Here is a 56878-nt window from a genome sequence, read left to right on the forward strand (position 1 = left end):
AATAAAGGCGGTCGATCGAGGTCATCAGCCCCGTGCGGCCCTCACCCGTCAGCACCTGGGCGTAGGGCATGCGCGCCTTGACGGCCGAAATCACGCCCTCATCGGCTGAATCTTCCGACACGATATACTTGCCGCCGGTATTGTAGCGTTGAAAGGTCTCCAGCGTCTTTTCCAGGAGGTCCAGGCGGCCGCAACTGGTAATGCAGATCGTCACGCTGTCGGGAATTGCCCGGGGAGTCTGATCCGTCTGTTCCACGATATTCCCTCGCCACATATCTTCCGGGCAGTTAGTCCGCGCCGCGCGGGCAAGTCAATTTTTTTCCGGTCTGGCGCGGAACAGGTCGACCCGCGCCTGGAAGTCGGCCTGCAGGTCGCCGTAGAACAGGTTGTAGCTGTTGACCTTGCGCGCGCCTTCCCAGGTATCGGCCCCCTTGAACGCCGGTGAAGATGGCTTGTCCACGGTCAAAAGCCCGCGCAGGCACCGCGCGGACACCTTGTGCGGGATCAAGGCTGGCGGCGTCCCCCACTCCAACCCCGTGGCGTTGGTCGCCCCCAGCGACGCCTTTTCGTCAACGCCACCGCCGCCGGCGGCGCCCGTCAGCGGGTTGACGCAGATGGCCGGGCGGCTGTCGAGCGCCTCCAGATAACCGGCCTCGTTCCAGTAGACGCCACGCCGCAGGAGCAGCAGCAGGCTTTCCGGCTCTTCTGACGCGACGGTCTGGTAGGCGACGACGCAGCCGGTCTGCACCCGCGCCGCGCAGGCCGGCAGGTCGAGATAGGACTTGCCGTTGATCTCCTCAGGCACCAGGCTTTCCAGGAGATAGACGGCGACAAGCTGCGCCTTCAACTCCGGATCGGAGACGACGCGTGTGCGGATCAGCTTTTGCGCCAGCAGGGCACCCTGTTCCAGACCGACGATAACAAAGCCCTTGCCACCCTTGCGGCTCTTGAGGAAGCGCTCGAAGGCGGCGTCAATGTCGATATAGGCGAACTCGCGCGCCTGGCGCGCGTCCTCGCGGCCGGTGAGTTGCGTAAACAGGCTGGCCTGGCGGTATTTGGGCGCATAGATATTGCCGCCAATAGCGAACGGTCCCGCATAGTTGGGCAGTTGTACCTGCTCGACCTCGCGGACGGCCGAGCCCTTGTCGATGGGGGCCAGCCAGCCGCCGCCGCCATTATAGCTGGTGGCGTGGATGAAAAAGACGTCCACCTTGCGCGGATCGGCCGAATACCTGGCGATGGCCGGGTTAAGGAACCAGCTTTCCGCCTTGCGGTAATCCGGCGCTTCCGGCGGCACATAGATCTGGAACGGAATCTTCGGATCGAGCTGGCCGCGGTGGAAGTCGTTCTGCAGGTAAGACCATGCCAGTCCCACGACCATCGCGGCCAGCGCCAGCGACATGAGAAAGACGCGGTTGCGCAAGGCGCGCTGCAGCCACTCCGGCAGGGACTTGATCATGGCCGGGAGCATAGAAACTCCCGGCCATTTTGAAAAGCCCGATCAGCAATGCGCCGAAAAGTGTGTCGCGGTTTCTGGCGCATTGCGATCCAGAAAAAATGACGATCTTGATCGCGTCAGGTTTTTGGCGACAGCTTGAGCAGGCGGCCGTCACCGTCTTCCAACAGGTAGATATTGCCGTCCGGCCCCTGTTCGACGTCGCGGATGCGAGTCTCCATGTCCCACTGGTCGGCCTTGGTTGCCTTGGCGCCGTCGATATCGACCCGGATCAAAGCCTGGCCGGACAGCGCCCCGATAAAGGCGTCGCCCTTCCACTGCGGAAACTTGTCGCCGGTATAGATAATCAGGCTCGACGGCGAAATCGAAGGGTTCCACCACACCTTGGGCGCTTCGAATTCGGGACGCGTCGGATGGTCGGGGATGTCGGCATCGTCATAGCCGCTGCCGTTTGACACGACTGGCCAGCCATAGTTCTTGCCGGCGACGATCAGGTTGAGTTCATCGCCGCCCTTGGGGCCCATCTCGTTTTCCCACAACTGGCCGTCGGGCGCGAAGGCCAGGCCATACAGATTGCGGTGACCATAGCTCCAGACCTCGTCCGACGTGCCGCCCTTGCCCGCCAGCGGGTTGCCGGGCGCCGGCTTGCCATCCAGCGTCAGGCGCAAGACCTTGCCGAGGTTAACCTTCACGTCCTGCGACGGGGTCTTCTTGTTGCGTTCACCCGCCGTGACGAACAGGTATTTCTTGTCGGGCGAGAGGGCCAGCTTCTGCGAATAGTGGAAGTCGGTGTCCGCCATCTTGGCCTGGCGCCAGATCACCGTCAGGCCTTCCAGGCGCGGATTGGCGTCGAGCACCAGCTTGGCGCGGGCAAGCGCCGCACCATTCCCGCCGTCGCCAGGTTCGCTGAAGGTCAAATAAACCGTGCCCGTCGTCGCATAGTCCGGCGCGGCGAGAATATCCCCAAGCGAACCCTGGCCGTTGTCGTCGACCTTCGGGACGCCGGCCACGTCCTTGGAAACGCCTTTCGACAGCCACTTCATCGTGCCGGACTTTTCGGTGACGAGCATGTCGCCATTGGGCAGGAAGGTCATGGCCCAGGGCGTGTCGAACTTGGCGACTTCGGTAATGGTGAAAGGCGCGCCGTCGGCGGCGATGGAGGGCGTCTGCTGGCAAGCCGTAATAGCGAGGGCGGACAAGGCGGCGGTAAGCGCCAGATTGAGTTTGCGCATGGGTCGGGTCCTTTGCGGCGGGAAAGGCAGGCGAAAGCGATACTGGTTTGAAAAGGATCAAACGGACTTACAGGAGGTTTTCCGTCTGACGCAATATGGAAGGTGAGTTTAGGCTAGGCACGACACGGACGCTCTGATAAAGCCGTGGCCATGTCGAAAACGGGCGCCACCATACGAATTATGGCCCCGGCACGGGCCTGAGTGCGCCCTGCCGGGTCACCCAGACGCGCCCTCTCCTGACATTTTTTTATCAGACGCAAAGTCCCCATGTCCGATTCTCCTGCTTCTACCGTTACCGGCCGCGATTACCGCGAAACCGTTTTCCTGCCTGAAACCGAGTTCCCCATGCGCGCAGGCCTGCCCAAGGCCGAGCCCGAAATGCTGAAAAAGTGGGATGAGGCCGAGTTGTATCAGAGCGTGCGCAAGGCCCGCCAGGCGGCGGGCGCGCCTTTGTTCGTACTGCACGACGGCCCGCCCTATGCCAACGGCAATATCCATATCGGCCATGCGCTGAACAAGATTCTGAAGGACTTCGTCGTTCGCTCGAAGTTCCTGATGGGCTTTGACGTAGACTACGTTCCGGGCTGGGATTGCCACGGCCTGCCGATCGAATGGAAGATCGAGGAAGAGTTCCGCAGCAAGGGCCGCAAGAAGGACGAGGTCCCCGCCGCCGAGTTCCGCAAGGCGTGCCGCGAATACGCCGCCAAGTGGATCGACATCCAGCGCGAGGAATTCAAGCGCCTGGGCGTGCTGGGCGACTGGCAGGACCGCTATGCCACCATGGACTACACCACCGAAGCCAAGGTGACGGCTGAGTTCCACAAGTTCCTGATGTCGGACCAGCTCTATCGCGGCTCCAAGCCCGTCATGTGGTCGCCGGTCGAGCGCACGGCCCTGGCCGACGCCGAGGTCGAATACCATCCGCACGTGTCGCCGACCATCTGGGTCCGCTTCCCCGTCGCCAACGCCACGACCTCTTCGGTCATCGGCGATTCGGCCGAAGACGCCGACGATCTCAACACGATCATGAGCGATACGTCGGTCGTCATCTGGACGACCACGCCGTGGACGATTCCCGCCAACCGCGCTGTCTCCTTCAACCCCAAGGTCGCCTACTCCGTCTGGCAGATCACGGGCATGAAGACGGAAGAGGAGCTGGGCTTCGCGCCTTGGGCCAAGCCGGGCGATAAGCTGATCCTGGCCGACAAGCTGGCCGAGGACGTGCTGAAGGCCGCCAATGCCACCGCCTGGGACAAGCTGATCGACCTGGCGCCGACGGCTCTGGCCGGTCTCGAACTCCGTCACCCCCTGGCGGTTTTGGACGACGGCTACGGGTTTGACGTGCCGATGCTGGCCGGCGACCACGTCACCGACGACGCCGGTACGGGCTTTGTGCACACGGCGCCCGGCCACGGCGCCGACGACTATATCGTCTGGTTGTCGTCAGGCCGTTCGCTCGACACCATCCCCGACACGGTCGATCCCGATGGTGCCTATTACCCGCATGTGCCTTTGTTCGGCGGCCTCAAGGTGCTGGAAACCGAAGGCAAGAAGGCCGGCAAGTTCGGTGAGGCCAATGGCGCGGTCATGACGAAGCTGATCGAAGCCGGCAACCTCTTGGCGCGCGGCCGGGTCGAACATTCCTATCCGCATTCGTGGCGCTCCAAGGCCCCGGTGATCTTCCGCAACACGCCGCAATGGTTCATCCGCATGGATGGAGACGCAGGCTTGCGCGACAAGGCCAGCGTCGCCATCAACACGACGCAGTTCTTCCCCGACTCGGGCCGCAACCGCATCGGCTCCATGGTCGAAAGCCGCCCTGACTGGCTGATCAGCCGCCAGCGCAACTGGGGCACGCCGCTGGCCATGTTCGTCGATAAGGCGACCGGACAGCCGCTCAAGGACGACGCGGTCAATGCGCGCATCATCGGCCACATCCAGGACGGCGGCGCCGACGCCTGGTTCACGCGCCCCGACACGGATTTCCTCGGCAACGACTACGATCCGGCCAATTATGAAAAGATCACCGACATCCTCGATGTCTGGTTCGATTCCGGCTGTACCCACGCCTTCACCATCGAGGGCCGCGCCGACAGCCATTGGCCGGCGGACCTCTATCTCGAAGGCTCGGACCAGCACCGCGGCTGGTTCCAGTCGTCGCTGCTGGAAAGCTGCGGCACGCGCGGCCGGGCGCCCTATGAGGCTGTCCTGACCCACGGCTTCGTTCTCGACGAACAGGGTGAAAAGATGTCGAAGTCCAAGGGCAATGTCGTTGCCCCGCAGGACATCGCCAAGGAATCGGGCGTGGAAATCCTGCGTCTGTGGGTCGCGCTGTCGGACTATTCCGAAGATCTGCGCATCGGCAAGCAGATCATCCAGACCACGGTCGATGCCTACCGCAAGCTGCGCAACACGGTGCGTTACCTGCTGGGCGCGCTCAACGGCTACAGCGATGCCGAAGCGGTCGACTATTCGGACATGCCGTCGCTGGAACGCTATATACTGCATGAGGTCCATCGCCTGGACGCCCAGGTGCGCGACGCCTATTCGCGCTATGACTTCGCCGATGTCATCCGCCCCGTCAGCGATTTCTGCTCGCAGACCCTGTCGGCGCTTTATTTCGACATCCGCAAGGACTGCCTGTACTGCGACAAGCCTTCAGACCTGAAGCGCCGCGCCGCCCGCACCGTGATGAATATCCTGTTCGAGCGCCTGACACTTTGGCTGGGCCCGATCACGACCTTCACCATGGAAGAGGCCTGGGCCAGCCGTAACCCGGATGGCCAACAGAACCTGTTCCGCGTGCTGGAACCGGCGCCCGACACGTGGATCAGCACGGCCGAAGCCAATCGCTGGAACCGGATCGAAACCGTGCTTGGCGTCGTCACCGCCTCGCTGGAAGGCAAGCGCCGCGACAAGGTCATCGGTTCGGCCCTGGAAGCCGCCCCTGTGGTCTATCTTGCCGACAACAGCCTCTATGAGGCCTTCGACGGTATCGACGCCGCCGAAGTCTTCCGCACCTCACAGGCAACCCTCACCTATGAAACCCCTCCGACGGATGCCTTCCGCCTCGACGGCGTCAACATGGTTGCGGTCGGCTTTGCCTTAGCCTCCGGCAACAAGTGCCAGCGGTCGTGGCGCATCCTGCCCGAGGTCGGCAGCGATCCACGCTATCCGGACCTCTCTTTACGCGATGCCGAAGCCGTCGCCGAATGGGATGCGCAACATGGGTGAGTTGCTACAGGCGCTTAAGGCGAAATGGCGCGCGCCCGTCACGCGCCTCGGCCTGTGGTGCCTTGGCCTGGGGCTGGTCATCGTTGTGCTCGACCAGGCAACGAAGGCATGGATGCTCTATGGATTGCGGCTCGAAAACGGTCCGGTCAAGATTTTGCCCTTCTTTTCGTTCACCTTGGTGCACAACACGGGCATGAGCTTCGGCCTGCTTGGCGGTACGGCTTTCGGACGGTGGTTCCTGACGCTGTTCCAGCTCAGCGCCGGAATCGGGCTCGGCTTCCTGACGCTCAAGCAGGTGGAACGGCTTCCGGCCGTGGCGCTGTGCCTGATCGCAGGCGGGGCGATAGGCAATGTCATCGACCGCATCCGCTTCGGATTCGTGGTCGATTTTCTCGATTTTTCGGGAACGCAGATCTTTCCGTGGGTATTCAATGTCGCCGACAGCGCCATCTGCATCGGTGTCGCCCTTCTGGCCTGGCATTTCCTCAAGTCCGAGGACGCCGCCAAGACGCCCGCCGCCGGTCCTGATGCCTGAGATATAAGCCGCTTGGCAGGTGGCGACAAACGCAGTACACATCTCTGTCCGCTGGACAGGGGAATTTGGAGCGAATTGATGAAGTCGGTAAAGATCGCGGGTTTGGTGATTTTGGCAGGGTTTGCCCTGTCGGGGTGCGAGTCGACCCGTAACGCGCTGGGCCTCAACAAGGTCGTGCCCGACGAATTCCGCGTCGTGACCAAGGCGCCGCTGGTCGTGCCGCCGAACTTTGCGCTGCGTCCGCCTGCGCCGGGTGAGCCGCGTCCGCAGGAACTGCAACCCGACAGCGTGGCCCGTCAGGCCCTGCTGGGTGAGCGCGACGCGGTCAGCCGCACCCAGGGCGAGCAGCTCTTCGTCGCCCAGGCCGGCGCCGACAAGGCCGATCCGCTGGCCCGCTATGTCGTCGATGATGAATTCGGCGACCTCGCCTACAAGGACTCGAGCTTCGCTGACAAGGTTCTGTTCTGGCGCAAGCCGGAAGCGCCGGCGACGCCGGCCAACACCAATGCCCAGATCGCGTCCGAAGTGACGCCGGTCGATGCCGAGGCCGAAAAGGCCCGCCTGACGGCGCTGACCGGCGACCAGCCGATCATCATCGCCCAGAAGAAAGACCAGAAGTTCAAGCTGCCGGGGCTCTAGCCCCGGACTGCGATCTCAAAAGTATCAAGGCGTTCCATCCGGAACGCCTTTTTTGTTCTTAACGCGTTAACGCTGGAGGATAAGATGAAGCTGAAATCCCTGTTCGCCGTGTCCGTATTCCTCATGGCGCCGCTGGCCCTGCCCGCGCTGGCTTCGCCCGCCGCCGACTGCGCCAAGCAGACGCTGGAACAGCGCGTCGATGGCGCCCTGGCCGCGGCCGACCGTCCCGCCGACCAACGCGAGCGCGATGCGGTCCGCAAGGCCGAAGTCACCTTCCTGTTGTCGCACGTCAAGCCGGGTGACCGCGTGCTCGATATCGGCGCCGGCCAGGGCTATGCCTCGTGGCTTCTGTCGTCCGCTGTGTGCAACGGCCACGTCGTCTCGCAGAACCCGCAAGGCTGGGTCGACTATTATAAGATGGGCCCGGCGCGCGATGCCATGGCGGCAGCGCGAAAAAATATCAGCCTGCTGACGGTCGACTTCGACAAGATCCCTGCCTCCGCCAAGCCATACGACGTCATCTTCATGGGTATGGTCTATCACGACACCTATAATGAAAAGGGTCACGATACGGCAAAGCTCACCGCGTCGCTGAAGTCTCTGCTGAAGCCGGGCGGTTTGATCGTCATCACCGACCACGACACGGCGGCCGGCAAGGGTTTCAGTGAGACCAACACCACCCATCGCATCGAAAAGGCGCAGGTTCTGGCCGACTTCAAGGCTGCGGGCTTCACGGTCGCCGAGGACAGCGCCGTGCTTGCCAATACCAGCGACGACCATACGAAGAATGTCTTCGATCCGGCGATCCGGGGCAAGACGGACAGGATGGCTCTGGTCTTCCGCAAGCCCTAAAGCATCAACCACGAACCGCACGAACCCGCGCAAGCGCCGTCACGAACACTGAATCTCTGCGTTCGTGTTTGTTCGTGTGGTTCGTGGTTACTTTTTCTTGTCCACAGATTACACAGATGTACACAGATTATCCGTGCAGATGGATAGCTTTGAGCCCTTCCAATGGAAATCGCGACCGCGCAGAGCGCGGTCAATCATTGGAAAATCATCCACATCTGCTGATACGCACACGGATAATCTGTGTGCATCTGTGTAATCTGTGGACCTACTCTTCACGACAAAACCACGCGCGCAGCCAAAGCCGCTTGCGCTCGAATTCCCTGTCTTTCCGTGTCGCCTCGCACAGCGTGCCCTTCCGTGGTTAAACCTTACTGACACTCCCCCCGACTCCGGCTATTCTGCCCGGATGTCCGTAATTCAGCGTCTTCCCCAGGATACCATCAACCGCATCGCCGCCGGCGAGGTCGTCGAGCGCCCCGCCTCGGCCGTCAAGGAACTGGTCGAAAACGCCATCGATGCCGGCGCGCGCCAGATCGATATTCGCTGCGACCTGGGCGGCCTGTCGCGCATCCTGATCGAAGACGACGGCTGCGGCATGGGGCCGGACGACCTGCAACTGGCCATCGAACGCCACGCCACCTCAAAGCTCAAGCCGCAGGACGACGGCAGCTGGGACCTGCTGCACATCCAGACGCTCGGCTTTCGCGGCGAAGCCCTGCCCTCCATGGGCTCGGTCGCCCGCCTCAGCCTGACGTCAAAACCGGTGGACGGCGATGCCCTGACCATCACGGTTGATGGCGGCGCCATTCAGCCCTTGCAGCCGGCCGCCTTCAGCCGCGAGCACGGCACGCGCGTCGATCTGCGCGACCTCTTTTACGCCACCCCGGCGCGCCTGAAATTCATGAAATCCGAGCGCTCGGAAAACATGGCCATCGCCGAAGAGGTCAAGCGCCAGGCCATGGCGCACCACGATGTCGGCTTTTCGCTTGAACTCGACGGCAAGAAGAGCTTACGCCTCTATCGCGAGGCTGATGGCTTCGAAGGCCGGCTGAAACGCCTGGCCGCCCTGCTTGGTCCCGATTTTTCCGAAAATGCCCTGCTGATCGACCAGCAGCGTGAAGGCGTGCGCCTGACAGGCTATGCCGGCCTGCCGACCTTTTCGCGCGGCAATGCCCTGCATCAATACCTGTTCGTCAATAATCGCCCGGTGCGCGACCGCCTGTTGGCAGGCGCCCTGCGCGCCGCCTATGCCGACTTCCTGGCGCGCGATCGCCACCCGCTGGCCGCCCTGTTTATCGAAATCCCACCGGAAGAGCTTGACGTCAACGTCCACCCGGCCAAGACCGAGGTCCGCTTCCGCGACCCCAACCTGGTGCGCGGCCTGATCATCGGCGCCTTGAAACACGCCCTGGCCTCGGCCGGGCACCGCGCCTCGACGACCGTCGCCAGCCAGACGCTGAGCGGTTTCCGCCCCGAAGGCATGATATCGCCGGTCCAGCCACAGCTGAGCCTGAACCGGGCTTTTGCGGCGCCGTCCTATGACCGCCGTCCAACACCATCGCAGATCGCCGCCATCCGGCCCTGGCTCAGTCCCGATCCCTCGCCTTTCGTGCCGGCGGGCCGAGTCGAACCCGCCCCAGCCTATGACGCGCCGGGCGTCGCCGAAGCGCCCTTCATCGACATGGACGGCGTTATTACGGAGGTCGCGACCTGGACGCCAAGCGACGTTCAGGCGCCCGACGCCATCGCTTTTCCTTTGGGCGCGGCGCGCGCTCAGATCCACGAGACCTATATCCTGGCCCAGACCCAGGACGGCATGGTCATTGTCGATCAGCACGCGGCCCACGAACGGCTGGTCTATGAGCAGATGAAGACGGCCATGGCTGAGGGCCACGTCGTCAGCCAGAACCTGCTCATCCCTGAAATCGTCGACCTGGAGCGCGAGGAAGTCACCCGGCTGATGGCGCGTAGCGATGACCTGGCGGCCATGGGACTAGGTCTCGAGGCGTTTGGCCCGACCAGCGTCCTGATCCGTCACATCCCGTCGCTCCTCGGCGATTGCGATATCTCGGGCCTCGTCCGCGACCTCGTCGACGACCTGACCGAACACGGCGAACTGCTGGCCCTGAAAGAGCGCATGGCGGAAATTTGCGGCGATCATGCCTGCCGGCACAGCGTCAGGTCCGGCCGCCGCCTGACCGGCGACGAAATGAACGCGCTGCTGCGCCAGATGGAAGCCACCCCCCATTCCGGCCAGTGCAATCACGGCCGCCCGACCTATGTCGAGCTGAAGCTCAAGGATATCGAGCGGCTGTTCGGCCGGCGCTGATCACACCTGCATTGCTGAAAACAACAATGGCGAGCGCACCCATTTGCGCTCGCCATTGTCACACCCCACCCATCGAACCGTGTGCATCGGGGCGGCTAACCCGCCTCGGCGCAAAGCCGTCTGGCTTATGCCCCGCTGCAGAGCCGGGGCACGTTCAGCCTAAAGCGATATTCCGAAACAGCGTTCCAGGTATCGCTCAGTTTTGCCTTATCGCGACACTTAACTGAAAACCGCTACGCACTTTTCAGGTATCGCTCAGCCATAAAAAAACCTGCGGTCAGACGACCCCAGGCAGACACCGCATCAGTGTGCGAAATTCAGGATGAGCAGACCGAGGCCCATAACGACGCCCCACGCCTGGACGCTGAGACCCGCGACCAGAAGCAGCTTGAAAGCGTCCTGACGGCCGCGCGCGGCGCGCACCTTCCCTGTATGTATAGCTTGATTGTCCATCACTTACCCCTAAGTTTGGTAGTCTCACCTCAGGGCGCAAACGGGCAATTTACATGCCTCATTGTTATTTACGCCTTGTTAAGGACATATTGTGGATAAGACCGGCGGACCGTCAATAGACTTTTTTAACGCTTGCGCTAATTTTACCACTAGACAAGGTAATTGAATCTTTATTCTGATAAAAATCAAAGACTTATTTTTGATAAATTTTTTGTTTAAGGAACAGAACCTGCGCCGCGCCGTAAATTTTGGCGTTGTTTATTTCCCACACATCTGTGGCAAAATCGCCCTCGTCGGCGCCGCGTTCGAAAACAACTGTCGCATTTTCTGACAGCCAGTTGCCCGAAATGAGACAGTCAAGCGCGCGTTCACCCAATCCCTTGTGGTAGGGTGGATCGAGGAACACAAGATCGAAGGCTTCGGCCTGCGATCCTGGCCGCGGTCCCAGTTGCGTGGCGTCCCGGCGGTGCACGCGGGTATTTCCGAACAGGCCGAAAGATTCGACATTATCGCGAATGGCGCCGCGCGCCGCCTCGTCCGTCTCGACGAACAGGCAAAAGGCGGCACCACGTGACAACGCCTCGAAGCCCAGAGCGCCTGAGCCAGCGAACACATCCATGACGCGCGCGCCGTCGATGTCCGGCGCCCATTCGGCATGGGCCAGCACGTTGAAAATCGCTTCACGCGCGCGGTCGGAGGTCGGCCGCGTATTGCGGCCGTCCGGTGCGCTCAGGCCGCGCCCCTTGAAGTCACCCCCGACGATGCGCATCGTTTAGTCTTCGCGGCGCGGCTTGCGGCTGAAACCGCCTGGAGCCCCGCGAGGGGCGCCACCGGGACGGCCACCCGGCTTACCGCCCGGGCGCGGGCCCGACGACGGTCTGTCGCCATAGCTTTTGCGCGCACCACCGTTGTCGCGATCTTCACGCGGACGGAAGCTGGGGCGCTCACCTTGTGGACGATCGAAGCGTGGCTTGCCGCCATAGCTCTTGCGCTCTCCGCCGCCTTCACGGTCTTCGCGGGGCCGGAAGCTGCGTTCGCCCTGGGGACGCTCGCCTTGCGGACGATCGAAGCGCGGCTTGCCGTAGGGCTTGCGATCATTACCTTCACGATCCTCACGCGGGCGGAAGCTGCGCTCGCCCTGGGGCCGCTCACCTTGGGGACGGTCGAAGCGCGGCTTGCCGTAGGGCTTGCGATCGCCGCCTTCGCGATCTTCGCGTGGGCGGAAGTTGCGTTCACCCTGGGGACGCTCGCCTTGCGGACGGTCGAAACGCGGCTTGCCATAGGGCTTGCGCTCGCCAAAGTCGCGCCTGGGGCGATCACTTTGAGGCCGCTCGCTCTTGGCGCCGCCGAATTCGCGCTTGGCGCGTTCGTAGGCGCCCGCCTCACCGGCCGGAATGTCATCGTGCGATTTCGTCCCATAGCTGCGCGCCGGGCGCGCACCGTCGCGAGGTGCACGGTCTTCGCGCGGACGGAACGGCTTGGCGTAGGGCTTGCGATCGCCAGCCTCACGGTCTTCGCGCGGTTTGAAGGCGCGGGCCGCCCGGGGGGCGCGATCTTCGCTGCCGGTCTCGGGACGCGGAGTCCACGGCTTCTTGTCGAACGACCGTTCACCGCGCGGCGCAAAAGCGCGCTCCGGGCGGCGGTCGCGGCTCTCGCCGTCGCCTTCGAAGCGCGGACGTTCGTCGAAGTCGCGATCCTTGAACTCGCGGCGATCTTCGAATTCGCGGCGAACGCGCGGACCGTCGCCGACCTTGCGTTCGCGCGCCGGCCTTGATCCTTCCCGGGCATCGGTCTTGCCGAAGCGGTCGCCCCCGGCGCGGCGGCCTTCGGCGGCAGGACGAGCCTTCGGCAGGTCGCGCGTCTGGCTGGCGCCTTCGGGCGGAAGATTGCGCGGATCGATCTTGTCGCTCAGCAGTTCGCGGATGACACGCGGGCCGACCTCCTCGACATCGCCGGCCTCCAGATTGCCGAGCAGGAACGGCCCATAGGCCAGGCGGATCAGGCGATTGACCTTCAGGCCGATCGATTCCAGCACTTTCCGGACTTCGCGGTTCTTGCCTTCGGTGATCGACACGGTCAACCAGACATTGGCGCGACCGTCCGCCTTGTCCTGGCGCTTGTCGAGCGTGGCTTCCATCGGGCCGTAGATGACGCCGTCGACGGTCGTGCCGTTCTTCAGGCGATCGAGCTCGGCCTGGGTCGTGTGCCCCAAGGCGCGGGCGCGATACTGACGCACCCAGGCGGTCGACGGCATTTCCAGCGCGCGCGCCAGTTCGCCATCATTGGTCAGCAGCAGCAGGCCTTCGGAATTGAGGTCGAGGCGACCGACGGAGATGACGCGCGGCATGGGCTGCGGCAGCTTTTCGAAAACGGTCGGGCGGCCTTGCGGGTCGGAATGGGTGGTCATCAGACCGACAGGCTTATGGTAACGCCACAGGCGGGTCGGCTCGGCCTTGCCGATCGGCTGGCCTTCGACGGTGATGATGTCGGCGGCAGAAACCAGCACGGCCGGCGTATCCAGGATGCGGCCATTGACGGCGATCTTGCCGAGCCCGATCAGGCGCTCGACCTCGCGGCGCGATGCCAGGCCGGCGCGCGCCAGCACCTTGGCGATGCGCTCGGTCTTGACGGGGGGCTTAGCCGGCTTGCCATCTTTCTTGCCGCCATCCTTTTTAGGGCCTTTCGCCCTGGCCGGCCTGGCGTCCTGCTGTTCAAGCCCTTCACCGGTCTCGGCGCGGGGCGTCCATTGGGAGGGGACTTCGGATTCCGTTTGCGGAACGTCACGCTCTCCAGCGTTACTGTTATCGGTCACGACAATGACTTTCTTTTAAAACGAGGCACTCAAGGCCTTTTTGCTTGACGCGGCGGGCATGTTTCGTCTTGTGACTGCATGGTTCACGACGACGAAAGCCTGATGCAGGCCGCTTTGGACGAGGCGCAATCCGCTGCCCGGTCCGGCGAAGTGCCGATTGGCGCTTTAATCTTCGATCCGTCAAGTAAAACCATTGTTTCAGTCGCAAGAAATTCGCCGATTAGCCTTAATGACCCGTCGGCGCACGCCGAAATACTGGCCATGCGCGCGGCAGGCGCGGCCCTCGGCAACTATCGCCTCACCGATCTTTGGCTCTATGTCACACTGGAACCGTGCGCCATGTGCGCCGGCGCCATCAGCCACGCCCGCATCGGCCGTGTCATCTACGGCGCGCCCGATCCAAAAGGCGGCGCGATCGACCATGGCCCGCGCTTCTTTGCGCAACCGACGTGCCACTGGCGGCCGGACGTGACCGCGGGCCTGCTTGCCGAACAGAGTGGGACTATGCTCAAAGAGTTCTTCCGGGCGAAACGCAAAGGGAATGCAGAGAGGAGCGCATGATCCAGGCTGGCTTCAAACTCGACCTTGGTCCACTCAATGGCTTTGTCCACGAAGTCGCCACCTATGCGGACGCCCTATGGCATCTGGTGACCAAGAAGCCGGAGATGCTGGCGAACGTCGGCTGGGCCGCGGCGCTTATGGCGGTCACCATGGTCCTGTCGAGCCTGATCGGCGACGCCGTCAAGCGCGTGTCGCGCCGGCTGGTCCATCGCGACGCCGACCGCACCCTGCCGGAATTCTTCTCCCAGGTCGTGCGCTGGCTGGTCCTCCTGATCGGCCTTGTCGCCGTGCTCAACCGTCTGGGTGTCCAGACCGCGTCATTGATCACGGTCCTGGGCGCGGCCTCCCTGGCCATCGGCCTGGCGCTGCAGGGCACGCTCAGCAATGTCGCCGCCGGCCTGATGCTGCTGTTCACCAAGCCCTATCGCATTGGCGATTCCGTCAAGATGGGCGAGGTAACCGGCAAGGTTCATCGCCTGGGCCTGTTCTCGACCGAGATCGACAATGTCGACAATGTCCGTGTCTACGTGCCCAACACCAAGGTGTTCTCGAACGAGATCACCAATCTGACCACCAACGGCGCTTCCCGGGTCGAACTGCGCGTCGAGGTTGGCTACGATACGGACCTCGACGCCGCCGTGGCGCTTCTGACCGAGGTGGCGAAGGCCCAGGCCGACCACCTTCCGGCGCACGAAGTATCGGTGCATCTGCACGAATTCGCTGCATCGGGCGTCATCGTGCGCATGTGGATATGGACACTGCCGGCCAATGCACTAAAGGCCAAAACGCACTGGATCATTGCGGTCAAGAAGGCCCTGGACACTGCCGGGATCGAAATCCCCTATCCGCACCAGGTGGCGATCGAGCGCAGCGCTTGAATTTGGGTTATGAAGAACGCCGCGCCTCGTTACCGGGGCGCGGCGTTTCATGTACGCGGGCGTGAGGCTCAGAACTTATAGCCGACGCCGAAGGAGACGACCGGATAGGTCTTGAAGTCCTTCAGTTCATCTTCAAGGTCCCGGCGCTCGATTTCCAGCGCCTGCTGGTAGATCGGGTCGCTGGCCAGGGTGCCGTTCGAAGTCAGGGAAACCTGGGGCGATCCCTGGAAATAGGCGCCGGCTTCCAGGCTGAAACCGACTTTACCCGCAGCCCAGCGCCAGCCAAGGCCCAGATACGGCGCGGTGTCCTTGAAATCGGCTCTTGCGGTCAGGATGCCGATCTGCTCCGGCGTAAACGGAATGCCGCCAATGTCGGTTTGCTGCGCCGGATCGGCGGTCGCCTTGATCTCGTTATTGTTCTTGTAAATGCCGGCCGTAACGAAGAACGGGCTATTTTCGGTAAAGCGGAAGTCGACCAGACCGCCGAACGAACCCAGTTCCAGTTCGCCATTGTACTGGATGTTGTCGGATTCGAAATCGTCGTCGTAATTGTAGTTGTTGACGACGGCGCGGCCGGAAATGTGCGGCGTGAACTTGTGAGCATACTCCAGCCCGAGGCCGAGCGTGCTGGCACGCGCGCCGACATATTCCGGTTCGGCATGGGCGCTTAAGGGAAGAAGGATGGCGAGGCTTGTGGCGGTAAGCAGAGCAATGCGCATGGGTCGGTCTCCAAGTTTGCAGGAGCCTATGCGTAATTGCGGGTAGTGAAACAAATGGAACCACGGGTAGAAAAAGTCAGCCCGGCATAAAGATAAACAGTTAAACGCCGCGCTTAAAAAACAGAAGCAGCGGCGTCGCCACTCCGAAGTTTCATCTGGTTCTTGTGAACCGTCTCGACGATCCTGAAGAAGAGCGCCATGCTGATCAATATCAGGCTATAGCCGACGGCTTCCATCGCCAGGTCGAACATCACTCCGCTTTCGGCGGCGAACTTCGTCGTCCGCTCCGCGATCCGCGTCACAATGCCGCCGACAACGTGCGCCGCCCACCAGTAACCCAAAAGACGCGTCGTCTCGGCGTCTTCCGCGACATCCAGGCTGATGTTCCAGATCTTTTCCATATACTGGTAAGGTTTGAACAGCAGGGCTATGGGCACGAAATACCAGCCGACCGCCCACCCGGGCGACAGTTCGACGTTTGGCTGCAACGCCGCCGCATTGCGCGCCGCGCCGTAAATCCAGAAGAGACTGGTTATACCCGCCGCGATCCAGGCAATGATCAAATACAGGCTGACCAGCGCGGCGACGGTTCCCAGGACGCTCAGCTCTTCCGCGTCAAAATCCACCCGTTCGCCGGTGACCATTTGCATGACAAGACATACGACATAGGCCAGCATTCCCGGCATGGCCAGACCGATCAAGACCTTAGTCGCCTTGGTCAGCCCCTTCAAAGGCTTGAAAACATGGTCGCTCAAATTCCCCCCTTAGCCGCCCTTATAACCCCTTGCGGCCGATATCGTAGAACCGTTCCGATCGCTGGGCGACCAGTTGCTCGGGCGTGAGGAAGCTGAGCGCTTTCAACTCTTCCTCCAGCACGTCACCAAGCGTCTCGATCATCTTTTCGCGGTCGGAATGGGCGCCGCCGGCGGGTTCTTCGACCACGCGGTCGACAATGCCCATCTTGAGCAGGTCGGGCGCGGTGATCTTCATGCGATCGGCGGCATCCTTGGCCCGGCCGCCGTCCTTCCACAGGATCGAGGCGGCGCCTTCCGGCGAGATGACGCTATAGATCGAATGCTCCAGGATCAGCACGCGGTTGGCGGCCGCCAGGGCGATGGCCCCGCCGGAGCCACCCTCGCCCGTCACCGTCGCGATAAACGGCGACTTGAGCATCAGGCCCTTTTCGGTCGAGCGTGCAATGGCTTCGGCCTGACCGCGCTCTTCGGCGCCGATGCCGGGATAGGCGCCGGCCGTGTCGACAAAGGTCAGGACCGGCAGGCCGAACTGCTCGGCCATCTCCATCAGGCGCACCGCCTTGCGGTAACCTTCCGGGCGGGCCATGCCGAAATTATGCTTCAGGCGGCTATTGGTGTCGTGGCCCTTTTCGTGACCCATGACCACCACCGACTGACCACGGAACCTGCCGAGACCGCCGACAATCGCCTGGTCGTCACCGAACTTGCGGTCACCGCGCAACTCGACAAAGTCTTCGATCAGACCGTTGATATAGTCGACCAGGTGCGGGCGTTCCGGATGGCGCGCCACCATGGTTTTCTGCCACGGCTCCAGCTTGGCATAGACATCCTTGCGCAGGCGCTGGCTCCGGTCGCGCAGCGCCTGGATTTCCTCATCGAGGTTGGTCCCGCTGGCCGAAAGCGTCGACAATTCATCGATCTTGGCTTCCAGGTCGGCGATAGGACGCTCGAATTCGAGATAGTGACGCATCTAAATGGGCTCTCGGCTGCCGGAAAGTTCGCAAAACTAAGGGAAATGGCGTGTAACAGCAAGCGCGTGAGAAGGCAAAGCGGTTTTTGGGCGGTTTTTCGCGTCTAGGTTAACGCGCCTTTGCAAGGGGATGATGCGTTTCCACGACTTCGCGCAGGCGTTCGCTGGCTACGTGGGTATAGATCTGAGTCGTCGAAATGTCGGCGTGACCTAGCAGGGTCTGAACGACGCGCAGGTCCGCCCCGCCTTCCAGCAGGTGGGTCGCGAAGGCATGGCGTAGGACGTGCGGCGATACGCGCGCCGGATCGATTCCCGCATTCATCGCCGCTTCGTCGAGCAGTTGCCCGACCCGGCGGCGCGTCAGGTGACCGTCGGCGCCCCGCGAGGCGAACAGGAAGGGATTGGCTTGGTCCTTCGATTGCAAAAACGCGCCGCGAATGTCGAGATAGGCCTTGATCGCTTCGCGCGCCGACGGGTTGAGCGGCACCAGCCGCTCAACGCCGCCCTTGCCCTTGATGATCAGGAAGGCCGGATCCCGCGCCACAGCATCGAGTTTGAGCGAGACCAGTTCCGAAATCCGCATGCCCGACGCGTAGGCCATTTCGATCAGGCAGCGCAGACGTATCGCCTGGGTGATGTCCTTGACGCCGGCGGCCTCGATCAGCGCCTCGATCTCTTCGCGGCTGATGATCTTGGGCAGTTTCAAGCCCTTGCGCGCCGCGGCGATCTTGCGGCTTGGATCAGCAGTACAGAGATTTTCCGATACACAGAAACGATAGAACTGGCGCACGGCCGAGCGCTTGCGCTGCATGGAACTCGACGCCAGGCCGCGCTCATCCAGTGTGGCGAAATAGCGCGCGATATCGGCCTCGCTTAAAGCCAGCAGGCCAGCAGGCGCAACGTTCAGTGTCTCGGCGAGATCGCCTAGGTCGCGGCCATAGGCGTCCAGCGTCGGCCGGGCGGCATTGCGCTCGACCGCCATCATCTGCAGGAACTGGTTCACCGGATCGAAGGCGGGGCGCGACATAACGGGTCTCAAAAGGAAATTCGTCCGAACTCTGGCAAAGCCCCCCTAATATCGTGTAAAAGCCGCCGTTATGACTGTTCATCCTTTTGGCCAGGACATGGCAACCCAGCCATGACCGTGCCCGCAAACCCTGCCGAGGCTGCTCCGCGCCCGCAATTCACCCTGCCCCGCACCGTGGCGCTCGTCGGATTGATGGGCGTCGGCAAGACGACCATCGGCCGCCGCCTGGCCGATCATTTTGGTTTGCCCTTCGTCGATGCCGACGAGGAGATCGAGAAAGCCGCGGGCCAGAGCATCGCCGACATCTTCGCCCACTACGGCGAGGCCGGTTTCCGTGACGGCGAACAGAAGGTCATCGCCCGGCTGCTTGACGCGCCGGTCCAGATTCTGGCAACGGGCGGCGGCGCCCTGACCAATGCCCTGACGCGCGAGCGTCTGAAAGAAAAAGCTATCACCGTCTGGTTGAAAACCGACCTGCGCGTCCTGGCGCGGCGCGTCGCCAACAAACCGCATCGGCCGCTGCTGAAGAACCGGGATCCGATGGATGTCCTGAAGGACCACGTCGAGAAGCGCTATCCCCTCTACGAAATGGCCGACGTCGTCGTCGACACCGGCGACAATTCCCACGGCCGGGCCACCGAGATGGTCCTCGACGCGCTGTTCGCGCACGTCAATGGAGACAAGAGATGACGGAGATACGGCGCATCGCGGTCGATGGCCAGGGCTTCAAGCCGTACGAAGTCATTGTCGGCCAGGGCCTTTTGAACGAAGCCGAAAAGTGGATCGGCCCGTTCCTGACCAACAAACGCGCCGTGCTGGTGACCGACAGTCATGTCGATCCGCTGCACGCCGACGCGCTGCTTAAGCAATTCGAAGCCGCCGGCCACGCGACGCACAAGATCGTCATCCCGGCCGGCGAACAGTCGAAATCGTTCGACGGACTGAAATACCTCCTCGAGCAGATGCTGGAGATCGGCCTCGACCGCAAGGACGTGGTCCTGGCCCTCGGCGGCGGCGTGATCGGCGACCTGGCGGGCTTCGCCAGCGCGGTCTATATGCGCGGCATCGACTTCATCCAACTGCCGACGACCGTCCTGGCGCAGGTCGATTCCTCGGTTGGCGGCAAGACCGCCATCGACCACGAAAAGGGCAAGAACCTGATCGGCGCCTTCTGGCAGCCGCGCCTGGTCCTGTGCGATCTCGATATCCTCAAGACCCTGCCCGAACGCGAAATCCGCTGCGGCTATGCCGAAATCATCAAGTACGGCCTGCTAGGCGACCCCGCCTTCTTCGACTGGCTTGAAGCTAACGGCCAGGACGTCATTTCACTCCAACCGGAAGCATTGCTGAAAGCAATTTCCAGAAGTGTGGAAATGAAAGCCGAGATCGTCGCGGCCGACGAACGCGAAGGCGGCAAGCGCGCCCTGCTCAATCTCGGCCATACATTCGGCCATGCGCTCGAGGCCGAGGTCGGCTTCGGTGACCAGCTGCTGCACGGCGAAGCCGTCGCCGTCGGCATGGCCCAGGCCTTCCGCTACAGCGAGATGATCGGCGAATGTTCGGACGCCGACCGCGAACGCGCCGTCGCGGCCATCGCGCATGTCGGCCTGCCGACCAGCATGGCAGAGGTCCGCAATGAACCGTTCGAGGCCAGCCAGCTGATCAAGCACATGGGCACCGACAAGAAGGCCGAAGGCGGCAACCTGACCTTCGTCCTGGTCAAGGGCATCGGCGAAGCCTATGTCGCCAAGAAGGTCCCGCGCGACTCGATCTGCAACTTCCTGATTCTCGACGGCGCCGAGATGACCGAGGACCAGCCATGCTGATCGCCACCCTGCTCGTCCTGGCGCCTTCGCTGATCGGACTGCTCTTCGTCTCGGCCCTGTTCTCGGCCGGCGAAACCTCGCTGACCGCCGCCTCACGCGGCCGCATGCACCAACTCGAGCGCGATGGCGACAAGGCCGCCAAGCGGGTGAACGTCCTGCTGTCCGACCAGGAAAAGATGATCGGCGCCATCCTGCTGGCCAACAATGTCCTGAATATCGGCGCGTCAGCCCTGACGACCAGCGTGCTGGGCAGCCTGTTCCCGGGCGCGCTTGGCGTGGCCGTGTCGACGGCCGTCATGACGCTGCTGATCCTCGTCTTCGGCGAAGTCCTGCCCAAGACCCTGGCCATCCTGAAGCCCGACGACGTGGCGCGCGGCATGTCGCGCCTGGTCATGTGGACCGTCTATGTCTTTGGCCCGGTCGTCCAGGCCGTTCAATGGTTCGTGCGCGGCACGCTGCGCCTTTTCGGCGTCAGGATGTCGATGGAGGTCGACGTGCTGGCGGCGCACGAGGAGATACGCGGCGCCGTCGAATATCATCACGACGAAGGCGCGGTCGAAAGCCAGGACCGCAACATGTTCCGTGGCGTGCTCGACCTGCAGGAACTCGATGTCAGCCAGATCATGGTCCACCGCAAGCAGATCGACATGATCGACGCCGATCTTCCCGTTTCCGAAATTGTGGAAACGGCGCTGGGCTACAGCCATACCCGCATCCCGCTCTATCGCGGCAACGCCGAAAACATCATCGGTGTCCTGCATGCCCGTGACCTGATGGTCGCCATGGCGCGCGTCGGCGGCGACGCCAACAGGCTCGACATCGCCGCCATCACGCGCGAGCCGTGGTTCATTCCGGATACGACCAACCTCAAGGACCAGCTCGCGGCCTTCCTGCGCCAGAAGATGCACTTCGCCCTGGTTGTCGATGAATACGGCGCGCTGCAAGGGCTGGTGACGCTCGAAGACATTCTCGAAGAAATCGTCGGCGAGATCGATGACGAACACGACGCGGTCTTCACCGCCATCCGCAAGCAGTCGGACGGCTCGATCCACGTCGATGGCGACATGCCGATCCGCGACCTCAACCGCGCCATGGACTGGGACCTGCCCGACGACAACGCCGTGACGGTGGCGGGACTGGTTATCCACGAAGCCCGCACCATCCCCGAGCCCGGCCAGACATTCATCTTCTACGACCGCAAGTTTCAGATCATGCGCAAGCTGCGCAACCAGATCACGGCGCTGAAGATCACGCCGGTCCCCCGATCGGACGATTAGAGCGATATGCCCAAAAGTGTACAGCGGTTTTTGGCTAAATATCGCGATAAAACAAAAACCTAGAGCATGATGGCGGTTCGACTTAAACGCATCATGCTCTGGAGCGCAACACGTCCAAACCGAACGCTTGGTCCTAATACCGCCCCCTTCCGTCATTTGCTCCGCAAATGCCACCTTCCCCGTAAACGGGGAAGGAATTTACTGTCCATACATCTTGCTTTTCCTTCCCCGTTTACGGGGAAGGTGGCATCAAGCCCGCGAGGGCGAAGATGACGGAAGGGGGATTACCAGCATCAGCCGATACAAGAAAAGCCCCGGCTCTTGTGAACCGGAGCTTTTCTGTTTCTTGAGGCAGGCGGATTACTCCGCCGGCTTGGTCTCCGGCTGGTCCTTGCCCTGAGCGCGGAAGAGCGGGGCAAACAACTTGATGAAGAAGTTCGATACCTTGTCAATCAAGACATAGACGACCGGCACATAGAGCAGCGACAGCAGGGTCGAAGTGATCAGGCCGCCGATCACGGCGACGGCCATCGGCTGGCGGAAGCTGTCGATGCCGACCGCGACCGGGATCATGCCCGCGCCCATGGCGACCGTCGTCATGATGATCGGCCGCGCCCGCTTGCGGGACGCTTCGATCAGCGCGTCCTCACGCTTCATGCCGCCCTTGATCGCGACCATGGCGTATTCCACCAGCAGGATCGAGTTCTTGGCGGCGATGCCGACCAGCATGATCAGGCCGATGAAGGCCGGCATGGACATGCTCATACCGCACAGGATCAGGCCGATGAAGGCGCCGCCGAAGCTGAGCGGCAGGGCGAGGATGATGGTCAGCGGGTGGCTGAACGAACCGAACAGCAAAACCAGGACGACGTACATCAGACCGATGCCGGTCAGAATGGCGACGACGAAGTTCTTACCCATGTCGGCGAAGTCTTCGACGTTCGGATTGACCTGGACGCGGACGCCCGGATACTTCGCTGCCGAAGGATTCTTCATGCCGGCACGGATATCCTTCATGACCTGCGTCCCCTCGACCGCCTTGTCGGCGAGACCAGTCGGCACGCCGTTGAGGTCGGCCTTGACGGTGGCCGAACGCACGCGGTCGAGACGGTTGATCTGGATCGGACCGGCGCCGAAGCGGATATCGGCGACCGCGCTCAGCGGCACCGAGGTGCCGGCGCGCGTCGGCACCATCATGGTCGACAGGTTGGTGACCTCGGCGCGGGCGTCGGATTTGAGCATGACGCGGATCGGGATCTGGCGGTCGCCTTCGTTGTACTTGGCCAGGATCTGATCGATATCGCCCATGGTCGCGACGCGCGCGGCCGAAGAGATGTCGGCGGTCGACACACCCAGCAAGGCCGCCTGTTCAGGCTTGGGCGTAATGACGATTTCCGGCCGCGTCAGGTTGTCTTCGGAAGACACGTTGGTCAGTTCCGGCAGACCGGCCATCTCCTGCTGGAGGCGCACGGCCGCGTGCGTCAGGCTCTGGGCGTTTTCTGACACCAGGATGTAGGCCACGCCGGTGCCGCCGCCGCCTTCGGCGCCGAAGCTGGCGTGCACACCCGGATAGCTGTCGAGCGACTTGGAGAAGGCCTGCTCGAACTCCGACTGGCTGAGGTCACGTTTGTCCTGTGGCACCAGGTTGGCGATGATGGTCGCCTTCTCCATTTCCATAGTGACGAACGTGCTGGTGACTTCATCGCGCTTTTGGAGATCGGCGCTGATCCGCTTCACGGCATCATCGGTTTCCTGTAGGGTCGAGCCCGGCGGCAGCGCCACATTCATTACCGACATCGATACATCGCCGGCGGGGATGTTGTCGCTGGGGATCATGACCAGCATGGCAATCGAGCCGGCGAAAAAGCCAAAGCTGAGCAGAACCACAACCACCTTGTGGCGCAGCGACCAGCGCAGGGTCTTCAGGTAACCGTCCATCCAGAACGGCTTGTCTTCCTTGTGCTTGTTGCCGTGGTCACGCAGCAGATAGGCGCCCATGAGCGGGGTCAGGGTCCGGGCCACGACCAGCGAGAAGAAAACACTCACACAACACGCGATGGCGAAGCTCTTGAAGAACTGGCCGACAATGCCCGGCATGAAGCCCGTCGGCGCGAACACGGCGATGAGGGTCGCGGTCGTCGCCACCACCGCCAGGCCGATTTCGTCGGCGGCTTCGATGGCGGCCTGATAGGGCGGCTTGCCTTCGCGGATGTGGCGGACGATGTTTTCGATTTCCACGATGGCGTCGTCGACCAGGATACCGACGGTCAGGGCCAGGGCCAGCAGGGTCACGACGTTGAACGACTGGTTGGTCATCCACATGACGAAAAAGGTCGGCAGCAGCGACATCGGCATGGCCATGGCGGACACGAAGGTCGCCCGCCAGTCGCGCAGGAACAGCCACACGACGAACACGGCCAGAAGCGCGCCGATGATCAGCGCCTCCATCGACGAGTGGAAGCTGAGATTGACCTCATCGACCGAAGACGCCACCTGCTCGATGCGCAGGTTCTTGTTTTCGTCCTTAAGCTTGGCGATGACTTCGCGGACCTGCTTGGCGACGTGCGCTTCGGAGGTGCCACGCGTACGCTGGATGTCGAAGCCGACGACCTCCTCGCCATTATAGCGGGCGCGGGCGCGCGGCTCGGACCACGAGTCGACCACCGAACCCAGGTCGCCGAGGCGGACGCTGGAGCCATTCGGCAGGGCGATGCGACGCTCCGACAGTTCAGCGACGCTGTTGGCGCCGCCGACGGTGCGGATGTTTTGTTCGGTCGTGCCGACATTGAAGCGGCCGCCCGGCATGTTGACGTTTTCGGAGCGCAGCTGGTTCGAAATCGCCGCGGCGGTCACGCCCTGAGCCGCCAGCTTGGCCGGATCCAGTTCGATGCGGATTTCGCGATTGACCCCGCCCTTGCGGTTCAGCTGCGACACGCCCTTGACGGCTAGGACGCGCTTGGCGACGTCGTTGTCGACATACCAGCTCAGCTGCTCCGGGGTCATGTTGTCGGCGCGAATGACGTAGGTCAGAAGCGCCTGGCCCTGGGCATTCTCGACGCGCGACACGATCGGGTCCTGGACGTCGGCGGGCAGGTTCCCGCGCACGCCGGCCACGGCGTTACGGACGTCATTCGTCGCTTTTTCAAGGTCTACGTCGAGCTGGAAGGTAACGACGGTCGTCGATGCGCCTTCATTGACATAGGACTGGCTGTGACGCACCCCGCCGAGGCCCGCGACCGAGTCCTCGACGATCCGCGTGACCTGGTTTTCCAGTTCGGTCGGGGCCGCGCCGGACCGGATCACGGTGACGACGACCATGGGGAAGTCGACGTCCGGCCAGTTGTTGACGCGCATCGAGTTGAAGCCCATCCACCCGGCGACGGTCATCACCAGGAAGAAGACGATGGTCGGGATCGGGTTGCGGATCGACCAGGACGATATCTGGAAGCCGCCGGTGGACGCCTTTGCGGCGCGTTCGTAATGGTCGCCTTGTGTCGACATGACCTTAGGCTCCCGTAGCGCCGCGTGCCGGCGCCGAAGCGGCCTGAAGCTTGACCTTGTCGCCATCATTCAGGAAGCCTGCGCCCGTGGTGACGATGCGATCGCCAGACTGAAGGCCTTCGCGGACGATGACGTTCTTGCCGGACTGTCCGCCCAGGGTCACCTTGCGGCGGTGGGCCTTGCCGTCGGCGCCGACAACGAAGACGCCCGGTGTATTTTCCGAATAGACGATGGCCACCTGCGGCACGGTCGTCACACTTTGCGAGCCGACACTGACCTGGCCGGAGGCGAACATGCCCGGACGCAGGCCGGAGGACCACGGCACCGAGATCCGGGCGTAACCCAGACGCGTCGCCGGATCGACCATCGGCGTGACGATGCGGACGGTGCCGGTGACGGTGCCAGTCGTGGCGGTCGTCACGCTGGCGGGCATGCCGGCCTTGACCATGCTGAGTTCGCTTTCGACGACTTCCATGTTCAGTTCGATGCGGCCATCGCGCACGATGCGGAACAGCTCTGCGCCGGGCTGAATGACCTGGCCCAGCACGGCCTTGCGCGAAGAGATCACGCCGGCGACCGGTGCACGCACTGTGGCCAGCGACAATTGGGTCTGGGCAGTCGCCAGCGCGGCCGCGGTCGTTTCCTGATTGGCAAAGGCCTGGTCCAGCGCCGCCGCCGACAGATATTGCTTGTCGTGGAGTTCCTTGGCGCGGGCATAGGCTTTTTCCGCCTGGACGGCCGAAGCCTTGGCCTGGCGGACCTGGGCCTGAAGCAGCACGTCGTTCATTTTCAGCAAGGGCTGGCCCTTGGCCACGCTCTGGCCTTCATCGACCAGCAGGGCGACGGCCGTCAGGCCGCCGGTTTCGGCGCCGATCGGCACTTCCTGCCAGGCGCTGATGGTCCCCGATCCACTCACGGTGACGGGGGCCGTATCCTGACCGGCCGTGACATAGTTCACGAGCGTGGCATTGGCCGGCGTCGTCGCCTTGGCCTTGGCCTCATCCTTGTGCTCGCATCCGGTCAACGCACCGGCCAGCACAACGCAAAGACCGACCGCCACCAGCGGGCCCTTGCCCTTCGTCAACCCCATGAACATACCAATCGATCCCAGTTTTTTCGTTATCCATCCGGCATGGTGCATTTGCGAACGGCCCGCGGCCGCCGGAAACGCCCATGAAAACGCGCCGCACGCCCCAGGCGTGTGGCCTACCCCTAATCCAACAAGGTGCGCATATTGCACCGCAAGACTTAACTTGCCACTAAACTCGCCTCACGGGAAGTGCGGCAGACCGCCGTTATGAAAATATTTCCTGCGAAGTCGCAGGAAATATGTCACACGTTCAGGCACATATCTGTCAGCAGGCTTGCACGAAACAGGCGGCCGATATGATGCCGGCCACCTGTTCGCCGTTTACTTCACGGCCTTGAACGCAGCCCTGACCTCGGCGCCCTTCGCATCCTTCAAGACGCTGCAGTTGCGCATATTTTCCAGCATCCGGTTGAACGCAAGCTCGCCCCGGCCGGCGGCCCGGACCTTGGGACGCATGATGCGCTCGATCTCCTCGGCCTTTTCCACCGAACAGTAGGTGCCCGGCAGGGACGCCACGCGGCCGGCGGCGAAGATGCCCGTGCGCGCCGAGAAGACTTCGTAATTGGTCTTCAGCCACTCATAGGCCTGGTCTCGCGTCTTGCCGTTGCCGAACAGCCCGCCCATCAGGACCAGCTTGTCGGGCGTGCGCAGGCGCGCGTCGTCCAGCACGCCGCCCAGCAGCCAGTCGGCAGTTTCCTTGGTGGCGCCCGACGTCACGGCCCCCAGGGCACGGGCGCGGAACAGCTCGTCCTTGGTCGTCAGCACGCGCTCCAGCATGTCCTTGGCCGCGGGCAGGCCTCCGTCCTCCACGTGCACCGCCAGGGCGCGCACGGTAAAAGCGTTGTCGATCGCCGTCTTGTCGCCAGCCAGATAAGCGGCGGCCGCCGTCTTGAGCGTCTTGCGCACGGCAGGATCATGGGCGTCATCGGCCACCAGCTTGACCAGGGACTGACGCAGCTTTTGCGTGTCCGGGCTGTCGGCCTTATGCGCGCCGGCCTTAGGATCGAAGCCAAGCGCAGTCAGGCGCGGCGCATAGATGCCGGCCATGACACGGCGATAGTCGGTCAGGTCAGTCTCGGCCAGGAAGCCGCGATCGACGAAGTAGCTCATGCGGTCGCCGCCATCAACGGCGACGTTGGAGTCCGGATTGTCGGCCAGGCTGCGCGCGGCCGTGATCAGGTGGCCGGCATCGATCCGCCCGGCGCTGAACTGCGCCCACAGGCTGTCGGTGGCGGCAATCCCCTCGCCCGCCGGCAGCTTAGCGCCGGTCGCGATGAGCGCATCCCAGTCTGCGGGCGTCAGGTTGAAGCGGTAATAGCCGGTGCCGCCGGCATTGGGCACAAAGGCGCCCTTGCCCGGCATGGTGATTTCCTGCCTCGTCTTGTCGAGCAGGGTACAGTTCCGCGCCTCGCCCTGACGGATGCACAACGGCACGATCCAGGTCTGGGCGTCGAGCGTGGTACCCAGCTTGGCGTAGCGCGACTGGGTGGCGATGACCTTGCCGCCGTCGTGACGGAAGTCAATGACCGGCACGCCCTGCTGGCCGATGAAGCTCTTCATCGCCGCCAGGACGCGCGGCTCCTTGGCGGCGTCGGCCAGGGCGCCGAAGAACTCCTCGGTCGTCGCATTGCCGTGCGGGTGACGCGACATGTGCAGGCGGACGCCGTCGCGGAAGGTATTATCGCCCAGATAGGCGGCGACCATGGCGACGACGTGGCCGCCCTTGCCGTAGGTAATCGTGTCGAAGGCCGAATCGATGTCGCTGTTGGTTTTGATCGGCTGGTGGATCGGGCGGCCGACCTTCAAAGCGTCGGTGTTCATCGCCACAAAGCCCTCGTTGGTGGCGCCGATGCCGATGTTCAACTCCGGCCGCCATTCGTCGCCGATGCGGTAGCCCATCCAGTTGGCGAAGCTCTCATTGAGCCAGATATCGTCCCACCAGGCGGGCGTGACGTAGTCGCCGAACCACTGGTGCGCCAGTTCGTGGGCGACAACCATGCCGAAGGTCTGCTTCTGTGTCGTCGAGGCGTTCGCGTCCAGCAGCAGGATATTGTCGCCATAGATATCGGCGCCTGCGTTTTCCATGGCGCCCGGCATGACCGGCGACGCGATCTGGTCGAGCTTGGGATAGGGGAAACCCATGTTGAAATAGGCTTCCAGGTGCCGGATGATCGGCTTGGTTTCCTCCAGCGCGTAAGCCAGGCGGTCCTTGCCGGGCTGGGTCGCCAGGATGCGGATGGGCAGTGGGTGCGAACGCTGCGGCGTCGGCGGAATAGTGCTCTCCGCGACGGCGAAGGGACCGACGACAAACGCCATCAGATAGGTCGGCAGCGGCTCGGTCGCCTTGAAGGTATGCTTCACCATGTCGCCCACCTTAACGCTGCCGGTTTCGGGCGCATTGGATACCGCGACGGCGTCCGCCTTTGTGGTCAGGCTGACGGTGAAAGGCGTCTTGAAGCCGGGCTCGTCGAACGACGGGAAGACGGCGCGGGCGTCGATCGACTGCAGTTGCGACCAGGCGTACCACTGGTCCGCGACCTTGATGCGGTAAAGCCCGGCGGGACCGTCGCCAAAGGCTGCGTCATAATCGAATTTCAGCGTCACCTTGCCGGCCTTGAGCGGCGTGGCGAAGGTCACGCGCGCCACGCCCAGCGGCTCCAATTGCTGCCAGGCGACGGCGATCTCCTTGCCGTCCTGGACCGCCACGGCTTTCGTGACGTTCAGGTCGCGGCCGTGCATGTGGAGCGCGGCCGAAGCCGTCTTCAGGTCGACGTCGATCTCGGTATGGCCGGAGAAGCGTTCCGTGTCCGGATTGACCGTCAGGTCGACGCGATAGCCTTTTGGCATGGCCGTATCGGGCAGCTTGCCGAGCGGAATATCGGCGGGCAATGCTTGCGCCGCCGGTGCAGCGGGGGACGCGGGCGTATCGGCAAGCGCCACCCCCGAAAGAACAAAAACGGCGGCAGTGGCAAGCAGGAACGAACGCATGAAAACATCCTGGAAACGGAAAAATTCCGTCAGGCGTAGCACAGGCGTTTTATGAACAATAATTAACAAACGGAAAGGTTTCATTTTTGACGACCTTTCCGCATCGCCATCACTCTTGAACACAGGGTTAATTCCCCCTACCCTGTTCCTCGGGGTGCGTCACGGATCAGGAGCTCAATAATGAGATGGGATTTGGGCCGCTCAAGCGGCGTGCAGGACCGCCGCGGTATGGGCGCGGGCGCGATCGCCGGCGGTGGCGGCATTGTTACGGTCGTTGTGGCCTTGATCGGTTATTTTGTCTTCGGCATAGACCCACGCACCTTCCTGGAAACGGCGCCGACGCAGCAGGTCGCCGGCAGCGGCGCGGTTCAGGCCTCGGCTTGCCCCGAAGGCGATACGGCCTGTCAATTCGCCGATGTTATCCATACCTCGACCATCGACACGTGGACGCCGTTGTTCCAGGCGCGCAACCAGACCTACCGCCCGTCGCAGATCGCGCTTTATACAGGCGGAACCCAGACAGGCTGCGGCATGGGGCAGTCGGCCATGGGGCCGTTCTATTGCCCGGCGGATGACACCATCTATATCGACCTGAACTTCATCAACACGCTTGAGAAAGACCTGGGCGCCGGCGGGGATTTCGCCATGGCCTACGTCATCGCCCACGAAGCCGGCCACCACGTCCAGAACGTGCTGGGCATCAGCGAAAAGGTCCAGGCCGCGCAGCAACGCCTCAGCGAGCGCGAGGGCAATGTCCTGTCGGTGCGGCTCGAGCTTCAGGCCGACTGCTATGCCGGCGTCTGGGCCAAGCAGTCGAACACCAAGCTGAACTGGCTGGAGGCAGGCGATGTCGAAGAAGGCCTGCGGGCCGCGGCCGCGGTCGGTGACGACACCCTGCAGAAGCGCGGTCAGGGCATGGTGGTGCCGGACAGCTTCACGCACGGCAGCTCCGCCGACCGCATGAAGTGGTTCAGGACGGGTTACGATACCGGCAATCCCTCGGCCTGCGACACGTTCGGCTAAGTCTCTCCCTCCTAGGCGAAACGTGGGGGACCGCACAACCTAGAGCGATATGCCAAAAAGTGTGCAGCGGTTTTTGGCTAAATATCGCGATAAAACAAAAACCTAGAGCATGATAGCGGTTCGATTTAAACGCATCATGCTCTAGCGTGAGCGAAGGCGATGCGGTGGAGGGGTGTTTGGCCTCGAGATACCCCTCCGTCATTTGCTAGCGCAAATGCCACCTCCCCGCTACGCGGTAGGGAGGTGGGAGCGTAATGGTATCCAGCGAGCTAGGACTCCGGCAGCGCCGCGTTGAGCGATACGCCGCTGTCGCGCAGCGCGTCCGCGGCCGATTTGGCGACGTGGGCAGCGGCCTTGGGCGACATCAGCGCGGCCGTCTTCATGCTGGCGTGGGTGACGCCGGCCAGGCGCGCGACGGCCATCTGGCGGTAATTGTCGAAACCCTGAACCATGCAGGCGCCGGCGGATGCCTTCGCGGCGGTGCTCAGCGCACCCAGATAGTCCTTCAAAGCGTCTTCGTCGCGCTTGACGCCATCGTATTCAATGCAGACGCCCGACAGGCCGCACTTGTTGAGCGTCGAAATGACCTTGCGGTCAGGGCTGACGGACCCGACCACGGTCATGCAGAACGGCTTGATCAGCGACACGATTTCCAGCACGCGGTGCGGCGGCACGCCGTCCAGCCCCCGCACTTCGAACAGGACCTTCAGCCCAAGCTCGGCCGCGGCGCGCGCGACTTCGGTCGTGATCTTCTGACGCGCCCGCGCCGATGCGAAGGTCGAAAACGCCGCCGGCACGACCATCATCATCTTGCGCTGTTCGGCGGTCTTCAGCCTGAGCAGCTTCAGGCCCTGGTCGATATTGGTCAGGTCGACGTGCTCGCGCAGGTTCCAGTCGAGATTGGCCAACGCCTTGCGGTCCAGCAGGGTGTTGTCGATATTCTCCATCACCATGGCTTCGAGACGATGGCCGATCATGACCATCTTCTTCATCTCGAACAGGGGTTCGACGGCGCTGGCGACCTTGAGGTTGCGGCCGCCATAGCTCACGGTCGCCGCGACGATGACGGGACGATTGGCGGCCTGCGCCTGGGCGCCGTTGCCGCCGGTGGTATCGCCGCCCGCTTCGGAATTGAACTGGCCGTTGCGCGTCTTGAGCGGTCCCTGGTCGACCTCGCCCGGTCCAAACCAGGTGTTGAGGTCGATCTTCTTCAGCAGGAAGGCGTCGACGTCCTCGACATGGACCTCGTAGATCGGCACTTCGAGCGAAGACATGTCACCGACGAAAAAGCCGCACAGGTCGCGCCAGATATCGGCCACGGCCAGGGCGCCCTTGCGCGAGCCTATGGCGGGCAACAGCGCCATCCAGGCGTCGTCATTGATCTTGATGCACCAGTTGGGCTCTTCGAACTGGCGCTCGAAGGTCGTCTTCAGGTGCGCGAATACGAATTCGGCCTTGGCATCCCACTTGGCGCCTAGGCGCACGATGAGCGTATCGAGCTTTAGCAGGAAGGCCCGGCCGGTAATATCCACCTTGGTTTCACGCAGGCGCTCGACAATGACCACCGCGTCTTCACGTACCAGCGGCAGCTTTTCAGTGCCGGACGCCAGTGCGGCCAGGTCTGCGGGAACAGCTGGATCAGTATCTGACATGCAACGCCCTTGAGGGGACTACTAACAACAGTCTGCCACCTTAGGACGGGTCAATTGAAACAAGATTAACACGCGCGTCAAAAATCTGAAAAACTGTACGCGAGAGCACACAACTCGGTTATCGCAAGACATTAAGCAAGTGTTCACCATGCCCTGTCAGATTCCATTAAAGATATTTCCGTCTGTCGGGTTCAACACGCCTTGCGCACGCACGCCCTTACCGTTCCACAGTTTGCCGCCGCTGCCGAAACGGCGCCCCAGACGCCTGGTCCCCTGACTATCGCGCGTCCGCCGGTTCATGCGCGCGATTTTCATGCCTCGCCCGGCTATGTCTGGCTGGCGCACAGCCAGGCACGACCGGTGGAACGCGTCAGCGAACCACGCCCCCCCATCCAGTCGCTGCAGGACCTGGTCGTCCAACTGTGCCAGATGCCGGTCGACCTGGCCGCCCCCCTGATCGGCGGCCAGGTGTCGTCGCTCGACACCCCTGCCCTGCTGGCCCTCATCGCCGCCACCGGTGAGCCTCATCACCTGCTGGTGGCTCGCCGCCCCGACCTCGACGCCCGCGTCCTCAAGGCCCTGATCCGCTCAAATAGCGACGCCGTGCTGGTGGCCGTGGCGGAAAACCACAGGTTGCGCTTCGATGACGATGACCAGACCACGCTGGCACGCCTGGCCAATGAGCGTCCACGCCTACGCGCCGCCCTGCTGCGTCACCCCGCCCTGTCGCGCGCCAGCCGGCGCATCGTCGCTGGCTATGGCCTGAGCGACGACAACCTGAAGCTGGTGCGAATCTTACGCGCCGGCCGGCTGGACCGTTTCCTGCTCGAAAGCGCCCGCCGGCTCGATTGCGAAGCCACGCACCTGCAGCGCGCCGTCGCAGGTCCGTCGGCGGCGCCGCTGGCGCTCCTGTGCTGCGCGCTGGGGCTCGACCGCGCCATCTTCCTCAATCTCCTGCCGCACTGGCAATCCGCGCGCCCCGGCGATGCCGATTGCAACGCCGCGCACCGGCCGCTGATCCTGTCGATCTTCAGCCTGTCCCCGGCCGAAGCCCGGCAAAAACTCCTGATCGCGGCCTGATCGCCTGCTGATTTATTTAGACTTTAAGAGATAAAGCAGGTTAGACCTTGCGTTATGTCCCTTCGTCTCGACTTCACCGCCTCCGAACGTCCCGAAGCCCAGGCCGCCTGTGCGCGGCTCAAGGCGCTCTACGGCTCGGCCGCCAAGCCGGATGTCGTCGTGGCGCTTGGCGGTGACGGCTTCTTGCTGCAGACCGTCCACCGCTACCTGCGTGAACAGATCCCGATCTTCGGCATGAACCGCGGCAGCGTCGGCTTCCTGCTCAACGACTTCTCAGAAGACGCGCTGCTCGAACGGATCCTCAAGAGCGAAAGCACCCTGATCAGTCCCCTGAGCATGACGGCGCGCGACCGCGACGGCCGCGAGCATCAGTCCCTCGCCTTCAATGAAGTCTCGATCCTGCGCCAGACCCACCAGGGCGCCAAGCTGCGCATCTTCATCGACGGCACGGTCCGGCTAGATGAACTGATCTGCGACGGCGCCATGGTCGCCACGCCCGCCGGATCGACCGCCTACAACCTGTCGGCGCACGGCCCGATCATCCCCCTGACCGCCAAGGCGCTGGCACTGACGCCGATCAGCGCCTTCCGACCGAGGCGCTGGCGCGGCGCCATCCTGCCGCACACCGCCCAGGTCCGCTTCGAGGCGCTGGAGGTCGACAAGCGTCCGATCAGCGCCACCGCCGATACATTCGAAGTTCGCGACGTCGTGTCCGTCGACATCTCCGAAGCCGACAATCTCAAGGCAACCCTGCTGTTCGACGCCGGCAACGGCTATGACGAACGCGTCATGGCGGAACAGTTCGCGTCGTAACGACTTTGGTTAAGCGTTCGCGCGGCGGAATGCACAATTTTTCGCTAACTATTAGCTCTTCTTAAACCCGACCGGGTTAAGGTCGCCCGACAAGACAAGCGTCCAAAGGTCACAGTACCATGCCAATGCCGGAAAAAGCCCAGATCATCCAGGTCCCCAACACGCTGCGCGCCAAGGTTGGCGGCCGGCTGGGCGCCCTTGACGCCGAAGCCATCGCCAAGGCCGAAGCCGCCCTGGCCGACCTGTCGGAACAGTTCGACGACTGGCTGATGGATGAAATCCGCAAGCTGGAAGACGTCCAGAACCTGATCAAGACCGAGGGCTATACCGACGCGCACAGCGAACAGCTGTTCTACCGGGCGCATGACCTCAAGGGCCTTGGCACGACCTACGGCTATCCTTTCATCACCCGCGTCGCCGGTTCGCTGTGCAAGATGCTGGACGAGGACGACAAGCGCAAGCTGGCGCCGCGCAAGCTGGTCGACGCCCACCTCGACACCATCCGCGCCATCGTCCGCGACCAGATCAAGGCCGACAATCACCCGATGGGCAAGATCCTGGCCGAGACCCTGGAAGCGCGCGTCAAGGAACACCTCGACTCGATCGGCCGCAACACCTGATCCCCTTCGCTATCGACAATAAAAAAGCCGCCAGTTGTTCCGGCGGCTTTTTTATTGTCCTGTCGTCTGTCAGGCGGCCCTGCCGAGCGCGGCTTCCGGCCCCGAAGCCTGCTCAGCCGTTTGCGTGCTCCACTTGCGGCCTTTGGAATCACGGTCCAGGCGCTCATAGAGATAGATGAGGTCTTCGCGCGGCGCGAACGGCACCTGAGTCAGGAAGCGCTCGATCAGACGCTCCTGGAAGCTGATCGCATCCAGGTGACCGGCTTCGGCGTGCAGGGTGCGCCAGGTATCGACCGCGATACGGAAGGTCTGGAACAGCCGGGCCGGCATGCCGGCCCGGTCGTAGATGGCGCGTAAGCCGAGCGATCCGGCGTCGTGCACCATCAGCCAGGTGCGGTCGTGCGACACGCCCGACAGTTCGGCCAGGGCGTGTTCGAAGAAGGGCATGTGGCCGCGCGCCAGGGCGCGCAGCATCAGCGACGGCGTCAGGCGGCCATTGGCCGACAGGTGTTTTACCAGTTCCGACGGGTCACGGCTGACGCCCGAGGCGTCGGCCATGTCGAGCGTCGCCCGCTCCTGCGCCGCATTGACCAGTTCCACCGCCGTTTCCGGCTTGATGGCGTGACGCGTGACCAGGTGCTCGCGCATGGCCGCGCTGACCATGTGCACCAGGCGCTCGCTGATCGCCACCGGCAAGGTGGCGCGGTTGATCAGGACGCTGTGCAGGACTTCGGATTCGCCGAAACGGTCCACCACCTTGCCCATGCTGTTTTCGGAAAAACGGGCATTGTCGTTGGCGCAGGCGATGACGACCGCCTCTTCGACCGCGTTATCGGCCAGGGCGGCCGTCACGGTTTCCGACAGCGTCTCGCGCTTGGCGATGGCGATCTGGCGCGTGGCGCCGCCGCTGCGGATAATGTCGCTGAGGTCCTTGTCGGTGAACAGGGGCGAATGGCTGAGCAGGGGCACGGCGACACTGGCCACGTCCTGGGCCAGCGTCATGGCGACGTCGTGCGGCACCAGGTCCGAAGTGCGCAGGGTCACCGCCAGGGCGCGGCGCACCAGCTCGGCGGCGTCATGCGCCATCATGCGGATGATCTCCTGCGCCGCGGCGCGATCGCCTTCGGTCAGCTCGGCGCGCTCCATGACGCGGCAGATCTTATGCGTTGCCACGGCGCGGTCATCGGCATTCTCGCTTTTGACCAGGCGCTGGATATCGGCCTGGGACAGGGGGCTGCGGGCCGGAGCGGCGGAGCTTTGGACAGATGGCGCATTCATGAGCGAATCCTTCGGGACGAGTCCTTTTGGGGACCCCGAATTTTCGCGCGTTTTGCCTAACGAATCCTTTACCTCCGTGATCACGCTTCCGGCACGAGCCGTGATTATTCGCGACCAGAAATTGTAACGGTAAACCCGGCGGCAATCTCTATATGCTAGCGTTCCGGCATGACCGCGTCCCAAGTGCCCTCCCACACCGTCCTGACCGATTACGGCCTGCGCGCGCAGGCGCGCATGTTCCCCTATACCCTGGGCTTTTTCGGTATTGGCCTGCCGCTGTTCATATGGGCGGCGGCGACCAGCGTGTCGCCGTGGCTGATGGCCGTCTATATCCTGCTGCTCAGCGGCATCTGGCCGGCCTTCATGGTCCTGCGCAACCGCTCCGAAGCGCTGGCCGCCGCGCCGCGCACAGAGGCCAACGTCAGGGCGCGCCTGCTGCGCCAGGGCGTTGGCGGCGGCCTGTGGGCCCTGTGCCTGACCGTCATCAGCCTGACCTCCGGCGGCACAAGTCCCGGCGCTGATGTCCTGATGATGATCTGCGCCGGCGCCGCCATCAGCATTATCTTCTTCTGCACGCCCGTCCTGCTGCACCTGCTCACGGTCGGCCCCGCCGCCCTGATCGGCCCTATCCTCGTCCTCTACAGCGCACGGTCGGAAACCAGTTCGGCGCCGCTCATGACCGGCGGGCTGATCCTGGCCTTCGCCATGGCGCTGGTGCTCAACCGTCACATGCGCGAACACTATATGCTTCAGGTCAGCGCGCTCGACGCCGCGCGCGACCGCGAAGACGCGACGGCCGCCCGGGTGGCGCTGATGGAAACCCTGTCGCGCGAGGTCAAGACCGGGCTGCAGGGCATCGAGCATCACCTGACCCAAGGCGCGGTCAGCCTCGCCCGCGCCCCCACGCCGCGCCGCCTGGTCGAGACGGCGCTGGAAGAAGTCGCCCGCCTGCAGACCATCCTGGTCACCACGCTGGATAATGACGAGGCCGAGGCCGGACACATCGCCGTCGAGCGACTGCCGCTCGATATCGAACTGATCTGCGAACGCGTCATGGCCGGGTTCGCATCGTTGGCCCAGGGCAAGGATCTGGGCTTCACCCTGTCAGCGTCGGAGATGCCCGCATCGGGCAGCGCGATCGGCGACACGCACCGGGTCGAGCAGATCCTGGAACATCTCGTCAGCAACGCCTTGCAATATACGCAACAGGGTCGGGTCGAAGTCCGCGTCACCCGTCCCGAGGGCACGCAGGTCGTACGCATCGAAGTCGTCGATTCCGGCCCCGGCCTGTCCCCGGAAGAGGTCGAGCAGGCGTTCGCGCCTTATCAGCGCATCGCGCGTACCTCCGCCGGCTGCCCTGGCGCCGGCCTGGGGTTAAGCCTGTCGCGGTCGCTGGCGGCGCTGATGGGCGGAGACATGGGCGCCCAGTCGACCCCCGGCGTCGGCTCGAAATTCTGGCTGGACCTGCCCTATGACGCCCTGGCCCCGGCGCCGGTGCGTCCCGCCGAGCCCGAGGCGGACGTTCCCGAAAGCGAAGCCTTCCTGCGTGTGCTGCTGCTGGCCAACGATTCCCTGCGCGCGGCGCAACTGCGCGACCAGCTTGAAGAGATGGGCCACCGCTGTCTGACCTCGACCTCGCGGGAACGCGCCCTGGCCCTGGCGCAAAAGGGCGGGCTGGACGCCTGCGTCATCGCGACCGGCAGTTTCGAAAACCTGCACGAGGACGTCAACCGGCAGACGCTCGATACCTTCCTGTCGAGCCTGCGCGCGACGCAGGAAGCGGCGCGGCTCAGGATCGTCGCCCTGCTGCCGAACGGCGACCAGGCCGAGGACCTGCAGTTGCTGGGGGTCAAGCCGCTGCTGCTGCCGCACAATCGTGAAGGCCTGTATCGCGCCCTTGTGTCGGATTAGCTGCTGTACCCGCCGGTCCCCCCAAAGGCTTTCATCAAAGCCTCGCGTTTGCCTTCGCCGCCCTCGCCATCTGGTCCGAAGGCTGACAGAAGCTGGGCATTGAACAGCATGCCCGGTTCATTTTCGCCATTGCCGAACACCAGTTGCATAATGGCGGCATCGGCGCGCAGCTTGTCGAGGCGCGCCACGATCTGCGGATTGCCGAAGACGTCATCGGCCGGCCTGGGGTTGGCCGCGGCCTGCAGCGTCATGGGTTCGCTGCCGCCCGTCTTGGTCAGCCGCGCCGTGACCTCCGCGACGCTCAAGGGCTGGCCCTTGCGATAAAATATGGTCGGATTGGCGCGCGCCGCCGCCGGAAAGAGCGCCGCGGCCGAAGCTCCGGGACGATTGGCATTGGCGGTGATCAGGTCCGCCGCGCCATCTGGTCCCAGGAAGTGCGCGACGTAAAGCTCACCCTGCGTCGCGGCGCGGCCGATCCGGCCCTTGAGATAGGCGGCGTGGCCGGCGGTCATCTCCGCCGCCATGACGGCATTGGCGTCGGCATTATAGCGCAGGCCCAGCACCTGCTTGCGCATGTCGGCGGCGACGTGGAACCGCCCGTCCCTGCCCCGCGTGATATGTTCGGCGAAACCGCCATAACCGTGCTTGGCGCCCTTGGACTTCAGGACGCCTAGCCAAGTCTGCTCGATGAACTGGAACAGGCCGGCGGCCGAGGAGGTTGGCGCCTTGGCGTGCGGGTTGAGCGAGCTTTCGCGCTTCGCCGTCTTGACCAGATAGCTGAAATCGACGCCAGTGGCCTCCGCCGCACGCTGAATGGAGCCCATGACTCCGGTGGCGCCCGCTTCCGCGGCGCGCCCAAGCTGGCTCATAACGGACGGGTTACTCGGCAACGGCATGGGCAAATTTTGCCCTATGCATGGTTAATATGGCTTTAAAACCGGTTCGGGTCGTAGAGGGCTGCGTCGGCGTCCGGGGCCTCGCCTGCTATCAGCGCCAGCAAAAGCCTGGCTGCATAAGGCGCAAAGACATAGCCGTTGCGGCGCATGCCGACGGCGACATAGACGCCTGTCGCATCACGGCCGATCAGGGGCCACGAATCCGGCGTCGAGGCGCGGACGCCCGTCTTCGGCGTGGCGCCGCTGAGATCGACCGAGGGCATCATGCCCGTTGCCCGCGCCTTGAGATCCGCAACAACTTCGGGCTCTATCGCCAGGTCGTCCTGGCCGAACTGCATGGTGGCGCCGAACTTGGCCATCGCGACGTGGTCGGCCAGATAACCACCTGCCCAGCGCACCACCCCCTGCCCGCCCTGGCCCGGCAGATCGAGCAAATGGCCCTTTACCGGCTCAAGCACGCCGAGCGACGGAACCGACGACGCCAGCGCCCTGGCGCCAAACCCTGCCGCCACGGCCACGTGACCGGCGGCCAGGACTTCGCCCGTGGCCAGGGTCACCGTCGTCGCGGACACGGCCGCGACAGGCGCCGTCACGAGCTCTCCACCGTGGCCGAGCACATGCGCCTTCAGGCTTTCGAGAACTGCCTGTCCGGACAGCAGCCAGTCACCCGCCACTTCGACACCGTCCATGTCGCCGGCAATGCCTTTAAGTTGCTCATCGGTCAGGGCGGCGAACGGCACACCCATGGCCTTGAGCCGCGGCGTGGTGATGTCACTCAGATTGTCGCTTTGATACCAGACATAGCGGCTGTGCGCCTCACCTCGCGTCTTTTCCAGCGCGGCGCGAACGTCGGCCGGCCACACCTCCATCAGGTCGACCCAGGCCTGTTGCGCGCGATGCAGGCGGGCGTAGGCGACCTCCGGCTCGAACTCCAGAAGCCCCTCCAAGGCCGGAGCGATCATGCCGGCGGCAATTCCGGAGGCCGTTTCGCCTGTATTATCGCGCGCAATGACCTGGACCTTAAGCCCCTTCGCCTGCGCCGCCACGGCCAGGCACAGGCCGGTAATGCCGCCGCCGACGATGATCAGGGATGTTTCGGAAGTCGCCATGGAGTGCGCCGGCAGATGAAGGACCTGCCGTCGCCTGACCAGTTCCGGCGAAGGGAGGCATGCGGCATGTCGGCTGAAGGAAGCGCTTTCCGAAACGTGTGAAGCGGTTTTGGCTCCGCCGAACGCTGTTTCGGACTAAAAGCGCGATAAAGACTAGAGTTCGGGCGTAAGCGCCCTCACTCGGCGATGGTACCGTCTGCTGGTTTCGAACCAGCTACCTCCAGAGCCACAATCTGGCGCTCTACCAAGTGAGCTAAGACGGCACGTCATCGCGAGGAGCGTGTCTCTAACGCGAGAGGGCGCGGCGATCAAGCCCGAATTTGCCTTTATGCAAGACGGACTATTTATAACCCTTCGCGGCGATATAGGCCTTCAGGTCATTGATCCGCGTCTTGTCCGACGGGTGGGTCGACAGGAACTGCGGCGGCGCGCTGGTTTTCTGCGCCGACATGTTCTCCCATAAGGTCACCGACTCGGAGGCGCGATAGCCGGCCTTGACCATCAGGTCGACGCCGATCTTGTCGGCTTCGGATTCGTGCTTGCGCGAATAGGGCAGCAGAAGGCCCAACGCCGCGCCCATGCCGCCATAATTGGCCACGGCCTGCTGGACGCGGCCTTCGGTCGTCCGCGTGGCGATTTCGAGCCCGACCTGGGTGGCGGCCTGCTGCGAGGCGCGCTCCGCGGCATGGCGGCCGATGACGTGGGCGGTTTCGTGGCCGATGACAGCCGCCAGCTGATCGTCGTTCTTCACGACCTTGAATAGGCCGGTATTGACGCCGACCTTGTTGCCCGGAATGACGAAGGCGTTCGGCTGGTCGTTCTCGAACAGGACGTATTCCCACGCCGATCCACCCATGCCGGCCGCCTTGACGATACGACCGCCGACCGTTTGCAGCCGGGCGTTCAGCGCCGGATCGCGCGAAACCTTGGCCGTCCTGAGCTGCTCCTGCCAGCCGGCCAGGGCGCTTTGTTCCAGGGACCGCTCATCGAACAGGATCAGTTGCGAGCGGCCGAGCGCTTCATTGCTTTCGCAGCCCGTCAGGACGACGCCCGCGACACACAAAGCCGCCAGCGAAATGCCTGCCGTGAACTTGCTCATACGCTGTTTCATCGAGATGTCCCCCGTCGGATATTCGGAACGATATGCGCGGACATTAAAGCGATACGCCGAAAAGTGTAAGCGGTTTTCGGCATAATGTAGCGATAGAGCCGTGGAGCAGCGTCCATAAAAAGGCGCTCCGAAATTGCTTCCGGAGCGCCCCAGACAGGACGGGTTTCCGTCCGTCAGTTAGTTCATGCGCCAGACAACGGTTTGGCGCAGCACCGAGCCCACCTGAACATTGCCCTGGCTGATATCGACGCGCCCTTTGTCTTGCACCATGCGGACCGTGGCGGCGCCAAAACCGTAGCCCCCGGGCTTTTCACTGACGGCCGTGCAAGACACGCGGCCCGCCGTGTCCAGCACGACGCATTGCACGGTGGCCGTGCCTTCGACCTCGTCTTCCTCGGCGCGCGCCGGATAGTAGTTGGCCAAGGCGGCACCGTCCGGGAATCGGCTCCAGCGCGCGACGACGACAGCCGGCTGGGCTGGTGCGTCGGAGGCGCCGGTGCCGGTAACCGTTCCTCCTCCGGCCTGGGGCAGGAGGGGTGGCGCGTCGATCACTGTGTCCGCAACGGTCCTGGGTTCATCGACCGGGATGATCGGTGTCGTTTCGACCTCGGTGGCGGGCGCAGGCGTCTTGTGAACCTGGATGGTCTCCTTTTCCAGGGGCGGCGTCGGCTTTGCCTTGTCCGGCATGTCGATGACGATCGTCCGCGGTTGGTCGGGCGGCGTCCAGGTCTGCTCAAGACCTGTGCCGAAGCGCTGGTCCAGCAGGTAATAGGCAAAGCCGGCGTGTACCGCGATGGCGACGCCAAGCGCGACATAGAAGGACGGCGGTATGCGTTTATTGGGATGTATATCCAAAGCCGAGCGGCGGTTATGGACCGGGTTGTCCATGTTTTCGGTCTCCTTACATGATTGAACATCACGCAGAAGCGACTACAGCCCGCAAGGTTGCCGGGTCGGGTCCGAAAACGATGAGGCGGTAATCACCTGCATCAAAAAGTCGGCAATCGATTTTCTTGTAACGGTCTTTTCTTGAGAACGACGATATGCCCAAACGGTTTTTGACGCAATCGTCATTTTCGTCCTCACGTCGTACGCAAAAGAAAAACCCGGAGCCTGTGGGCTCCGGGTTTTACTTTAGCTGCAAGGCCGTTTAGCCGAGTTGGAAGCGGAAGGTCTGCTTCAGGCGCTGGCCAGGCTGAACCTGACCGCCGCCGGTATCGACGCGACCGCGGGCTTCGATAGCCCGGACCGCCGCGGCGCCGAAACCGTAACCCTTGGGGGTTTCGCTGACGACACTGCACTTCACCTTACCATCGGCGCTCAGGATCTGGCACTCGATGGTGGCCGAGCCTTCGACTTCATCTTCCGAGGCGCGCTCGGGGTAGTAGTCGTCGAGGTTCGGGAACTTCGACCACTTCGCCGAGACGTAAGCCGGAGCCGGAGGCGCCACGGGGGGCGGCGTACCGGTGTTCATCTGGCGCGGCGGCTCAGTGTATTCCTGCCGGACTTCCTTCGGAACCGGCGGAACCGGAATCGGAGGCGGCGGGGCCACGTCGGTCGGCGGCGTCACGCGTGGCTGAACCACTGGCGGAGGCGGCCGGTCGGGCGGCGGAGGGGGTGGCGGCGGAGGCGGCGGAGGCGGTGGCGGTGCGACCAGGTCGACCTCAACCTTCTCATCCGTATACTCCACCTCGTGCAGTTGGAACTTCGCCCGCATGAAGTAGTAGGCGACGGCCAAGTGCAGTGCGGCAGTGACGCCAATCCCGACCATAAGCGAAGCCGATTTCTTTTTCGGCGGCGGGTCAAGGATAGGGTCCCGTTTTCTATGGGGTGTTTCGTCCATAAGTTAAGACCCTTTACTGGCTTTCATCTTCGCCTTGCAGCGCGACGCTGTAGAAACCGTTATCCTGCAGCGCGTTCATCACCTTCATGAACTCGGCATAACGGGTTCCCTTGTCACAACGAATGAAGATACGTTCGTTGTTCGGATCGCGCGCGCCGATGGAGGTGCGAAGATCTTCACCCAGCGTGTCGAGCGACGTAGGTTTGTCGCCGATGTACAGGTTGGTGTTCTTCTGCAGCGAGATGTAAACCGGTTTCGGCGGATTGTCTTGCGGCGGTACGGTTGCTTTTGGAAGACTTACTTCGACCGACACAGTGGCGAGCGGAGCCGCCACCATGAAGATAATAAGCAAGACCAGCATGACATCGACGAACGGCGTAACGTTGATTTCGCTGTTCTGTTCGATGTGGAATTTCGAGCCGCCGCCACCTGATAGCTTGGCGCCCATAGTGATTACGCCCCTTTGTCGAGTTGACGCGACAGGGAGTTCATCAGTTCAGAAACGAATTGCTCAGAGCGCGTGCCGTACTGCGAGATGCTGGTGTTGAACAGGTTGTACATCACGACGGCCGGGATAGCGGCGATAAGACCGATACCGGTCGCCATCAGGGCTTCAGCGATACCCGGAGCAACGACGGCCAGGTTGGTGGTGCGCGAGTTGGCGATACCGATGAACGAGTTCATGATGCCGTAAACCGTACCGAACAGACCGATGAACGGCGAGGTCGAACCGACCGAAGCGAGGAAGGTTTGGCCACCCGACAGGCGCTTGGACAGACCAGCCTGAACGGCGGCGATCGAGGCTTGGGCGCGGTTCAGAGTCGAGTCGCGGTGCTCGCCCGAAACCTGCAGGCCGGCTTGCTTCGACAGCTGGATTTCTTCGGTGCCGACGGCGGCCATGTCGGCCAGCGGGTTACCGGCGAATTCGTCCGAAACCGAGATGCGGTTGATGTCGGCGATCGAACGGGCCGAGCGGTAGGCTTCGAGGAAGTTCGAGGTGACGCGGTTCAGCGAAGCGAAGTCCATCATCTTCATGATCAGGATGATCCACGAGATGACCGACATCAGGGCCAGGCCGATCATGACGACCTTAACGACGACGGTCGCGCCGTTGAACATCGAGACGAAGTTAACGTCCGAAGCGCCGTGGCCGCCAGCGGCCGAGGAGGTTTCTTCAGATTCAGCAGCGGGAGCGGGAGCAGCTTCAGCGGCGGGTGCCGAGGCGGCCGGAGCCGGTGCGGCGGCGGCGGCCAGGGCCATCGCGGGAGAGCTCAGCAGCAGCGCGGCGGCGCCAAGCAGAGCAATGAGCGGGTTGTGTTTCTTGTGTTCGAGCATTTTTCGCCAATTCCTGAATATGGACTACGCCCGGGCGGGCCGACCAAGGACTGAAGGGGAAGCGTTTACCCCAGTTAAAGCCAATAGACCCGCACCCGACACTTAAGGCCTCACGCCCCAGCATCATGAACGGATCTTGCGCGCACCGGTCCGGACAGAGCGGTTTCTAATGACCGCATGATGCCCGTGCCGAAGCGCAAACCTTGCCATTATGGACCACGAGTGCCCAAAAGGCGACCTCTTTGTTGCCGGCGGGAGGCCAGCAGCAAACAGGTTTGGGCCTAAATGATCCGGCGAGACCAGAAACGTCAAGGTGTCTGTTACAGAGATTTCACGCCGGCAAGGGCTTGTACAGGCAACTCTTTAGAAAATTATGAATTAAAAATCCAAACATGTCCGATAGTTAATGTTCGGACGGCTTTAATCCTGCCGCAGCGCTGCAGTTAAAAAAAATTTTGCGCACGGTAACTTTTTTTGCGCGGGACTCTCCAGGCGCGAAAAAGCAATCGGTATTGCAACCCGAAGACGGGAGAAGACCGTAAGAATGTCATCAGCGACTCGCCACGAAATGGGAGCCGTAGCGGAAATTTCAAGGCGTGAAGGTAAGAATGGTGCCTGGAGCCGGAATCGAACCAGCGACACGCGGATTTTCAATCCGCTGCTCTACCAACTGAGCTATCCAGGCCCTCGTCTTCGCGCCGATTGCAATCTCCAGCGCCGGAAGGAGGCAGGTCTATAGAAGAGGCTTTTGCCCTTGTCCAGCCGAAATGGCGGAACGGATTATTTTTTTGGTGGAAGGCTTTAGAGCATGCTTCGAAAAAGTGGAAACCGGTTTTTTGTGCCAGGCATGCGACCACCAAAGACTCTAGACCATGCTGCGTTTCCTTTAAAACGCAGCATGGTCTAGGCTTCGTCGTCGTAGGGCAGACGCGTGTTCCGTTGAGGCGATTTTTCCTGAAGCGGGGCCTCGTCCTCACCGACGGTCAGACCGCCCTCCCCGTCGATGATGTAGTTGCCCTTTAACCAGTGGACCAGGTCGACATCGGCGCACCGTTTGGAACAGAAGGGCGCATAGTCGCGGGCGGCATTGACGACGCCTTCGACGGTCTCGCCATAGGGCTGGCGGCAACGGGTGCAGTAACGAACAGTCACAGGGCAAACACCTCGGGCTTGGTGGTCGTGGTTTCCAGGCGCAGCATCGGCGCCAGGGGATCGAGGGACGCGGCGATCAGCGGCTTGAGGACAGCGATATCGTCCGCGCGCAGCCGCATGACGATGATTCGGCTGTGATCCTGCTCCGACAGCTCGACGGCCTTGTACAGCCAATGCAGGGCCTTGCGGTCCATGGCGTAGTCCTCGCCCAGCGGACAGGCGCCCCAGGGCCGGATGAACTCCAGCGTCCCGAACTTGCCGATCGGCGCAAGGACGATACGCGGGGCCTCGGCGGCGAAGCCCTTGAGAAGAAGCGCCTTGAGCTTGTCGAAATCATGGCGCTTGCCGATAAGATCGACGACGACCAGTCCGGCATATCCGGAAAGGCGCAGGCGGCGCGGCAGGTCGCCTACCGCCGCTTCATTACACGCCTTCGCAACAGTCCTTGGCGTCGCCGCCAGCGAGGATTCGCCCTGACTGCTGTCGACGTCGCAGGCAATCAGCGCGTTTGTCGGTTCGATGGACATAAAGCCGCCCGGGCTCAGAAAGTCGTTCGGGTCGAGCGCGTGATCGTACGCCGCCTTGATGGCCTCGCGGTCACACGCCATCGTCACAGGCCCGTCACCGATCAGGTGGTGTACCTGCGCGAGCAGACGATCCTTGAGGCTCAGGGCCGGCAACAGGCGGCGGGGCGCGCCGTCCGCCAGCGCCTGAAAGCGCGCGCGCGCCAGCTTGTAACTGTCGCCACGATTTTCCGCTGTGATCTCGACCTCGACCGCCGCCCCTTCCGTCAGCTTGTCCAGCACAGCCTGCGGCCCCTCCAGCACGGCGTCTTCGCCCCCGGCCAGGGCCAGGAAAAGCATGCCGCCAGCCCGCTTCTTCAACCGCGCTACCGACCGCGTGCCAAGGACGCCAACCGAAGGATCGTGTTCCAGGCCTTCGGCATAGAGTTGCGGCAAGCCGTCCTTATAGACGGCGCCGCGCGCCAGGCCGAACCGGCTCTCGTAATGAAGGGTGATCATCGATAGCCCGCGCCGTCGAGCAGGACGCGCGTTTCATAGAGCGGCAGCCCGACCACGGCGGAATAACTGCCGACCAGGCGGATGATATACGAACCGGCCAGACCCTGGATGCCGTATCCCCCCGCCTTGCCAATGCCTTCGCCGCTGTCGAGATAGGCGGTGATGTCCTCACGGCTCAGGCGCTTGACCGACAGGCGCGTCTCGACGGCGCGCGACGACAGCCTGCCGGCGGGCGCCATAACGGCGACGCCGGTAATGACACGATGGCCGCGGCCGGACAGGAGATTCAGGCAGGCCTCGACCTCTTCGCGGCTTTCGGCCTTGGGCAGGATGCGCCTGCCGACGGCCACCACCGTATCGGCGGCCAGCACAAAGGCGTCCGGATGTGAGACCGCGACGGCTTTCGCCTTTTCGACCGCCAGGCGCAGGGCCAGGGCGTTGGGAGTTTCGGATTTAAGCGGCGTTTCGTCGATATCGGCCGCGGCGATCATATCCGGTACAATGCCCATCTGGGCAAGGAGATCGCGGCGGCGCGGACTGGCGCTGGCTAAAATAAGCGAGGAAGCCATACGCCTTATTGCTTACTTGAAGCGGTAGGTGATGCGGCCCTTGGTCAGGTCATAGGGCGTCATTTCGACCATGATGCGGTCGCCGGCTAGGACGCGGATGCGGTTCTTGCGCATCTTGCCGGCGGTGTGGGCGATGATCTCGTGACCGCTGTCTTCCAGCTTGACGCGGAAGGTGGCGTTCGGCAGCAGTTCGATCACGGTGCCCGGAAACTCAAGCAGTTCTTCTTTGGCCATGCAGACTCTCAAAAGGGTGACGTACGCACGGAATCGTCATCGCGCGCACGAAGGTGTGCGCCCTTTATACCCAAAGCCGTTGCGTGGAAAGAGTTAAAACGCGGCAACGCCTCCCCGGTGGGTCCGGAGAGGCGCTGAACAAAGGCAGATTAAGAGAGGTTCGTTAGAACTTCTTGACCAGGCTGACCGTCGTGGCTGTGCTTTCGCCCTTGTCGCCGACAAAGTCCGACTTGGTGTAGTCGACGCGGGCGGCATAGTCGTTGTTGAAGTGATACTGGGCGCCGACGCCGTAGTCGACGGCCGTGCCCTGTTCGAACTTGCCGGCCGCGGCAGGCGCCTTCAGGTCGGTATCCGACAGGCCGACGCGGCCGATCAGGTCAAACTTCGGGCTGACGGGCAGGTAACCGACGCCGTAGGCGCCGACCTTGTTGGTCAGGCGATATTCGCTGCCGGCGACAGTGTCCTTATTGGTGCCAAAGGCGGCTTCGCCTTCCACGCCGAAATGCGGAGTGATCTTGGTGCCCACGCGGGCATTGACGCTGCCGAGCTTGGAATTGGTGGTGTCATTGTCCTGGCCCGATACGCCGACCGAGCCATAGACGCGGCCGACATCTTGAGCAGAGGCAGCGCCAGCGGTAGCGGTCAGGGCAAGAGCGGTGGCAGCAGCGATAACAAAGGTCTTCATCTTAGTGCTCCATATCTAGTCTTTTGTGTCCAGCCACTCGGGACGTGACCGGAAGGCGCTCATTGTCGCCTGAAGAAAATATGGGGACTGCAACCGGCCATCGTGGGACCGTTTAGGGGTTCTTTTGGGGTATTTGCTCGTAAATAAGGCGATAGGGTCACATGGCCGCCATCTGTGTGGCGATATGGGCAACACGGCCCTATTCCCGTCGCGAAATGGCCGCGATGATGAACCCTAAATGAATAGTGTCAGATTACAAATCTGTAAGAAAATCATAATGATAGGCAAGATTTTCCGTATCGTTGTTTTTGCGCCGTTCATACGACCAGGACTTAGCCGGCTGCCGCAATTGCCGCTTCGTGCAGGCGGGCGCTGTCGGCGCTGAAGCAGCAAAAGATGACGTCGCGGTCTCCCCTCTCCGTCAGGAGGTCGCGGACCGTGGTAACGGCGATGCGGGCGGCGCGTTCCGGCGGGAAGCGATAGACGCCGGTGGAGATGGCCGGAAAGGCGATCGTTCCCAGTCCTTCGGCGATCGCGATATTCAGCGCGTTGCGATAGCAGTCGGCCAGCAAGCCATCCTCGCCCTGCCCGCCGCCATGCCACACCGGACCGACCGTATGGATAACGTGGCGCGCCTTGAGCCGGAAGCCCGGCGTCATCTTGGCCTGACCGGTCTTGCAGCCGTTCAGTTTCCTGCAGGCTGCGAGCAGTTCGGGACCAGCGGCGCGATGGATGGCACCATCGACGCCACCCCCGCCAAGCAACGATGAATTGGCGGCATTGACGATCGCGTCGACATCCAGCTCGGTAATATCGCCGGTGTAAACGCCCATTGCCATAGGTTAGTTCCGGATAAGAGCGTTGATCAGGGTGAAGAGCCGCCGTGAGGTCTCGTGGTCGATTTCGACCTTGCCGGACAGACGCTCGGTCAGCAGCTCCGCGCCTTCGTTGTGGACACCGCGCCGGCCCATGTCGATCGACTCGATCTGGCCGGGCGTGGCGTTCTTGAGCGCGTCGTAATAGCTTTCGCAGATCATCTTGTAGTCGCGTAAGGTTGTTTTCAGCGGCGCCAGCGACAGCATGATCTTGCGCGCATAGTTCGGGCCGGTGATGTCGAAGATCAGCCGGTTGTCCTCATAGGCCAGACGCAGATCGAACGGGCCTTCCGAACCGGCTTCGGCCGCGCCTTCGGGCGTGAAGCTGTTTTTCTCGATCAGGTCAAACATGGCGATCTTGCGCTCGTGCTCGATCTGATCCGAAGGAGCACTCAGGGAAGCGTCGTCGATCTCGATTTTCGCGATGCGCATGTTTCTAATCCACGGGGTGGTTCGGGCGGGACTTGGCGCGGCGGGGCGCGGCCAGATCCAGCAGCAGGACGTCGATGCATTCGACCTCGAGTCGGACGTCGCGTCCACCGCCGGCGAAATGCAGGGTCAAGACACCATCCGGTTCCTCCCCTGCTTCGGCCGTAATGGCCAGCAGGCTCAACGGCTGGTCGCGGCGCGCCGGGTCGATGCCACGCACCTGGACCTTTTTCACGCAGTTGATTCGCAGGACCGAAGGCGCGCGCAAAGGCGTGGCGCCGGGAACTTCGTGGCAGAAGCGGTTCATGCGCACGGTAAAATGGCGCTCCCCCGGAACATAGGACAGGTCCCCTGCCCGCAATGCCGCGTCCTGGGCCAGCGCGGCCAAAGGCGGGACGTCGCTGGCCTCGTGCGCGATCAGCCGCAGCGGCTTTGCCGGAGGTTTACCGAACCCGAACATTATTCCTCTTCGTCGATGCGTGCGTTGCCCTTCAGACGCTTGATCTTCGCGCCGCAGGCCGACAGCTTGCCTTCGAGATTCTCAAAGCCGCGATCGAGGTGATAGACGCGGTTGACGATGGTCTCGCCCTTCGCCGCCAGGCCCGCAATGACCAGGCAAGCCGAGGCGCGCAGGTCGGTCGCCATCACCTGGGCGCCGCGCAAGGCCTCGACGCCGCGCACGCGCGCTTCGCCGCCGCTGACCGAAATGTCAGCGCCCAGGCGGCCCAGTTCCGGTACGTGCATGAAGCGGTTCTCAAAAATGGTCTCGCGGATAACGCTCTCACCTTCGGCCAGGGTCATGAGGGACATGAACTGTGCCTGCAAGTCGGTGGCGAAGCCCGGATAAACGTCGGTGACGATATCTACCGGCCTGAGCTTGGTGCCATTGCGCTTGATGGTCACCGACTTTTCACCGTGCGTGACTTCGCAGCCGGCTTCGACCAGTTTGTCGAGCAAGATGGCGATGAGTTCGGGACGCACATTGGTCAGGCGGACCTCACCGCCGGCCATGGCTGCGGCCACCGCGTAGGTGCCGGCTTCGATGCGGTCGCAGATGACGGCCCAATCGGTGCCGTGCAGGCTGGCGACGCCTTCGACCGTGATCGTCTTGGTGCCGGCGCCCGATACCTTGGCGCCCATGCTGTTCAGGCATTCGGCAAGGTCGACGATTTCGGGCTCGCAGGCCGCGTTATTGAGCACGGTCGTGCCGTGGGCCAGGACCGCCGCCATCAGGGCGTGTTCGGTGGCGCCGACGCTGACGAAGGGAAAGTCGATCTCGGCGCCTTTCAGGCCGCGCGGCGCCTGGGCAAAGACGTAACCCTCGTGCATGTCGATGTGCGCGCCCAGGGCTTCGAGCGCCTTCAGGTGCAGATCGACCGGGCGCGCGCCGATGGTGCAGCCGCCGGGCAGCGACACCTTGGCGTGGCCGGTCCGCGCCAAAAGCGGCCCCAGCACGTTGAACGAGGCGCGCATCTGGCGGACCAGATCATAAGGCGCGAAGGACGAGGTGATTTCGGGCGTATGCAGGTGCATGACCTGGCCGGCCTCATCGGTTTCGCTGATGCCGCAGCCAAAACGCTGCAGCAGCCGGCTGAGCAGACGAGTGTCGGCGAGCCGCGGCATATTGGTCAATCGCACCGGTTCGGAGGTCAGGAGCGATGCCGCCATCAACTTGATGGCCGAGTTCTTCGCGCCCGAGACAGGAATATCCCCGAACAGAGGGCTGCCGCCCTCGATGGCAATGCGATCCATTTATGCGTCCGTCATCAGAATCCGCCACATGCGGAGAAGCGGTTCTACATGACCTGATTGCGCGTGCAACAGCCTTTATGCGCCCTCTTCAGGGTTTTCTTTCGCTTTTTCGTGAAGAGATTCGGAAGCTGGCGCTTCCGTCTGCGCAGCCTTCCTGCGGCGCAGGTTCTCGCGCAGCGCCTTTTCCAAAGCGGCGGCGCGGGCGTTGCGTCCGCCCTTGGCGGTAGCGCCTTGTGAACGGGTCTCTTTTGGCTGTTCCGGATCGCTCATGTAGCGAGGGATAAAAAAAGCGGCGGATAAATGCAAGCGGCGCGATTTTTCTCTTTGTCTTCCGAAAAAGTTTGGCTATACGCGCACCCCTCGGGCAAGCACATCCTGCTCCCGCGCCGTATTAGCTCAGTGGTAGAGCGCATCCTTGGTAAGGCTGAGGTCGGCAGTTCAATCCTGCCATACGGCACCACCGGGCCCCCGTCGGAAACGATGCGGGGCCCGACCTTTATCGGCCCCACACATTAATTAGCCCAGATAGACCAGGCGCTTCTTGCCCTTGGTGGCGCGCATGTCGTCCATGTGGCCCTGATGCTCGCCCGACTGACGGGCGGCGGATTCGCTGCCCGCGACATAATGCGTCTTATCCATGTCCTTCTGGATCATGTGCGCGGCATAGAGATGCCCCTGGAACAGGAAGTCGACCGCGCCGGGCAGCAGCGCCAGGAAAGGACCGGCGAGCGGAATAAGCTGGGTCAGTTCCTCGACCGTGGTGATGCCGCTGTCGATCAGCAGGATGACGAGGCAGACGATCAGCGTCGTCGGGGACACCTTGGCGCGCATACCCTGGATCAGCAGGAACCCGCCGGCAAGGACCGAATAGGCCGTGCTCACGATCGGAAACGGCAGAAGCGCCAACAGACCGTCAAGACCGATGATGTTGAATGGCCCGATCCCGATGACCCGGTCCGACAGTTTCTTGACCGCATCAATCGAGTCGCGAATTTTGTGCAGATCTCCGTGCGTCCTGGCAAACATCGGCCTTGTCCCCCCGCGTCAGAGAATTTATCCTCAAAGGTAAAGCGAGTAAGGCTGCGAAGTGCGGTCTTGTCAACATGGTTAAGGCTGGGGGCAGTGCGCATTAGCAAGTTCATATCCGCGGTGTGCATTGCCATCGCGCTGCCGGTCGTGGCCGCGGGCATCATCTGCCTTCTCAATCCGCTCGACGGGCTATTATATCTTATCGATATTTTCACGCAGCCGATCCTGACGGCCTCTGTACTGCTGACGATCGCCATCCTGCTCCTGCGCCGCTTCAGGATCGCGGCGTTAAGTGGCCTCGGCGTTGCGCTGATGCTGGTGTCGATTATGCCGCAAACCTTGCCCGACCAGGCGCCGGTCGATGAGGACGCCGCCCCCGTCACCTTGATGTGGAGCAATATGTTCGTCCAGAACCCGGTGCCGCAGAAGATCCTGCCGTGGATCGCCAAAAAGCATCCCGATATCGTCGTCCTGGTCGAGGTCACCTATAAGCAGCGCAAGGCGATGGCGGATATCCTGAAGGAGTCCTATCCGTACGTCGTCCGGTCGAACGACATGATCATTGCCTCACGGTACCCGGTGACGATGCCAACGGCACGCGTCCGTGGTTTTGTCGCCTACAGCATGACGGTGCGCACACCCAAGGGGCCGATCACGCTTGTGGCGGCGCATCTGGCGCGGCCATGGCCTTACACCGCCGAGGGCAAGCAGCCCTATCAGTTCGAGCATCTCTATGAGGGGCTGAAATATCTGCCGCGCGAGAAGATGGTGCTGGTCGGCGACTTCAACTCTTCGCCCTACGCCGCGCACCTGCGCGACTTCGCCAAGCGCCGCGACATGTCCATGGCCTATGGCCTGCCCGGGACCTGGTATTCAGTTCTGCCCGCCATCGGGCGGGTGACGATCGACAATGTGCTGGTCAGCCGCGACCTGCACCTGTCCAACCGCCAGGTCGGCCCCAGCACCGGCTCGGACCATAGCCCGGTCTATGTCGAGATCAGGCCGACGAAGACATCGAAGCCCTAACCCTTGCGCGGACGGCGCGGCGCGGGCTTGGGCATCGGCAGCTTCGGTTCCGCGGTGGCTTCGACCACAGCCGGGATGACCGGCTTTTCCGTAACAGGATCGATGAGCGGCCGTGTCTCGCCTGCAGGCACGGCCGGCTGACCCAGCAGGTCGAGCGTGGCCGCTGCCGCCTTTTTCGCCAGTTCAGCCGAAGCTTTCGCCGTTGCCGATGTCTTGGCACCGGCCTCATCCGCCATCGTTTCGACGGCGTCCTTGGCTTCCTCGACAAGCGCCGGCGCGGTTTCGGCCGTGTCAACCGCCGTCTCTGCAGCTTCGGCGGTCACGGCTTCGATCTTGTCCACCGCGTCACCTGCTGCCGCGACGGCATCTTCGACGATATCCGCCGTCTTCTCGACGACCTCACCGGTGGGTTCATGAGCCTCAACGGGCTTCGGCAAGGCCTCGAAACCCGGCCATTTCAACGCCAGCGACACATCCCGGTCATAGATCGTATCCCCCATGGTCCTCGCCATGGCCTGGCCGAGCGACCACAGGCCGACACCAAAGCTGGCCGCCGTCCAGAACGGCGCCCATAGCGGCGATGAAGCGCCAACCCACAGGTGGAGATTTCGTTCCGCGAGTTCGCGGATATCGTCCGGCGTCGCCAGGGAAATGCGTACAGTATCGGTGTAAGTCGACATGGTCAGCCTCGCAGCGCTATATTGCGCCGCAGCATAACATGCCTCGCCGCCAAGTCCAATCACGACCGGGATATCTCACGAGGAGTTTAAAGCGATCCTCCAAAAGCGCGCGGCGACCTTTGGACATCGCGCATAAGATTAGAGCGATATGGCGAAAAGTGTAAGCGGTTTTCGCCTTAAATATCGCGACAAAACAAAAACTTAGATCGGTATGATGTTTCCACTTAAAATCATACCGATCTAAAGACGCCAGGTGCGCGCCAGCCCGCTCTCTTCGCCAAAGACGGCGACAACGTCTCGACCAATCGCCGTGACCACCGCTTCAAAGCCCTCTGGCGCATTGACGGCCACGAGGCAGCAGCCGTTCATCTTCATCGGGTTCCACAGCGAACGCAGGCGCAACTCCGTCACCAGGACGTCGCCGTCCGGCAGTTCGCGCTCGAAATGGCGCAGAAAGCCGTCGAACGTCTCGAGATCCTTGAGCGGCAGCCACACCAGGGCGCCGGCGTCTGGCTGCGCGGCCAACACATCGCGCAAGGTCGTAACGATGGCGGCATAGTCGCCCGGCAATTCGAAGGGCGGGTCGATCAGGTAGAGCTGTTTGCGGCTATCGCCATCCGCCGACAGCGCGACCGCCTTGGCGTAGCCGTCGCTTTGCACCGCCTCACCGCGCGGTGAGATACGGTGCTGAAGCAGCATGAAATCGTCGCTGCGCAATTCGCAGCCGATATAGGCGTCCTCTTGCGTACCGTGATCGAGCGCCAGGACCGGCGAACCCGGATAGACGCCGACATGGTCCCTGAAGCCCGCCCCTTGGTTCTTGGCGCGGACATATTGTGCCAGGGGCTTCAGGCTATCGGGAACGTCCTTGCCCAGCAGGTACTTGATCCCGGCCTCTGCTTCCTTCGAACGGGCAAAGTCCGGATTGGACAGGTCGTAGAACCCCGCACCGGCATGGGTGTCGACGACGCGCACGGCCGCGCCTTCGGCCCGCAGCATCCGCAGCCAAGCCAGCAGCGCCGCGTGCTTGGCCAGGTCCGCGAAATTGCCGGCATGATATCCGTGGCGGTAGTTCATGCCTTATGCCTGAAGGGGATGCTCGCGGGCGATCTGGAGGACGTCGGCCAGCAGGGCTTCGGAGGTCGGCCATGCACCGGCGCCCTTGCCCGTGACGTACCAGGTCTCGCCGTTATCAAGCTCGATAATGGCGCGGTTCTGTTCGCCGCGCGCCCCGACTAGGTAGTGATCGGCGTCGAGCACTTCCAGTTTCATGGAAGCTTGCAGCCCCTCATCGGTGCGGAAGCAGCGCGCCACGTAACGCAGGCCCTTGCCTTCGGGGATGACCAGCGACTCTTCGGTGATCTGGCCGACCTCGATATGCTTGGGCGTTTCACCCGGATAGGCGATCTCACGCAGCAGTTTCAGCTTCGCGCCGACGTCGGTGCCGTCGAGATCCGCCGTCGAATCCGGTTCGGCAAAGCCGAGACGACGTGCCTCATCCATGGCGGCGTCGAAGGTTTTGCCCGACTCGACCTGGTCGATGACGAAGTTGGACGTCCCGTTGAGTACGCCGCAGAAGGCCTTGATCCTGTGCGCCTTGACCGCGCGGGTCAGGGCTTCGATGACCGGGGCGCCGCCACCGACGCTGGCCGAATAGGTCAGCCTGGCGCCCGACGCCTTGGCCGCCGCGCGCAGCTTGTCGCCGGCGGCAGCGACCGCCTGCTTGTTGGCGCTGGTGACGCTGACGCCCGCTTTCAGGAAACCTTCCAGCAGTTCAGCCGAAGGCGAGACGCCGGTGCCGATATCGACGAAGACATCGACGTCCGGACGCGCAAAGCTGCGCGCGTCCGAGGTGAACTTCGACGCCAGCGGATGGTCACGGCGCTTGCCGGCATCACGCACCAGGATGCGATCGACCTCAATCAGGTCGCCCCACTCCAGACATCTTTCCAGAAACTTGGAACCGACGCCGCCGGCCCCCATGACGGCGATGCGGATCTTGCGCTTCAGGCCTGGCGTCTTGCGATAGGCCGTCTGGCCGCCGAGCGTGGTTTCGTAGCCCTTGGCGAGGCCGGCCAGTTGCACGGTTACGCCATTATCGGCGGCATAGCGCATGGCTTTCGACTGCACCACCGGGAAGGCGATCTTGATGGCTTCCGCCCAGTCGAGGCTCTCATAGGGCTTGGCGGAATCACCGACGGTCGCCGGGTCGGCGTCATAAACGGCATCGACGTCCTTGATCAGGCGCACCGGCACCCCCAGCGCCTTGGCGATATAGACGGCGGTCAGGTCGGAACCACCGCGACCGAGCAGGACCGGCTCACCTTCCGCGTTTTCGGCGACATATCCGGGCACGACAACCAGATCAACGCGTTCCAGATCGCTTCGCAATACTTCTGGATTTACCGAAACGGGATTGGCATTGAGGTGCTCGCCATCGGCGATCAGGCCGATCTCGTAGGCCGAACGAAACTGCGTCACAATGCCCGACCGTTCGCACGCCATGGCGAACAGGGTGGCGGCGCGCATCTCGCCGGTCGCCACCAGGTGCGGCGTCGCCGAGCTGGTCGAGGCCTGCGTATAGGCGCCAGCCAGGCGCAGCAACTGGTCCGTCTCGCCCTTGAAGGCCGAAACAATGGCGACGACTTTGTGGGCGTCACGGACATAGCGGTAGATTTCCGATACGGCGCGCTGCAGGGCGCTTTCCGACACCAGGACCGAACCACCGAATTTGACGACGAGAATGGACATGCATTTCCCCGAGATTTGTCGGTGGTCGCTATAAGACTTTCGCCGAAAGGCCAAGAAGAATCTTGCCCCTCCTCGCAACTATCGCCATACCGGCGACATGCCTTCTTTCAGTGCTTCCAGTCTCAGTGCCTCAAGTCGGGCCTACGCCCTGTTGATCGTCACCACGCTGATCTGGGCGGGCAACAGCGTCGCCGGCAAGATCGGCGCCGGCCATGTCCATCCGTTCCTGCTGACCGCCCTGCGCTGGTCGTTGGCCGTGCTGATCATCATACCGCTGGCCTGGCCGAAACTGAAGCGCGACTGGCCGGTGATCAGGCGTCACTGGCCGCTCTTGATCGTCTACGGCATCTTCGGTTTCGGCCTGTTCAACCTGCTGCTCTATACGGCGCTGAACTACGCCAATGTCGTCAATGTCATGATCGAACAGGCGGCGATTCCGCTGCTGATCTTCGCCGGCAATTTCGCCCTCTTCCGCGTCAAGGCGACCGCCGCGCAACTGGCCGGTTTCGGGCTGACGCTGGCCGGCGTGGTGGTGACGGCCAGCCACGGCGATCCGTCACGGCTCCTGCGCCTTGAGGTCAATATCGGCGACGCCCTGATGCTGCTGTCGGCGGTCATCTATGCCGGCTATACGGTCGGCCTGAAGTGGAAGCCGCCGGTCCACTGGCAAACCCTGATCGCCATTCCGTGCATCGGCGCCGTCATCGCCTGCATTCCGTTCCTGATCTGGACCTACAGCCATGGGGCCTTTGCCTGGCCGGATGCGACCGGCTGGGGCGTGATCGTCTATGCCGGCATCTTCGCGTCATTGGTGGCATCCGGGACCTATGTCGCCGGGGTCGAGCTGATCGGCGCTAATCGCGCCGGCC

Annotated in this window: 53 protein-coding genes and 3 tRNA genes (2 of these 56 running past the window's edge); 18 read left to right on the forward strand and 38 right to left on the reverse strand. The window is 62.9% G+C overall.

What is annotated here, in order from left to right:
- The 3 genes from J2X24_RS16090 to J2X24_RS16100 form a co-directional block, all read right to left on the reverse strand.
- Positions 1 to 256 carry the 5' portion of a hypothetical protein gene (locus J2X24_RS16090; RefSeq protein ID WP_209723958.1) on the reverse strand. Its footprint begins 500 nt before the window's first position, so 256 of the gene's 756 nt are visible here — the first part of the coding sequence; it begins with the start codon at positions 254 to 256; its stop codon lies beyond the left edge, outside the window.
- 54 nt (positions 257 to 310) lie between these two features.
- Complete coding sequence (locus J2X24_RS16095) at positions 311 to 1471, reverse strand: DUF3089 domain-containing protein (RefSeq protein ID WP_245344754.1); 1161 nt, start codon at positions 1469 to 1471, stop codon at positions 311 to 313.
- A gap of 104 nt (positions 1472 to 1575) precedes the next feature.
- Positions 1576 to 2688 carry a PQQ-dependent sugar dehydrogenase gene (locus tag J2X24_RS16100; protein ID WP_209723960.1) on the reverse strand — a complete coding sequence of 371 codons (1113 nt, stop codon included), beginning with the start codon at positions 2686 to 2688 and terminating at the stop codon, positions 1576 to 1578.
- A 267-nt stretch (positions 2689 to 2955) separates the two neighbouring features.
- On the opposite strand from J2X24_RS16100, the gene ileS reads away from it, so the two are divergent.
- The 5 genes from ileS to mutL all read left to right on the forward strand — a co-directional run bounded on the left by ileS (position 2956) and on the right by mutL (position 10277).
- Positions 2956 to 5922, forward strand: a complete 2967-nt coding sequence (gene ileS, locus J2X24_RS16105; RefSeq protein WP_209723962.1) for an isoleucine--tRNA ligase — start codon at positions 2956 to 2958, stop codon at positions 5920 to 5922.
- Positions 5915 to 6457, forward strand: a complete 543-nt coding sequence (gene lspA / locus J2X24_RS16110) for a signal peptidase II (protein WP_209723964.1) — start codon at positions 5915 to 5917, stop codon at positions 6455 to 6457. The genes ileS and lspA overlap by 8 nt, the downstream gene beginning before the upstream one ends.
- A 78-nt stretch (positions 6458 to 6535) precedes the next feature.
- Entirely contained in the window at positions 6536 to 7096 is a 561-nt protein-coding gene (locus J2X24_RS16115) for a DUF3035 domain-containing protein (RefSeq protein ID WP_209723966.1), read from the forward strand.
- Between the two features lie 84 nt (positions 7097 to 7180).
- A complete protein-coding gene (locus J2X24_RS16120; protein ID WP_245344755.1) occupies positions 7181 to 7948 on the forward strand; it encodes a methyltransferase domain-containing protein in 768 nt (255 codons plus the stop codon).
- A 406-nt stretch (positions 7949 to 8354) separates the two neighbouring features.
- Positions 8355 to 10277, forward strand: a complete 1923-nt coding sequence (gene mutL / locus J2X24_RS16125; RefSeq protein WP_209723968.1) for a DNA mismatch repair endonuclease MutL — start codon at positions 8355 to 8357, stop codon at positions 10275 to 10277.
- A gap of 303 nt (positions 10278 to 10580) precedes the next feature.
- Here mutL and J2X24_RS16130 read toward each other — a convergent pair whose 3' ends face one another.
- The 3 genes from J2X24_RS16130 to J2X24_RS16140 all read right to left on the reverse strand — a co-directional run bounded on the left by J2X24_RS16130 (position 10581) and on the right by J2X24_RS16140 (position 13542).
- A complete protein-coding gene (locus J2X24_RS16130; protein ID WP_209723970.1) occupies positions 10581 to 10730 on the reverse strand; it encodes a hypothetical protein in 150 nt (49 codons plus the stop codon).
- Between the two features lie 193 nt (positions 10731 to 10923).
- On the reverse strand, positions 10924 to 11499 hold the full coding sequence (rsmD, locus tag J2X24_RS16135) for a 16S rRNA (guanine(966)-N(2))-methyltransferase RsmD (RefSeq protein ID WP_209723972.1): 576 nt from the start codon (positions 11497 to 11499) through the stop codon (positions 10924 to 10926).
- A 3-nt stretch (positions 11500 to 11502) separates the two neighbouring features.
- A complete protein-coding gene (locus J2X24_RS16140) occupies positions 11503 to 13542 on the reverse strand; it encodes a pseudouridine synthase (RefSeq protein ID WP_209723974.1) in 2040 nt (679 codons plus the stop codon).
- Between the two features lie 78 nt (positions 13543 to 13620).
- Between J2X24_RS16140 and J2X24_RS16145 the strand changes: the two genes are divergently transcribed.
- Positions 13621 to 14103, forward strand: a complete 483-nt coding sequence (locus J2X24_RS16145; RefSeq protein WP_281064969.1) for a nucleoside deaminase — start codon at positions 13621 to 13623, stop codon at positions 14101 to 14103.
- Complete coding sequence (locus J2X24_RS16150; protein WP_209723978.1) at positions 14100 to 14981, forward strand: mechanosensitive ion channel family protein; 882 nt, start codon at positions 14100 to 14102, stop codon at positions 14979 to 14981. The genes J2X24_RS16145 and J2X24_RS16150 overlap by 4 nt, the downstream gene beginning before the upstream one ends.
- Before the next feature lie 68 nt (positions 14982 to 15049).
- Here the strand turns inward: J2X24_RS16150 and J2X24_RS16155 are convergent, their stop codons facing one another.
- From J2X24_RS16155 to J2X24_RS16170, 4 genes are all read right to left on the reverse strand, one after another.
- Positions 15050 to 15700 (reverse strand): hypothetical protein, encoded by a 651-nt coding sequence (locus tag J2X24_RS16155; RefSeq protein ID WP_209723980.1) that lies wholly within the window; start codon positions 15698 to 15700, stop codon positions 15050 to 15052.
- A gap of 113 nt (positions 15701 to 15813) precedes the next feature.
- The gene (locus J2X24_RS16160; protein WP_209723982.1) at positions 15814 to 16455 is read right to left on the reverse strand and encodes a DUF4328 domain-containing protein; all 642 of its coding nucleotides are present in this window, start codon (positions 16453 to 16455) and stop codon (positions 15814 to 15816) included.
- Between the two features lie 19 nt (positions 16456 to 16474).
- Positions 16475 to 17425 carry an acetyl-CoA carboxylase carboxyltransferase subunit alpha gene (locus J2X24_RS16165; protein ID WP_209723984.1) on the reverse strand — a complete coding sequence of 317 codons (951 nt, stop codon included), beginning with the start codon at positions 17423 to 17425 and terminating at the stop codon, positions 16475 to 16477.
- Positions 17426 to 17534: 109 nt separating this feature from the next.
- A complete protein-coding gene (locus tag J2X24_RS16170) occupies positions 17535 to 18452 on the reverse strand; it encodes a site-specific tyrosine recombinase XerD (RefSeq protein ID WP_209723986.1) in 918 nt (305 codons plus the stop codon).
- A gap of 111 nt (positions 18453 to 18563) precedes the next feature.
- Between J2X24_RS16170 and J2X24_RS16175 the strand changes: the two genes are divergently transcribed.
- Genes J2X24_RS16175 through J2X24_RS16185 form a run of 3 tightly spaced genes read left to right on the forward strand, consistent with a single transcriptional unit; the run spans position 18564 to position 21555 of the window.
- Positions 18564 to 19142, forward strand: a complete 579-nt coding sequence (locus J2X24_RS16175; RefSeq protein WP_209723988.1) for a shikimate kinase — start codon at positions 18564 to 18566, stop codon at positions 19140 to 19142.
- Positions 19139 to 20278 (forward strand): 3-dehydroquinate synthase, encoded by a 1140-nt coding sequence (gene aroB, locus J2X24_RS16180; RefSeq protein WP_209723990.1) that lies wholly within the window; start codon positions 19139 to 19141, stop codon positions 20276 to 20278. Before J2X24_RS16175 ends, aroB begins: the two co-directional genes overlap by 4 nt.
- The gene (locus J2X24_RS16185) at positions 20272 to 21555 is read left to right on the forward strand and encodes an HlyC/CorC family transporter (protein WP_209723992.1); all 1284 of its coding nucleotides are present in this window, start codon (positions 20272 to 20274) and stop codon (positions 21553 to 21555) included. The genes aroB and J2X24_RS16185 overlap by 7 nt, the downstream gene beginning before the upstream one ends.
- 360 nt (positions 21556 to 21915) lie before the next feature.
- On the opposite strand, the gene J2X24_RS16190 is transcribed toward J2X24_RS16185, so the two are convergent.
- The 3 genes from J2X24_RS16190 to J2X24_RS16200 all read right to left on the reverse strand — a co-directional run bounded on the left by J2X24_RS16190 (position 21916) and on the right by J2X24_RS16200 (position 29134).
- Positions 21916 to 25056, reverse strand: a complete 3141-nt coding sequence (locus tag J2X24_RS16190; protein WP_209723994.1) for an efflux RND transporter permease subunit — start codon at positions 25054 to 25056, stop codon at positions 21916 to 21918.
- A 4-nt stretch (positions 25057 to 25060) separates the two neighbouring features.
- Complete coding sequence (locus tag J2X24_RS16195) at positions 25061 to 26146, reverse strand: efflux RND transporter periplasmic adaptor subunit (RefSeq protein WP_245344756.1); 1086 nt, start codon at positions 26144 to 26146, stop codon at positions 25061 to 25063.
- 321 nt (positions 26147 to 26467) lie between these two features.
- The gene (locus tag J2X24_RS16200) at positions 26468 to 29134 is read right to left on the reverse strand and encodes a M1 family metallopeptidase (protein WP_209723998.1); all 2667 of its coding nucleotides are present in this window, start codon (positions 29132 to 29134) and stop codon (positions 26468 to 26470) included.
- 180 nt (positions 29135 to 29314) lie between these two features.
- Between J2X24_RS16200 and ypfJ the strand changes: the two genes are divergently transcribed.
- Positions 29315 to 30157 (forward strand): KPN_02809 family neutral zinc metallopeptidase, encoded by an 843-nt coding sequence (gene ypfJ, locus J2X24_RS16205; RefSeq protein WP_209724001.1) that lies wholly within the window; start codon positions 29315 to 29317, stop codon positions 30155 to 30157.
- 269 nt (positions 30158 to 30426) lie between these two features.
- Here ypfJ and J2X24_RS16210 read toward each other — a convergent pair whose 3' ends face one another.
- The gene (locus J2X24_RS16210) at positions 30427 to 31809 is read right to left on the reverse strand and encodes a hypothetical protein (protein WP_245344757.1); all 1383 of its coding nucleotides are present in this window, start codon (positions 31807 to 31809) and stop codon (positions 30427 to 30429) included.
- A gap of 201 nt (positions 31810 to 32010) precedes the next feature.
- On the opposite strand from J2X24_RS16210, the gene J2X24_RS16215 reads away from it, so the two are divergent.
- From J2X24_RS16215 to J2X24_RS16225, 3 genes are all read left to right on the forward strand, one after another.
- On the forward strand, positions 32011 to 32889 hold the full coding sequence (locus tag J2X24_RS16215) for a DUF2336 domain-containing protein (protein ID WP_209724003.1): 879 nt from the start codon (positions 32011 to 32013) through the stop codon (positions 32887 to 32889).
- Positions 32890 to 32943: 54 nt separating this feature from the next.
- Positions 32944 to 33702 carry an NAD kinase gene (locus J2X24_RS16220; RefSeq protein WP_209724005.1) on the forward strand — a complete coding sequence of 253 codons (759 nt, stop codon included), beginning with the start codon at positions 32944 to 32946 and terminating at the stop codon, positions 33700 to 33702.
- 125 nt (positions 33703 to 33827) lie between these two features.
- A complete protein-coding gene (locus J2X24_RS16225) occupies positions 33828 to 34322 on the forward strand; it encodes an Hpt domain-containing protein (RefSeq protein ID WP_209724007.1) in 495 nt (164 codons plus the stop codon).
- Positions 34323 to 34391: 69 nt separating this feature from the next.
- Here the strand turns inward: J2X24_RS16225 and spbR are convergent, their stop codons facing one another.
- Complete coding sequence (gene spbR, locus J2X24_RS16230; protein WP_209724009.1) at positions 34392 to 35600, reverse strand: SpbR family protein; 1209 nt, start codon at positions 35598 to 35600, stop codon at positions 34392 to 34394.
- Positions 35601 to 35768: 168 nt separating this feature from the next.
- On the opposite strand from spbR, the gene J2X24_RS16235 reads away from it, so the two are divergent.
- Positions 35769 to 37511 carry a sensor histidine kinase gene (locus J2X24_RS16235; RefSeq protein ID WP_209724011.1) on the forward strand — a complete coding sequence of 581 codons (1743 nt, stop codon included), beginning with the start codon at positions 35769 to 35771 and terminating at the stop codon, positions 37509 to 37511.
- On the opposite strand, the gene J2X24_RS16240 is transcribed toward J2X24_RS16235, so the two are convergent.
- The 19 genes from J2X24_RS16240 to J2X24_RS16330 all read right to left on the reverse strand — a co-directional run bounded on the left by J2X24_RS16240 (position 37508) and on the right by J2X24_RS16330 (position 50829).
- On the reverse strand, positions 37508 to 38407 hold the full coding sequence (locus tag J2X24_RS16240) for a transglycosylase SLT domain-containing protein (RefSeq protein ID WP_209724013.1): 900 nt from the start codon (positions 38405 to 38407) through the stop codon (positions 37508 to 37510). The genes J2X24_RS16235 and J2X24_RS16240 overlap by 4 nt on opposite strands.
- 35 nt (positions 38408 to 38442) lie before the next feature.
- Entirely contained in the window at positions 38443 to 39516 is a 1074-nt protein-coding gene (locus tag J2X24_RS16245) for an NAD(P)/FAD-dependent oxidoreductase (RefSeq protein ID WP_209724015.1), read from the reverse strand.
- 187 nt (positions 39517 to 39703) lie between these two features.
- A tRNA-His gene (locus J2X24_RS16250) sits at positions 39704 to 39779 on the reverse strand.
- Between the two features lie 77 nt (positions 39780 to 39856).
- Complete coding sequence (locus J2X24_RS16255) at positions 39857 to 40627, reverse strand: M48 family metallopeptidase (protein WP_245344758.1); 771 nt, start codon at positions 40625 to 40627, stop codon at positions 39857 to 39859.
- A gap of 177 nt (positions 40628 to 40804) precedes the next feature.
- Entirely contained in the window at positions 40805 to 41515 is a 711-nt protein-coding gene (locus tag J2X24_RS16260; RefSeq protein WP_209724017.1) for an energy transducer TonB, read from the reverse strand.
- A gap of 262 nt (positions 41516 to 41777) precedes the next feature.
- Positions 41778 to 42398, reverse strand: coding sequence for an energy transducer TonB (locus J2X24_RS16265; RefSeq protein ID WP_245344759.1), 621 nt, complete (start codon positions 42396 to 42398; stop codon positions 41778 to 41780).
- An 85-nt stretch (positions 42399 to 42483) separates the two neighbouring features.
- Positions 42484 to 42918 carry a biopolymer transporter ExbD gene (locus tag J2X24_RS16270; protein WP_209724021.1) on the reverse strand — a complete coding sequence of 145 codons (435 nt, stop codon included), beginning with the start codon at positions 42916 to 42918 and terminating at the stop codon, positions 42484 to 42486.
- Between the two features lie 5 nt (positions 42919 to 42923).
- On the reverse strand, positions 42924 to 43805 hold the full coding sequence (locus tag J2X24_RS16275; RefSeq protein ID WP_209724022.1) for a MotA/TolQ/ExbB proton channel family protein: 882 nt from the start codon (positions 43803 to 43805) through the stop codon (positions 42924 to 42926).
- 609 nt (positions 43806 to 44414) lie between these two features.
- Positions 44415 to 44490 (reverse strand) — tRNA-Phe (locus J2X24_RS16280).
- A gap of 218 nt (positions 44491 to 44708) precedes the next feature.
- The gene (locus J2X24_RS16285) at positions 44709 to 44957 is read right to left on the reverse strand and encodes a DNA gyrase inhibitor YacG (RefSeq protein WP_209724024.1); all 249 of its coding nucleotides are present in this window, start codon (positions 44955 to 44957) and stop codon (positions 44709 to 44711) included.
- Positions 44954 to 45979 carry a ribonuclease E/G gene (locus J2X24_RS16290; RefSeq protein ID WP_209724026.1) on the reverse strand — a complete coding sequence of 342 codons (1026 nt, stop codon included), beginning with the start codon at positions 45977 to 45979 and terminating at the stop codon, positions 44954 to 44956. The genes J2X24_RS16285 and J2X24_RS16290 overlap by 4 nt, the downstream gene beginning before the upstream one ends.
- Positions 45976 to 46548 carry a Maf family protein gene (locus J2X24_RS16295; protein WP_209724028.1) on the reverse strand — a complete coding sequence of 191 codons (573 nt, stop codon included), beginning with the start codon at positions 46546 to 46548 and terminating at the stop codon, positions 45976 to 45978. Before J2X24_RS16295 ends, J2X24_RS16290 begins: the two co-directional genes overlap by 4 nt.
- Before the next feature lie 12 nt (positions 46549 to 46560).
- Positions 46561 to 46782: a translation initiation factor IF-1 gene (gene infA, locus J2X24_RS16300; protein WP_192618509.1), complete on the reverse strand. Its 222-nt coding sequence runs from the start codon at positions 46780 to 46782 to the stop codon at positions 46561 to 46563.
- Positions 46783 to 46945: 163 nt separating this feature from the next.
- Positions 46946 to 47467 (reverse strand): porin family protein, encoded by a 522-nt coding sequence (locus J2X24_RS16305; protein WP_209724030.1) that lies wholly within the window; start codon positions 47465 to 47467, stop codon positions 46946 to 46948.
- Positions 47468 to 47799: 332 nt separating this feature from the next.
- Positions 47800 to 48306, reverse strand: coding sequence for an O-acetyl-ADP-ribose deacetylase (locus tag J2X24_RS16310; protein WP_209724031.1), 507 nt, complete (start codon positions 48304 to 48306; stop codon positions 47800 to 47802).
- Positions 48307 to 48309: 3 nt separating this feature from the next.
- A complete protein-coding gene (locus tag J2X24_RS16315; protein ID WP_209724033.1) occupies positions 48310 to 48774 on the reverse strand; it encodes a UPF0262 family protein in 465 nt (154 codons plus the stop codon).
- Between the two features lie 4 nt (positions 48775 to 48778).
- The gene (locus J2X24_RS16320; RefSeq protein WP_209724036.1) at positions 48779 to 49231 is read right to left on the reverse strand and encodes a DUF2948 family protein; all 453 of its coding nucleotides are present in this window, start codon (positions 49229 to 49231) and stop codon (positions 48779 to 48781) included.
- Positions 49231 to 50523 (reverse strand): UDP-N-acetylglucosamine 1-carboxyvinyltransferase, encoded by a 1293-nt coding sequence (gene murA / locus J2X24_RS16325; RefSeq protein WP_209724038.1) that lies wholly within the window; start codon positions 50521 to 50523, stop codon positions 49231 to 49233. The genes J2X24_RS16320 and murA overlap by 1 nt, the downstream gene beginning before the upstream one ends.
- A gap of 75 nt (positions 50524 to 50598) precedes the next feature.
- A complete protein-coding gene (locus J2X24_RS16330; protein WP_209724040.1) occupies positions 50599 to 50829 on the reverse strand; it encodes a hypothetical protein in 231 nt (76 codons plus the stop codon).
- Positions 50830 to 50908: 79 nt separating this feature from the next.
- Between J2X24_RS16330 and J2X24_RS16335 the strand changes: the two genes are divergently transcribed.
- Positions 50909 to 50983 (forward strand) — tRNA-Thr (locus tag J2X24_RS16335).
- Between the two features lie 56 nt (positions 50984 to 51039).
- On the opposite strand, the gene J2X24_RS16340 is transcribed toward J2X24_RS16335, so the two are convergent.
- Positions 51040 to 51549 carry a DUF4112 domain-containing protein gene (locus tag J2X24_RS16340; protein WP_209724042.1) on the reverse strand — a complete coding sequence of 170 codons (510 nt, stop codon included), beginning with the start codon at positions 51547 to 51549 and terminating at the stop codon, positions 51040 to 51042.
- A gap of 96 nt (positions 51550 to 51645) precedes the next feature.
- On the opposite strand from J2X24_RS16340, the gene J2X24_RS16345 reads away from it, so the two are divergent.
- The gene (locus tag J2X24_RS16345) at positions 51646 to 52578 is read left to right on the forward strand and encodes an endonuclease/exonuclease/phosphatase family protein (RefSeq protein ID WP_209724044.1); all 933 of its coding nucleotides are present in this window, start codon (positions 51646 to 51648) and stop codon (positions 52576 to 52578) included.
- Here J2X24_RS16345 and J2X24_RS16350 read toward each other — a convergent pair.
- From J2X24_RS16350 to J2X24_RS16360, 3 genes are all read right to left on the reverse strand, one after another.
- On the reverse strand, positions 52575 to 53258 hold the full coding sequence (locus J2X24_RS16350) for a hypothetical protein (RefSeq protein ID WP_209724046.1): 684 nt from the start codon (positions 53256 to 53258) through the stop codon (positions 52575 to 52577). The two genes, J2X24_RS16345 and J2X24_RS16350, sit on opposite strands and share 4 nt — an antisense overlap.
- Before the next feature lie 240 nt (positions 53259 to 53498).
- Positions 53499 to 54335 (reverse strand): 23S rRNA (adenine(2030)-N(6))-methyltransferase RlmJ, encoded by an 837-nt coding sequence (gene rlmJ / locus J2X24_RS16355; protein ID WP_209724049.1) that lies wholly within the window; start codon positions 54333 to 54335, stop codon positions 53499 to 53501.
- 3 nt (positions 54336 to 54338) lie between these two features.
- Positions 54339 to 56009, reverse strand: coding sequence for an amino acid kinase family protein (locus J2X24_RS16360; RefSeq protein ID WP_209724050.1), 1671 nt, complete (start codon positions 56007 to 56009; stop codon positions 54339 to 54341).
- Positions 56010 to 56106: 97 nt separating this feature from the next.
- Here J2X24_RS16360 and J2X24_RS16365 point away from each other — a divergent pair, with 97 nt between their 5' ends.
- Positions 56107 to 56878 carry the 5' portion of a DMT family transporter gene (locus J2X24_RS16365; protein WP_209724052.1) on the forward strand. 161 nt of this gene lie beyond the right edge of the window, so only the first 772 of its 933 coding nucleotides appear in the window; the start codon lies at positions 56107 to 56109; the stop codon falls past the right edge of the window.

This window comes from Asticcacaulis solisilvae (assembly GCF_017875235.1).
Lineage (GTDB): Bacteria > Pseudomonadota > Alphaproteobacteria > Caulobacterales > Caulobacteraceae > Asticcacaulis > Asticcacaulis solisilvae_A.

Coding starts and splice junctions, on each gene's coding strand:
- J2X24_RS16270 (WP_209724021.1), bottom strand. CDS start 42,918: ATGGGCGCCAAGCTATCAGGTGGCGGCGGCTCGAAATTCCACATCGAA.
- J2X24_RS16275 (WP_209724022.1), bottom strand. CDS start 43,805: ATGCTCGAACACAAGAAACACAACCCGCTCATTGCTCTGCTTGGCGCC.
- J2X24_RS16320 (WP_209724036.1), bottom strand. CDS start 49,231: ATGTTCGGGTTCGGTAAACCTCCGGCAAAGCCGCTGCGGCTGATCGCG.
- J2X24_RS16175 (WP_209723988.1), top strand. CDS start 18,564: ATGACCGTGCCCGCAAACCCTGCCGAGGCTGCTCCGCGCCCGCAATTC.
- infA (WP_192618509.1), bottom strand. CDS start 46,782: ATGGCCAAAGAAGAACTGCTTGAGTTTCCGGGCACCGTGATCGAACTG.
- J2X24_RS16150 (WP_209723978.1), top strand. CDS start 14,100: ATGATCCAGGCTGGCTTCAAACTCGACCTTGGTCCACTCAATGGCTTT.
- spbR (WP_209724009.1), bottom strand. CDS start 35,600: ATGAATGCGCCATCTGTCCAAAGCTCCGCCGCTCCGGCCCGCAGCCCC.
- J2X24_RS16120 (WP_245344755.1), top strand. CDS start 7,181: ATGAAGCTGAAATCCCTGTTCGCCGTGTCCGTATTCCTCATGGCGCCG.
- J2X24_RS16155 (WP_209723980.1), bottom strand. CDS start 15,700: ATGCGCATTGCTCTGCTTACCGCCACAAGCCTCGCCATCCTTCTTCCC.
- J2X24_RS16340 (WP_209724042.1), bottom strand. CDS start 51,549: ATGTTTGCCAGGACGCACGGAGATCTGCACAAAATTCGCGACTCGATT.
- J2X24_RS16095 (WP_245344754.1), bottom strand. CDS start 1,471: ATGCTCCCGGCCATGATCAAGTCCCTGCCGGAGTGGCTGCAGCGCGCC.
- J2X24_RS16245 (WP_209724015.1), bottom strand. CDS start 39,516: ATGGCGACTTCCGAAACATCCCTGATCATCGTCGGCGGCGGCATTACC.
- mutL (WP_209723968.1), top strand. CDS start 8,355: ATGTCCGTAATTCAGCGTCTTCCCCAGGATACCATCAACCGCATCGCC.
- J2X24_RS16210 (WP_245344757.1), bottom strand. CDS start 31,809: ATGTCAGATACTGATCCAGCTGTTCCCGCAGACCTGGCCGCACTGGCG.
- J2X24_RS16195 (WP_245344756.1), bottom strand. CDS start 26,146: ATGGGGTTGACGAAGGGCAAGGGCCCGCTGGTGGCGGTCGGTCTTTGC.
- J2X24_RS16170 (WP_209723986.1), bottom strand. CDS start 18,452: ATGTCGCGCCCCGCCTTCGATCCGGTGAACCAGTTCCTGCAGATGATG.
- J2X24_RS16240 (WP_209724013.1), bottom strand. CDS start 38,407: ATGCCGTTGCCGAGTAACCCGTCCGTTATGAGCCAGCTTGGGCGCGCC.
- J2X24_RS16310 (WP_209724031.1), bottom strand. CDS start 48,306: ATGGCAATGGGCGTTTACACCGGCGATATTACCGAGCTGGATGTCGAC.
- J2X24_RS16315 (WP_209724033.1), bottom strand. CDS start 48,774: ATGCGCATCGCGAAAATCGAGATCGACGACGCTTCCCTGAGTGCTCCT.
- ypfJ (WP_209724001.1), top strand. CDS start 29,315: ATGAGATGGGATTTGGGCCGCTCAAGCGGCGTGCAGGACCGCCGCGGT.
- J2X24_RS16305 (WP_209724030.1), bottom strand. CDS start 47,467: ATGAAGACCTTTGTTATCGCTGCTGCCACCGCTCTTGCCCTGACCGCT.
- lspA (WP_209723964.1), top strand. CDS start 5,915: ATGGGTGAGTTGCTACAGGCGCTTAAGGCGAAATGGCGCGCGCCCGTC.
- J2X24_RS16165 (WP_209723984.1), bottom strand. CDS start 17,425: ATGCGTCACTATCTCGAATTCGAGCGTCCTATCGCCGACCTGGAAGCC.
- J2X24_RS16220 (WP_209724005.1), top strand. CDS start 32,944: ATGTCCCTTCGTCTCGACTTCACCGCCTCCGAACGTCCCGAAGCCCAG.
- rlmJ (WP_209724049.1), bottom strand. CDS start 54,335: ATGAACTACCGCCACGGATATCATGCCGGCAATTTCGCGGACCTGGCC.
- aroB (WP_209723990.1), top strand. CDS start 19,139: ATGACGGAGATACGGCGCATCGCGGTCGATGGCCAGGGCTTCAAGCCG.
- J2X24_RS16235 (WP_209724011.1), top strand. CDS start 35,769: ATGACCGCGTCCCAAGTGCCCTCCCACACCGTCCTGACCGATTACGGC.
- J2X24_RS16255 (WP_245344758.1), bottom strand. CDS start 40,627: ATGAAACAGCGTATGAGCAAGTTCACGGCAGGCATTTCGCTGGCGGCT.
- J2X24_RS16145 (WP_281064969.1), top strand. CDS start 13,621: ATGGTTCACGACGACGAAAGCCTGATGCAGGCCGCTTTGGACGAGGCG.
- rsmD (WP_209723972.1), bottom strand. CDS start 11,499: ATGCGCATCGTCGGGGGTGACTTCAAGGGGCGCGGCCTGAGCGCACCG.
- J2X24_RS16190 (WP_209723994.1), bottom strand. CDS start 25,056: ATGTCGACACAAGGCGACCATTACGAACGCGCCGCAAAGGCGTCCACC.
- J2X24_RS16350 (WP_209724046.1), bottom strand. CDS start 53,258: ATGTCGACTTACACCGATACTGTACGCATTTCCCTGGCGACGCCGGAC.
- murA (WP_209724038.1), bottom strand. CDS start 50,523: ATGGATCGCATTGCCATCGAGGGCGGCAGCCCTCTGTTCGGGGATATT.
- J2X24_RS16290 (WP_209724026.1), bottom strand. CDS start 45,979: ATGATCACCCTTCATTACGAGAGCCGGTTCGGCCTGGCGCGCGGCGCC.
- J2X24_RS16100 (WP_209723960.1), bottom strand. CDS start 2,688: ATGCGCAAACTCAATCTGGCGCTTACCGCCGCCTTGTCCGCCCTCGCT.
- ileS (WP_209723962.1), top strand. CDS start 2,956: ATGTCCGATTCTCCTGCTTCTACCGTTACCGGCCGCGATTACCGCGAA.
- J2X24_RS16360 (WP_209724050.1), bottom strand. CDS start 56,009: ATGTCCATTCTCGTCGTCAAATTCGGTGGTTCGGTCCTGGTGTCGGAA.
- J2X24_RS16295 (WP_209724028.1), bottom strand. CDS start 46,548: ATGGCTTCCTCGCTTATTTTAGCCAGCGCCAGTCCGCGCCGCCGCGAT.
- J2X24_RS16185 (WP_209723992.1), top strand. CDS start 20,272: ATGCTGATCGCCACCCTGCTCGTCCTGGCGCCTTCGCTGATCGGACTG.
- J2X24_RS16130 (WP_209723970.1), bottom strand. CDS start 10,730: ATGGACAATCAAGCTATACATACAGGGAAGGTGCGCGCCGCGCGCGGC.
- J2X24_RS16225 (WP_209724007.1), top strand. CDS start 33,828: ATGCCGGAAAAAGCCCAGATCATCCAGGTCCCCAACACGCTGCGCGCC.
- J2X24_RS16200 (WP_209723998.1), bottom strand. CDS start 29,134: ATGCGTTCGTTCCTGCTTGCCACTGCCGCCGTTTTTGTTCTTTCGGGG.
- J2X24_RS16265 (WP_245344759.1), bottom strand. CDS start 42,398: ATGGTCGGGATTGGCGTCACTGCCGCACTGCACTTGGCCGTCGCCTAC.
- J2X24_RS16260 (WP_209724017.1), bottom strand. CDS start 41,515: ATGGACAACCCGGTCCATAACCGCCGCTCGGCTTTGGATATACATCCC.
- J2X24_RS16115 (WP_209723966.1), top strand. CDS start 6,536: ATGAAGTCGGTAAAGATCGCGGGTTTGGTGATTTTGGCAGGGTTTGCC.